At 68.8% G+C, this 57,671-nt stretch carries 48 protein-coding genes, 2 tRNA genes and 1 other RNA gene (1 of these 51 running past the window's edge); 20 read left to right on the forward strand and 31 right to left on the reverse strand.

Translation table 11 applies throughout. The features are described 5' to 3' along the window. Positions 1-209 precede the first annotated feature (209 nt). The 6 genes from LRG10_RS10105 to LRG10_RS10130 all read left to right on the forward strand — a co-directional run bounded on the left by LRG10_RS10105 (position 210) and on the right by LRG10_RS10130 (position 13,783). A complete protein-coding gene (locus tag LRG10_RS10105) occupies positions 210-1,172 on the forward strand; it encodes a hypothetical protein (RefSeq protein WP_238635501.1) in 963 nt (320 codons plus the stop codon). A 69-nt stretch (positions 1,173-1,241) separates the two neighbouring features. Then, positions 1,242-2,003: an ABC transporter permease gene (locus LRG10_RS10110; RefSeq protein ID WP_201241528.1), complete on the forward strand. Its 762-nt coding sequence runs from the start codon at positions 1,242-1,244 to the stop codon at positions 2,001-2,003. After that, entirely contained in the window at positions 1,996-2,805 is an 810-nt protein-coding gene (locus LRG10_RS10115) for an ABC transporter ATP-binding protein (RefSeq protein ID WP_238635502.1), read from the forward strand. Before LRG10_RS10110 ends, LRG10_RS10115 begins: the two co-directional genes overlap by 8 nt. Positions 2,806-2,914: 109 nt before the next feature. Next, a complete protein-coding gene (locus tag LRG10_RS10120) occupies positions 2,915-7,921 on the forward strand; it encodes a PAS domain-containing protein (RefSeq protein ID WP_238635503.1) in 5,007 nt (1,668 codons plus the stop codon). Further along, entirely contained in the window at positions 7,918-11,868 is a 3,951-nt protein-coding gene (locus LRG10_RS10125; protein ID WP_238635504.1) for a PAS domain S-box protein, read from the forward strand. Before LRG10_RS10120 ends, LRG10_RS10125 begins: the two co-directional genes overlap by 4 nt. Then, positions 11,846-13,783 carry an ATP-binding protein gene (locus tag LRG10_RS10130; protein ID WP_238635505.1) on the forward strand — a complete coding sequence of 646 codons (1,938 nt, stop codon included), beginning with the start codon at positions 11,846-11,848 and terminating at the stop codon, positions 13,781-13,783. The genes LRG10_RS10125 and LRG10_RS10130 overlap by 23 nt, the downstream gene beginning before the upstream one ends. A gap of 98 nt (positions 13,784-13,881) precedes the next feature. On the opposite strand, the gene LRG10_RS10135 is transcribed toward LRG10_RS10130, so the two are convergent. From LRG10_RS10135 to LRG10_RS10155, 5 genes are all read right to left on the reverse strand, one after another. Continuing rightward, the gene (locus LRG10_RS10135) at positions 13,882-14,718 is read right to left on the reverse strand and encodes an aldo/keto reductase (protein ID WP_238635506.1); all 837 of its coding nucleotides are present in this window, start codon (positions 14,716-14,718) and stop codon (positions 13,882-13,884) included. A gap of 436 nt (positions 14,719-15,154) precedes the next feature. Continuing rightward, positions 15,155-15,244 (reverse strand) — tRNA-Ser (locus LRG10_RS10140). A 69-nt stretch (positions 15,245-15,313) separates the two neighbouring features. Beyond that, on the reverse strand, positions 15,314-15,748 hold the full coding sequence (locus tag LRG10_RS10145) for an ATP-binding protein (RefSeq protein ID WP_238635507.1): 435 nt from the start codon (positions 15,746-15,748) through the stop codon (positions 15,314-15,316). After that, positions 15,745-16,092, reverse strand: a complete 348-nt coding sequence (locus LRG10_RS10150) for an STAS domain-containing protein (RefSeq protein ID WP_238635508.1) — start codon at positions 16,090-16,092, stop codon at positions 15,745-15,747. The genes LRG10_RS10145 and LRG10_RS10150 overlap by 4 nt, the downstream gene beginning before the upstream one ends. 4 nt (positions 16,093-16,096) lie before the next feature. Further along, entirely contained in the window at positions 16,097-17,314 is a 1,218-nt protein-coding gene (locus LRG10_RS10155; RefSeq protein ID WP_238635509.1) for a PP2C family protein-serine/threonine phosphatase, read from the reverse strand. Between the two features lie 92 nt (positions 17,315-17,406). Between LRG10_RS10155 and LRG10_RS10160 the strand changes: the two genes are divergently transcribed. The 3 genes from LRG10_RS10160 to LRG10_RS10170 are packed head-to-tail and all read left to right on the forward strand — an operon-like array spanning position 17,407 to position 20,972. Next, positions 17,407-18,432 (forward strand): tetratricopeptide repeat protein, encoded by a 1,026-nt coding sequence (locus LRG10_RS10160; RefSeq protein WP_238635510.1) that lies wholly within the window; start codon positions 17,407-17,409, stop codon positions 18,430-18,432. Between the two features lies 1 nt (position 18,433). Beyond that, positions 18,434-20,122, forward strand: a complete 1,689-nt coding sequence (locus LRG10_RS10165) for a tetratricopeptide repeat protein (RefSeq protein WP_238635511.1) — start codon at positions 18,434-18,436, stop codon at positions 20,120-20,122. Further along, positions 20,112-20,972: a PilZ domain-containing protein gene (locus LRG10_RS10170; RefSeq protein WP_238635512.1), complete on the forward strand. Its 861-nt coding sequence runs from the start codon at positions 20,112-20,114 to the stop codon at positions 20,970-20,972. Before LRG10_RS10165 ends, LRG10_RS10170 begins: the two co-directional genes overlap by 11 nt. Here LRG10_RS10170 and LRG10_RS10175 read toward each other — a convergent pair. After that, entirely contained in the window at positions 20,969-21,997 is a 1,029-nt protein-coding gene (locus tag LRG10_RS10175; RefSeq protein WP_201167932.1) for a quinone-dependent dihydroorotate dehydrogenase, read from the reverse strand. The genes LRG10_RS10170 and LRG10_RS10175 overlap by 4 nt on opposite strands. 99 nt (positions 21,998-22,096) lie before the next feature. Between LRG10_RS10175 and LRG10_RS10180 the strand changes: the two genes are divergently transcribed. Then, positions 22,097-23,284: a lytic murein transglycosylase gene (locus tag LRG10_RS10180; protein WP_238635513.1), complete on the forward strand. Its 1,188-nt coding sequence runs from the start codon at positions 22,097-22,099 to the stop codon at positions 23,282-23,284. Between the two features lie 7 nt (positions 23,285-23,291). Here LRG10_RS10180 and LRG10_RS10185 read toward each other — a convergent pair whose 3' ends face one another. Then, on the reverse strand, positions 23,292-23,636 hold the full coding sequence (locus LRG10_RS10185) for a glutaredoxin (protein WP_238635514.1): 345 nt from the start codon (positions 23,634-23,636) through the stop codon (positions 23,292-23,294). A gap of 95 nt (positions 23,637-23,731) precedes the next feature. On the opposite strand from LRG10_RS10185, the gene ppk1 reads away from it, so the two are divergent. Then, a complete protein-coding gene (ppk1, locus tag LRG10_RS10190) occupies positions 23,732-25,819 on the forward strand; it encodes a polyphosphate kinase 1 (RefSeq protein ID WP_238635515.1) in 2,088 nt (695 codons plus the stop codon). A gap of 25 nt (positions 25,820-25,844) precedes the next feature. Here ppk1 and LRG10_RS10195 read toward each other — a convergent pair whose 3' ends face one another. The 5 genes from LRG10_RS10195 to LRG10_RS10215 are packed head-to-tail and all read right to left on the reverse strand — an operon-like array spanning position 25,845 to position 29,766. Further along, positions 25,845-27,374: a Ppx/GppA phosphatase family protein gene (locus LRG10_RS10195; protein WP_201167944.1), complete on the reverse strand. Its 1,530-nt coding sequence runs from the start codon at positions 27,372-27,374 to the stop codon at positions 25,845-25,847. Continuing rightward, a complete protein-coding gene (locus LRG10_RS10200) occupies positions 27,374-27,886 on the reverse strand; it encodes a histidine phosphatase family protein (RefSeq protein ID WP_238635516.1) in 513 nt (170 codons plus the stop codon). Before LRG10_RS10200 ends, LRG10_RS10195 begins: the two co-directional genes overlap by 1 nt. A gap of 17 nt (positions 27,887-27,903) precedes the next feature. Beyond that, the gene (locus LRG10_RS10205; RefSeq protein ID WP_201167950.1) at positions 27,904-28,380 is read right to left on the reverse strand and encodes an Rrf2 family transcriptional regulator; all 477 of its coding nucleotides are present in this window, start codon (positions 28,378-28,380) and stop codon (positions 27,904-27,906) included. Between the two features lie 59 nt (positions 28,381-28,439). Further along, positions 28,440-28,913 (reverse strand): DUF1249 domain-containing protein, encoded by a 474-nt coding sequence (locus tag LRG10_RS10210; RefSeq protein ID WP_201167952.1) that lies wholly within the window; start codon positions 28,911-28,913, stop codon positions 28,440-28,442. Between the two features lie 31 nt (positions 28,914-28,944). Further along, positions 28,945-29,766 carry a pyruvate, water dikinase regulatory protein gene (locus LRG10_RS10215; protein WP_201167954.1) on the reverse strand — a complete coding sequence of 274 codons (822 nt, stop codon included), beginning with the start codon at positions 29,764-29,766 and terminating at the stop codon, positions 28,945-28,947. A gap of 116 nt (positions 29,767-29,882) precedes the next feature. Here LRG10_RS10215 and ppsA point away from each other — a divergent pair, with 116 nt between their 5' ends. Further along, positions 29,883-32,255 carry a phosphoenolpyruvate synthase gene (ppsA, locus tag LRG10_RS10220; RefSeq protein ID WP_201167956.1) on the forward strand — a complete coding sequence of 791 codons (2,373 nt, stop codon included), beginning with the start codon at positions 29,883-29,885 and terminating at the stop codon, positions 32,253-32,255. A gap of 84 nt (positions 32,256-32,339) precedes the next feature. Here ppsA and LRG10_RS10225 read toward each other — a convergent pair whose 3' ends face one another. The 4 genes from LRG10_RS10225 to motA are packed head-to-tail and all read right to left on the reverse strand — an operon-like array spanning position 32,340 to position 35,725. Beyond that, entirely contained in the window at positions 32,340-33,158 is an 819-nt protein-coding gene (locus LRG10_RS10225) for a sulfurtransferase (protein WP_201242886.1), read from the reverse strand. Between the two features lie 18 nt (positions 33,159-33,176). Next, complete coding sequence (orn, locus tag LRG10_RS10230) at positions 33,177-33,728, reverse strand: oligoribonuclease (RefSeq protein WP_201242885.1); 552 nt, start codon at positions 33,726-33,728, stop codon at positions 33,177-33,179. 59 nt (positions 33,729-33,787) lie between these two features. Continuing rightward, the gene (locus tag LRG10_RS10235; protein ID WP_201167961.1) at positions 33,788-34,837 is read right to left on the reverse strand and encodes a flagellar motor protein MotB; all 1,050 of its coding nucleotides are present in this window, start codon (positions 34,835-34,837) and stop codon (positions 33,788-33,790) included. A 15-nt stretch (positions 34,838-34,852) separates the two neighbouring features. Further along, positions 34,853-35,725 (reverse strand): flagellar motor stator protein MotA, encoded by an 873-nt coding sequence (motA, locus tag LRG10_RS10240; protein WP_201167964.1) that lies wholly within the window; start codon positions 35,723-35,725, stop codon positions 34,853-34,855. A gap of 126 nt (positions 35,726-35,851) precedes the next feature. Between motA and LRG10_RS10245 the strand changes: the two genes are divergently transcribed. Further along, the gene (locus tag LRG10_RS10245; protein ID WP_238635517.1) at positions 35,852-37,354 is read left to right on the forward strand and encodes an HDOD domain-containing protein; all 1,503 of its coding nucleotides are present in this window, start codon (positions 35,852-35,854) and stop codon (positions 37,352-37,354) included. A 16-nt stretch (positions 37,355-37,370) separates the two neighbouring features. Here LRG10_RS10245 and LRG10_RS10250 read toward each other — a convergent pair whose 3' ends face one another. From LRG10_RS10250 to LRG10_RS10275, 6 genes are all read right to left on the reverse strand, one after another. Continuing rightward, the gene (locus LRG10_RS10250; RefSeq protein WP_238633086.1) at positions 37,371-37,715 is read right to left on the reverse strand and encodes a histidine triad nucleotide-binding protein; all 345 of its coding nucleotides are present in this window, start codon (positions 37,713-37,715) and stop codon (positions 37,371-37,373) included. 25 nt (positions 37,716-37,740) lie between these two features. After that, complete coding sequence (gene recR / locus LRG10_RS10255; protein ID WP_201242879.1) at positions 37,741-38,346, reverse strand: recombination mediator RecR; 606 nt, start codon at positions 38,344-38,346, stop codon at positions 37,741-37,743. 10 nt (positions 38,347-38,356) lie between these two features. Further along, on the reverse strand, positions 38,357-38,680 hold the full coding sequence (locus tag LRG10_RS10260) for a YbaB/EbfC family nucleoid-associated protein (RefSeq protein ID WP_201167975.1): 324 nt from the start codon (positions 38,678-38,680) through the stop codon (positions 38,357-38,359). 24 nt (positions 38,681-38,704) lie between these two features. Continuing rightward, positions 38,705-40,372 (reverse strand): DNA polymerase III subunit gamma/tau, encoded by a 1,668-nt coding sequence (gene dnaX / locus LRG10_RS10265; protein WP_238635518.1) that lies wholly within the window; start codon positions 40,370-40,372, stop codon positions 38,705-38,707. A gap of 31 nt (positions 40,373-40,403) precedes the next feature. Continuing rightward, an RNA gene (ffs, locus tag LRG10_RS10270) (signal recognition particle sRNA small type) lies at positions 40,404-40,501 on the reverse strand. Between the two features lie 14 nt (positions 40,502-40,515). After that, positions 40,516-40,603, reverse strand: a tRNA-Ser gene (locus LRG10_RS10275). 316 nt (positions 40,604-40,919) lie between these two features. Here LRG10_RS10275 and proV point away from each other — a divergent pair. The 6 genes from proV to LRG10_RS10305 all read left to right on the forward strand — a co-directional run bounded on the left by proV (position 40,920) and on the right by LRG10_RS10305 (position 48,710). After that, positions 40,920-42,119 (forward strand): glycine betaine/L-proline ABC transporter ATP-binding protein ProV, encoded by a 1,200-nt coding sequence (gene proV / locus LRG10_RS10280; protein WP_201167981.1) that lies wholly within the window; start codon positions 40,920-40,922, stop codon positions 42,117-42,119. Positions 42,120-42,128: 9 nt separating this feature from the next. Continuing rightward, a complete protein-coding gene (locus tag LRG10_RS10285) occupies positions 42,129-43,256 on the forward strand; it encodes a proline/glycine betaine ABC transporter permease (protein WP_238635519.1) in 1,128 nt (375 codons plus the stop codon). Between the two features lie 78 nt (positions 43,257-43,334). Beyond that, positions 43,335-44,198 carry a glycine betaine ABC transporter substrate-binding protein gene (locus tag LRG10_RS10290; protein WP_201167987.1) on the forward strand — a complete coding sequence of 288 codons (864 nt, stop codon included), beginning with the start codon at positions 43,335-43,337 and terminating at the stop codon, positions 44,196-44,198. Between the two features lie 105 nt (positions 44,199-44,303). After that, complete coding sequence (locus LRG10_RS10295; protein WP_238635520.1) at positions 44,304-45,479, forward strand: hypothetical protein; 1,176 nt, start codon at positions 44,304-44,306, stop codon at positions 45,477-45,479. Between the two features lie 207 nt (positions 45,480-45,686). Then, positions 45,687-47,339, forward strand: a complete 1,653-nt coding sequence (locus LRG10_RS10300) for a BCCT family transporter (protein WP_238635521.1) — start codon at positions 45,687-45,689, stop codon at positions 47,337-47,339. 129 nt (positions 47,340-47,468) lie between these two features. Continuing rightward, entirely contained in the window at positions 47,469-48,710 is a 1,242-nt protein-coding gene (locus LRG10_RS10305) for a hypothetical protein (RefSeq protein ID WP_238635522.1), read from the forward strand. 24 nt (positions 48,711-48,734) lie between these two features. On the opposite strand, the gene LRG10_RS10310 is transcribed toward LRG10_RS10305, so the two are convergent. From LRG10_RS10310 to LRG10_RS10345, 8 genes are all read right to left on the reverse strand, one after another. Further along, positions 48,735-49,568 carry an ABC transporter permease gene (locus tag LRG10_RS10310; RefSeq protein ID WP_238635523.1) on the reverse strand — a complete coding sequence of 278 codons (834 nt, stop codon included), beginning with the start codon at positions 49,566-49,568 and terminating at the stop codon, positions 48,735-48,737. A 2-nt stretch (positions 49,569-49,570) separates the two neighbouring features. Continuing rightward, positions 49,571-50,503, reverse strand: coding sequence for an ATP-binding cassette domain-containing protein (locus LRG10_RS10315; RefSeq protein WP_238633077.1), 933 nt, complete (start codon positions 50,501-50,503; stop codon positions 49,571-49,573). A gap of 72 nt (positions 50,504-50,575) precedes the next feature. Further along, positions 50,576-51,190, reverse strand: a complete 615-nt coding sequence (mobA, locus tag LRG10_RS10320) for a molybdenum cofactor guanylyltransferase MobA (protein ID WP_238633076.1) — start codon at positions 51,188-51,190, stop codon at positions 50,576-50,578. A 12-nt stretch (positions 51,191-51,202) separates the two neighbouring features. Continuing rightward, positions 51,203-52,468, reverse strand: a complete 1,266-nt coding sequence (glp, locus tag LRG10_RS10325) for a gephyrin-like molybdotransferase Glp (RefSeq protein ID WP_238635524.1) — start codon at positions 52,466-52,468, stop codon at positions 51,203-51,205. 33 nt (positions 52,469-52,501) lie between these two features. Further along, the gene (locus LRG10_RS10330; protein ID WP_238635525.1) at positions 52,502-53,533 is read right to left on the reverse strand and encodes a succinylglutamate desuccinylase/aspartoacylase family protein; all 1,032 of its coding nucleotides are present in this window, start codon (positions 53,531-53,533) and stop codon (positions 52,502-52,504) included. Beyond that, positions 53,533-54,441, reverse strand: a complete 909-nt coding sequence (gene rimK / locus LRG10_RS10335) for a 30S ribosomal protein S6--L-glutamate ligase (RefSeq protein ID WP_201168010.1) — start codon at positions 54,439-54,441, stop codon at positions 53,533-53,535. The genes LRG10_RS10330 and rimK overlap by 1 nt, the downstream gene beginning before the upstream one ends. A 17-nt stretch (positions 54,442-54,458) precedes the next feature. Continuing rightward, the gene (locus LRG10_RS10340; protein WP_201168013.1) at positions 54,459-54,920 is read right to left on the reverse strand and encodes an ATP-dependent zinc protease; all 462 of its coding nucleotides are present in this window, start codon (positions 54,918-54,920) and stop codon (positions 54,459-54,461) included. After that, entirely contained in the window at positions 54,913-55,710 is a 798-nt protein-coding gene (locus LRG10_RS10345; RefSeq protein ID WP_201168016.1) for a DUF1295 domain-containing protein, read from the reverse strand. Before LRG10_RS10345 ends, LRG10_RS10340 begins: the two co-directional genes overlap by 8 nt. A gap of 165 nt (positions 55,711-55,875) precedes the next feature. On the opposite strand from LRG10_RS10345, the gene LRG10_RS10350 reads away from it, so the two are divergent. After that, entirely contained in the window at positions 55,876-56,394 is a 519-nt protein-coding gene (locus tag LRG10_RS10350; RefSeq protein WP_238635526.1) for a hypothetical protein, read from the forward strand. On the opposite strand, the gene LRG10_RS10355 is transcribed toward LRG10_RS10350, so the two are convergent. Then, positions 56,369-57,671: the 3' portion of a VWA-like domain-containing protein gene (locus LRG10_RS10355; protein ID WP_238635527.1), read on the reverse strand. 53 nt of this gene lie beyond the right edge of the window; 1,303 of the gene's 1,356 nt are visible here — the last part of the coding sequence; its start codon lies beyond the right edge, outside the window; the stop codon is at positions 56,369-56,371. The two genes, LRG10_RS10350 and LRG10_RS10355, sit on opposite strands and share 26 nt — an antisense overlap.

Raw genomic sequence — 57,671 nt, forward strand, 5'->3', positions numbered from 1 at the left:
AACCAGGCCGGCGAGACCGAGGCCAAGGACGAGGCGGGGTCAAAGGGTACCTCGGGCTAACGCTCGGGGGGCACGCCCTTGCAGATCGCCCGATTGGCGCCCCGGAACGCATGCCGGGGCGCCAATCGGAGCGAGCGGACCCGAGCTTGACGTACGAATGCGAATCGTTATCATAAACCATTCAATCCAACATTATATAGATAACCCCCATGAAACGCCTCGCCCTCGCCCTCGCTGGACTGGTCGGGATCCCTCTGACTGCCGCCGACGCCTCCGGGCCGACGGAGATACGCGTCGCGCTGCCCCCCGATCCCAATGCGGTGCCGGTATTCATCCTCGAGCAGCGACAGGACGAGTTCCTCCCCGACGCCGAACTCGAGCTGGTACCGAACCCCGCGGGCGATCCATCGGCCATGCGCGCCATGGTGCAGGACGGCCGCACCGATTTCGCCTTCTTCAACCTTGTGGGGGGCGTGCGATTCGTGGAGGGTGGACTCGATCAACTCGAGCTAGTCGCCCCCTGGGTCTGGCAGGGCATCTATCTGCTCACCCCTGAGGACGGCGCCGGAGCGAAAGCGACAGATGGCAACCAGGTATTAGTCGCGCCCGGGCTTTCGACCCCACCCCATGTGGTCACAGAGCGAGCCCTTACCGAACACGGCATCACGCCGGATTTCGCCAGTAGCGGCGCCGGCATGGCATTACTGGCCCAGGCTCGGAACCCCCGGCGCGCCCCTGAGGGCGTCGCCGCGCCGGAGCCGCTGATCAGCCTGATCCTCCACCAGCAGGCGGCCGACGACTGGGAGCAGCAATGGGCCATTGAGCTGGACCCGGCCCAGGCCCTTGAGCAACAGCTCGACGTGCGGATCCCGCTGGGGGCCATCTGGGCCGTGCGGGACCAAGTCGACGACGAGCAGCGACAAGCCCTGATGCAGGGGATCGAGACCGTCACCGACTGGCTGGCCGCCCCCGAGAACCACGAGCAAGCCGCCCGCATCACCGCCGAGCGATTCGACACCTTCTTCGAAATGCCGATCCCCGAGGCGGCGCTACTGCGCATGCTCCGTAGCGAGCGGGTGGTGTGGAATCCGGAGGGTGATGAGGACACGCGTCAGGCCGTGGATGACTACCTGCGCGAGGTCTTCGACACGCAGCCACCGGCCGGCCTCTGACCGATCCCGCGCCCCCTGCCGCGCACCGCCCCCCGCCCGCCCCATTCGGACTTCTCGCACGGAGGACTGATGAACCAGCGCCGCCTCTGGACCAGCTGGCCACCCTGGGCTGGACTCCTCGGCGTTGCAGCGCTGTGGCTGGTCACCGCTGAGCAAGTGCCGGACTCCATCCTGCCGGATCCGCAAACCGTCGCCGTTGAACTCGGAGGCTTCCTTCAATCCACCGAGCACTGGGCGAGCACCGCGGTGACGCTGCGCAACGTCGTGCTCAGCTTCCTGTTCTCAGTGCTCGGCGGCGTGACCATCGGACTGTGGGCGGCACGATGGCCAACCCTGCAGCGGGCGCTGCACCCGGTCATCGTCCTGATCGAGGCAGCCCCGCATATCGCCTGGTTGGTCCTTGCGGTCCTCTGGCTCGGCATCGGCGCCGGCCCTCCGGTGCTGGTGGGCGTAAGCATGGCGCTGCCTCTGATCTACATGGCCACCAGCCACGGCATTGCGCAAATCGACCGGGGCATCATGGACATGGCCCATGTGTACCAGCTCGACTGGTACACCCGCCTGACCCGCATCCTGCTCCCCCACCTGGCGCTGACCCTGGCCGGCGCGGCCTCCGGGGCGCTATCGGTCAGCTGGCGCGCAGTGATCATGGCCGAGGCATTCGCAAGCGATGCGGGGCTGGGGCAATCGCTCTGGGGGAGCTACCTCTACGGCGCCGTGACGACGGTCTATGCCCACGTCCTGTGGATCGTCACCCTCGGACTGGCGCTGGAGTACCTGCTGATTCATCCCGGCCGGCAACTCATCGAACGAAGGCTCCAACATGCGTAACCAGACCGACCTAGGGCCCACGGATCCAGCCCTGGCAACCCGGCACGGCGGTCCCGTCGTCGCCCTGGAAGGCACAAGCCGCATCTTCTCCGGCGGCGGGGGCCTATCGGCAGTCGACCTCGCCGTGACCCCCGGCGAGGTCGTCGGGGTCACCGGCGCCAGTGGCTGCGGCAAATCCACCCTGCTGCGCCTGATCGCCGGACGCGAAACACCCGACACCGGCACCATCCGGCGCCATTACGGTCGACTGGGCATGGTCTTCCAGGAACCCCATCTCCTCCCTTGGCTAACCGCACAGGGCAATATCGAGCTGGTGCTGCCCCGGACGGAGAAGCCTCGCGCACTGGAGGCGCTGCGCGGCGTCGGTCTGGAAGCGGCGGCCCGCCAATACCCAGCGCAGCTCTCCGGCGGCATGCGCCAGCGGGTGGGGATTGCCCGTGCGCTGGCTGCTCATCCGGACTTGCTGCTGATGGACGAGCCTTTTGCCAGCTTGGACTACATCAACCGAGCCGAACTGCTCGAGCTGGTTCGCGAGCGGGTGGTGGACTCGGGCGTAGCTGCGGTCTTCGTCAGCCACGACGTACGGGAAATCGTCCAGCTTTGCCACCGCATCCTGGTGATCGGAGACACGCCGGGGCAGATCCGGGCCGAGCTCGAGCACCCTGCTCAAAAAAGAGGGGTACACCTGCGCCCCGGCGCACTGGCCAACCTGGAAGAGCGCGTGCTTACGGCCATACGGGGGCATCCGACACCAGCCTGCCAGCAGGAGCCCGAAACTCTGGATAACCCCCAATCAGCCTGACAGGCCCTCGCTCAGCGGAAGGAGGATAATTTTTGTGGTCATTGAGTAGGATGGGGTACTATATCCTTGATCAATAAAGTTTGGCGGGGTCGAGATCCAGGTGGAACGGTTGGGCGAGCAAGGCGCGCCGGAAGAAAAGCCGTCCGATGCGGAGACCAAGCTCAGTCTACTGCGCGAAGGTCTTGGGGCGGGCTTCTGGCGGCAGGAGTTCGAGTCAGGCCGTGTGACGGCAGACGAGCAACTGCTTACGCTGTATGGGCACCCGGGGACAGATCCATCCACTGGTCCCGTTCCGTGGTGGACGGAGGCGCTCTGGCGTGAGCACGTCCACCCAGAGGACCGGGCACGGGTGGAGGCGTCTTTTCGCGAGGCCTTTGACCGCCACACCGCCTGGGATCTGACCTACCGCATCCGGCGTGCGGATGGGGCGATCCGGTATCTGCGCTCAACGGGCCGTGTGGAATGCGATGCCGAGGGCACACCCACCCACTTGCTCGGCGTTGAGCATGATGTCACCGCCGAAAAAGACGCGGAACGGACTCAGGAGGAGCTCTCGCAGCGCCTGCACCTGGCGACCTCGGCCGCCAACATCGGCATCTGGGACTACGACCTGACCAGTGGACGGCTCGAGTGGGATGAGGGCATGTTCCGCCTCTACGGTGTGGACCCGGCCACTTTCGGTCATTCATTCGAGGACTGGGCCGAGGCCCTGTTACCCGGGTCCCGCGATAGCGCGGTGGCTGCGCTGAACGAGGCGGTAGCCACCCGCACTCCATTCAATATCCGGATGGACATCCGCCGCGCGGATGACGGCCGATTCCGCACCCTGCTCGGGCTTGCCCAGGTGGTCTGCGATGCCTCCGGCGCCCCGGTGCGGGTCGTGGGCGTCAACCAGGATGTAACCGAGGAGGAAGAGAACCTCCGCCACCTCGCCGCGGCAGAGGCCAAGTTCCGCGGGCTCTTCGAACTCTCGCCGGTTGGTATCGCCATGAACGACTTCCACACCGGCGAGTTCCTCGATTTCAACGACGCCATCAACGAGCCCGCCGGCTACACCCGCGAGGAGTTCCGGGCGCTGAGCTACTGGGACGTGACCCCGGAGGCGTATCGACCGCAGGAACTCGAGCAGATCGAGTCGCTGCAACGCACTGGACGCTACGGGCCGTTCCAAAAGGAGTACATCCACAAGGACGGCCACTGCTATCCGGTCCTGCTCCACGGCTTCAAGACCACCACCCCGGAGGGGCGCGAGGTCATCTGGTCGATCATCCAGGATATCTCCGACATCGAGCAGACCCGACAAGCGCTGGAGGACGCCAACAACCAGCTCGCCTCGTTGATGGATAACGTCCCGGGGATCACCTTCCGCTGCCTCGACGACGATGACTGGACCATGCTTCTGGTCAGTCAGGCGGCCGAGCGGGTGACCGGCTACGCCAGCGACGAACTGGTCAACAATGCCACTGTCTCCTACGCCCAGCTCATTCACCCGGATGATTTGGCCGGGGTCGATGAGGCCATCGCCGAGGCAGTGGGCGAAAACCGTCCCTGGGAGGTGCAATACCGCCTCCAGCACCGGGACGGCTCACTACGCTGGGTCCAGGAGCGTGGGGTTGCCGTGCGCAATGCCCAGGGCGATGTGGTCCACCTGGACGGGTTCGTGCTCGATATCACCGAACAGCACCGCGCCGAGCAAGCCCTGCAGGCGGCCAAGGAACGCTTCGCCGGGATCTTCGAGCAGACCGGCAGTGGCGTGGCCGTGTACCGCCCGGTGGATCAGGGACGGGATTTCGAGTTCATCGATCTCAACCCGGCATCCGAGCGCATTGAACAGAGATCCCGAGATGAACTCATCGGCCAGACGCTCGCCGAATGCTTCCCGGGTGTCGAGGAGATGGGCCTGCTCGCGGCGCTGCAGCGGGTGGCTGACACCGGCGTGCCCGAAGAGCTCCCGCTGGCCGCCTACCAGGACGAACGGATCACCGGCTGGCGCGAGAACCGGATCTTCCGGCTCTCTTCCGGCGAAGTGGTTGCGGTCTACGAGGACCGCACGGAGGTCAAGCGGGCTCAACAGGAGTCCGAGCGGGCGCGGGAGCAGCTGGCCAATCTCGCCGCGCAGCTACCCGGATTCATCTATCAATACCGCCTCTGGCCTGACGGAAGCTCGGCTTTCGTCTACGCCAACGAGGGCATTGAGAAGATCTACGGCATCACGCCTCAAGAGGCCATGGAGTGCGCCGATCGCCTCTTCGAAGTCGTCTGGGAGGCCGACCGGGAAGGGGTTTACCGGAGCATTGAGCAATCGGCCGAGACCCTCACACCCTGGCGCTACAGCTACCGGATCCAGCACCCCTTAAAAGGCACGGCCTGGCTGGAGGGCCACGCCACACCGGAGCGCCTGGCCGATGGCAGCACCCTCTGGCACGGGTATGTGCACGATATCACCGACCGAGTCCGGGCCGAGCAGGAGTTGAACGATAGCAAGGCGCTGCTCGAGGAATTCTTCAATCAGTCGATCATGGGCTTTTTCTTCATGATGCTCGATGAGCCGATCGACTGGCACGCGGCCTCAGAGGCGGAGAAAGAATCGCTGCTTGACTATGTCGTGGCCCATCAGCGGATGACCAAGATCAATCAGGCCATGCTCGATCAATATGGCGCTGACCGTGAGGATTTCATCGGCCGCACCTACCGGGACTTTTTCCCCGAGGAACAGCTTGAGCACGGTCGCGCCGTGCTTCGGGAGATTTTCGATCAAGGCCGGGCCCATGCGGTGACGCATGAGCAGAAAGGGGATGGCACGCCCATCATCATCCTTGGGGACTATACCTGCCTGCACGATGAATATGGCCGCGTCACCGGCCACTTCGGTGTCCAGGACGACATCACCGAGCGCCGGCAGCAGCAGGAGGCCCTGGTGCGAGCCCGGCAGGAAGCCGAGCAAGCGAACCGGGCCAAGAGCGAGTTCCTGGCCAACATGAGCCACGAGATCCGCACGCCGATGAATGCGGTCATCGGTCTCAGCCAACTCCTTGCGCAAAGCGAATTGAGCGCCAAGCAGCGCGATCAGCTGCGGAAGATCGAACACTCATCGAGGATGCTGCTCGGCATCCTCAACGACATCCTCGACTTCTCCAAGATCGAGGCAGGCAAGCTGGAGCTGGAGACCCACGAGTTTCAGCTCTGCGATGTGATCGAGCAGATGGCGACCCTCTTTGGCGAGAAGGCCCACGCCGGCGGCCTGGAACTGCTCTACGACATCCCGCCGAGCCTGCCACAGACCCTGGTCGGCGACTCCCTGCGCCTTGCCCAGGTGCTCAGCAACCTGCTCGGCAACGCCACGAAGTTCACCGAGCGAGGCGGCACCGTGGAGCTTGGTATACGGAGTGTCGAGTCGGCGCTCGCCGGCCACACCAGGCTCCGCTTCTACGTACGTGACACGGGCATCGGCATGAGCGAGGCGCAAATCGCCCGGATCTTTCAGGCCTTCGGCCAGGCCGACACCTCCACCACCCGGCGTTATGGCGGCACCGGCCTTGGACTGGTGATCAGCCGGCGGCTGGTTGAAGCCATGGGCGGTGAACTCACGGTCGACTCCGTCCCCGGGGAAGGCAGCACGTTTGCCTTCACACTCACTCTGCCTCTCGGCGAAGACCGCGAAGCGACCATCGCCTGCCCGAATACCCGCGGCCACCGCGTGCTGATTGTCGACGATCAGCCCAGCGCCCGCGAGATCATGCGCGAACTCCTCCACCACTGCGCGTTCACGACCGAGGAGGCGGCCAGCGGCGAGGCGGCCATCGAGCGGATCGTAGCGGCGGAGCAGCGCGGGGAGCCCTTCGATTTCATCCTGCTCGATTGGATGATGCCCGGGGGCATGACCGGTACCGAGACCTGTGCCGAGATCGAACGCCGGCGCCAGTCCGGCGAGCTTCGCCAGACCCAGCCGCCGATCCTGATGGTTAGCGCCTACGCGCGGGAGGAGATCGAGATCGGCGAAGACCAGGTCACCGACTTCCTGGCCAAACCCCTGACCGCCTCTTCGCTCTACGATGCGCTAGCCCGCGCTGAGCGGGGGGGAGAGCCGGGACGCGATGCCCCCTCATCCCACCACGCACCGGACCTGCGCGGCCACCGCCTGCTGCTCGTTGAAGACAACGAGATCAACCGGGAGGTGGCCACGGAACTGCTGGAGAAGACCGGGGCTACCGTGGCGACCGCGGAGAACGGCACCGTGGCCGTCGAGACGGTGCGCGCCAATCCGCCGGATCTGGTGCTGATGGACCTGCAGATGCCGGTGATGGACGGCTATGAGGCGATGCGGGTACTGCGCGAAGAAGGCTACGACCGCCCCATCCTCGCCCTCTCAGCGGCCGTGATGGATGAGGATCGTCAGCGCGCGGCGCAGGCCGGCGCCGATGGCCACCTGGGCAAGCCGATCGAAAGCCCGGATCTCTACGCCGCACTGATCGAGCATCTGCGGGCCGAGCGCACCGCGGCGGCGGTCCCGGAAGATTATGTTTCGGCCCGGGAAACTCATACTCTGCCAGCCGGACCGCCCGGGTTCGATCTCGAACGCGGGCTTCGCCAGCTCGGTGGCGATGAAACCCTCTACCTGCGGCAGCTGCGCAGGTTCCGCGGCCAACTGACCACGGACTACACCGCGCTGATCGACTATCTGCGCGCCGGTGATAACGCGCAGGCGAGCCGACTCGCCCACACCCTCAAGGGCGTGGCCGGAACACTCGGGGCCGTGGACCTGCAGCAGCAGGCGGAGCAAATCGATCACGCCCTGAAAACCGGTCATGCGGTCACCGCGGAATGCATCGAAGCCCTTGAGCAGGCTTTGCAGGATGCCGGTCAGGCCTTAAACGGGCTCAACAGCGAGCCGGAACCAGCCCGGCAAGGGTCGCCGGAGGCCGTGACGTGCCTGCGGCAAAAACTGGAGGCCAGCGAACTCATCGAGGAGGAAACGTTCCAGGAGGCCCTGGCCTACCTGCGCGGCCAGGGACTCGACTGCGATGCATTGGAGGCCCTCGTGGAACAGTTCGAGCTCGATGAGGCGCTGCAGCGGCTCAACTCGCTGCTGACAGGTAACCAAGAAGGGGCAACATGAGCAGCGATACGCCACACCAGAGCGTTCTGGTGGTCGATGATGAGCCCACGAACATCCAGGCGCTTGGCAATCTGCTCAAGGACAACTACCGGGTTCAGGTCGCTAACTCCGGCGACAGGGCATTGGTGATGCTGCAGGCTTCGCACCGGCCCCAACCGGATCTGATCCTCCTCGACATCCAGATGCCGGGCCTCGATGGGTACGAGGTTTGCCGCCGCCTCAAGGCGGATCCGCAAACCAGTGGCATCGACATTATCTTCGTCACGGCACGTGATGCGGCCAGTGATGAGGAATACGGCCTGAGTCTCGGCGCGGTGGACTACATCACCAAGCCGTTTTCACCGGCGATTGTCCGCGCGCGGGTGGACACCCACATGCGCCTTCGACACAAGACGGATCTGCTCGAGCAGCAGGTTGCTGAGCTGGAGGCGCAACGCCAGGCCCGGGACCAGGCCCTGCAGCGCGCCGAGCGGACCGAGCAGATGGGGGCGATCGGGCACTGGGTTGCCTACCCGGAGACCGGGAAGCTGATCTGGTCTTCGATGACCTATCAGCTTTGCGGCTTCGACCCGGAGGGGCCGCCACCGGACTGGGAGTCGTTCATCGCCCGGGTCCCCGAGGGGTATCGAGACCAGGTCGCCGAATTCCAGTTCGAGAACAATCCCTCCCTGCTCTCCTGCGAGGGCGAGTACCGCATCGTCCACCCCGGGGGGCGCACGCTTTGGGTCCGCGAGATCGCCCAGCGCTGGCAGGGTGAGCACGGCCAACAAATCATTCAGGGGACCATTCAGGACATCACCGAGCAGCGCCAGGCGCTGGAGCGCAGCGAGGCGGGCCGGCAACGAATCGAGGCCATCCTTCGGGCGGTACCTGATGTGGCCCTGACCGAGGTTGACTTGGAGGGCACAGTGCGCGAGGCCAACCACAGTGCCGAGCGCATGTTTGGGTACACACGCGCACAGCTGGTCGGCAGCGACATCTGTATACTGCATGACCCTGACGAATATGCGCAGATCCGTGAGGGGATCGCCCGCATGCAGGAAACCGGCGAAGGCTACACCACGGAGTGCGAGCTGATTCGGGGTAGCGGGGAGCGTTTCCAGGCGCAAGTGAGCGCCGCGCCGCTGCTCAATGAGCGTGGCGAAGTCGTGGGAAAGATCGGTGCCTGTATCGATCTATCGACTCAATTTGCCCATGAGCAGCGTCTGCGCATGGCCCAGGAGGCCGCCGGCTTCGGGGTCTGGGACTGGGACCTGGCGGCGGATCAGGTGTACTGGGATGAGGCCTGCTGGCGCATGCTCGGCTATGATCCCCATCAGCAGGGCGCCCTGACCTTCGCCGACTGGCAGGCGATGATCCATCCCGAGGATCTTGAACGCATCCAGCCGGTGATCGAAAGCCACCTCGACGAAGGCCGGCCCTTCACGGTCGAACTCCGCTACCGCTGCGCCGATGGCGGCTGGCTCTGGGTGCAGGGACGGGGGCAGACCCTGCGCCGCGGCGCCGACGGCTCGCCGAGCTACATGGTGGGTACCCATGTCGATGTCCAGACCCTCAAGGAGACCGAGTTCGCACTGCGCCGCAGCGAGCTGGAACTGACCGAGGCCAAGCGCATTGCCCGGCTCGGGCACTGGCTTTACGACATCCCTTGCGGAACAGTTCACTGGTCGAACGAGATGTACCGCCTCCTCGGCCTAGAGCCGACGCAGGAGCCCATGGACTGGGAGAGTTTTCTCTCCAGAGTGCCGGCCAAGGATCACCCGGCCCTCCATCAGGCCATCGACCGCACCCTGAACCAGGGAGAGCCTTACGAGATCGAGCACCGCCTGACAACCCCGGACGGCAGTCAGCGGATTGTGCAGGCACGCGGCTATGCGGAGTTTGACGCAGCCGGGAATCCGCAAATCCTGCGCGGGACGGCCCAGGACGTCACCGAGCAACGGACCCTTCAGCACGAGCTCGCCGAGCGGGAGGCCCATTACCGGGACCTTGTCGAGAACCAGCCGCTGATGATTAAGCGCTTCCTGCCCGATACCACCATCACCTATGCCAACCCCGCCCTGGCAGCGCATGTGCAGACCGAACCGGATCAGCTGATCGGGCAACGCTGGATCGACTTCCTGCCCGCCGATGAGCGCGATGAGGCACGAGCGCACCTGGCGAGGCTGACTCCTCAGGAGCCGGTAGGCCACTTCGAGAACAGCATTCCCGGCGCGGACGGCCAGACCCACTGGACCCTCTGGACCAACCGCGCATTCTTCGATGAGCACGGCACACTGAGCCACGTCCAGTCGGTGGGCGTGGATATCACCGCGCGCCGCCGCGCCGAGCAGGCCGAGCAGCAGCTGCGCGAGCAGCTTCAACAGCGGCAGCAGGAGCTCGAGGCGATCATCGAGGCGGCCAGCTCGGTCAGCCTGATCAAGACCGACCTGAATTCCGTCATCCTCGAGGCCAGCACCGGCGCTGAGGCGCTGTTCGGATACGACCGCGAGGAGCTGCTCGGCCAACACGTCAGCCTGCTGCATACCGAAGCGGACATGGAGCGGCTGCCCCAATATGTGGATCAGCTGTTCCGCGAGCACCAACCGATCCGCCTAGAGACCGAGCTGCGCCGCCGGGATGGCAGCACGTTCCCGGCGCTGTTCACCGTCCACCCCATCACCGATCAGCGCGGAGAGCTGGTGGCGACACTGGGCGTTAGCTTCGACATCAGCCACCAGAAGCGTGCGGAGCGGGAGCTGGCCGAGGCCGTGGAGGCCAAGACGACTTTCCTCAACGCGGTCAGCCACGATCTGCGCTCGCCCCTCAACGCTCTGACCGGTTTTGTGGAACTGCTCGCCGAGCCGGACCTGGAAGAAGAGCAGCGTCAGGTCTACGTGCAACAGTGCCGCCGTGCCAGTGGTCGTCTGCTGGAACTGATCGATTCGCTGCTCGATCTCAGCCGACTGCAGGCCGGGCGGCTGGAACTGCGCCCGACCCCCTTCGACCTGCACTCGGCGATCGAGGGCCAGTGCACCGTCTACACCGCCCTGGCCCAAGAACACGGCCTGGCGTTCTCTTGCAGCATCGACCCCGGCGTGACGCACTGGGTGAACGCCGATGCCACCCGGATGGGCCAGATCCTGTCGAACCTGCTCAGCAACGCCATCAAGTACACCAACGAAGGCCATATCGATCTAACGGTATGCACAGAGCCCGATGAACGGATCAGCTTCCGCGTGCGCGATACCGGGGCGGGGATTCCCCCAAACCAGCAGGCGCACATCTTCGCGGCCTTCGATCGCGCCGGCTATCGCGGCTCGCGCAGCGGCCACGGCCTGGGCCTGGCCATCGTGCGCGAACTCACCGAGCTTTTCGGCGGAGAGATCTCGCTCGAGAGCACGCCGGGGGTAGGCTCCACGTTCACCGTGACGCTCCCGTTGCCACCCGTAGCGGCACCGGGGACAGACCGCGCCACCGCCGCTGGCCTGAGCGCCACCACCCGGCCCTCTGGCGGGGATACGCAGGCGGACCCGCTGCGTGTACTGGTGGCCGATGACCAGACGGTCAACGTCTTCCTAGCCCGGACCCTCCTCGAGCAACTCGGCTGCACGGTCACCACGGCCGAGGACGGCGCCGGCGCTCTGGCGGCCTGGCAAACAAGGACTTTCGATGCCCTGGTGCTCGACCGCCACATGCCCGGACTCGATGGCGACAAGCTGGCCGAACACATCCGGGCCGAGGAACAGGCCGAGGGCTACCCCCGGGTACCCATCGCCCTTTACACCGCCTATGCCCGCAACGAAGTGGAAGCGGTCCTGGAGTCCGCGCTCTTCGATGCGTTCTTGGGCAAGCCGCTGGATCGCACGGAGCTGCGGCAATGGATCGAATCGCTGGCGCTGCGGAAGGAGCCCGAGACCGGCACCACCACCGGAGAGCCCACCCGTGGAAGCGCACCCCATCCCTAGCTGGGACGATGCCATGGATGCCATGGGGCATCCGATCTTCCTCCACGACCAGGACTATCGCATCCTGCGCGCGAATCGCGCCTACCTGGAGCAGGCCGGCGCCACGCTCGATCAGGTGACCGGCCAGCCCTACTGGCACTTCTTCCCTCGCGGCGAGGGCCCCCTGCCCGGATGCCAGTCGGCCATGGCCAAAGTATCCGCCGGCGACGCCGGTCCTTCCGAGACCGGCTGCTCCGAGACCTCCGAAGAAATCGAACTGCCTGACGGCCGAGTCTTTCACTCACGCTCGTATGTGGTTCTGGATGAACAGGGGGCCTACCGCAGCTCGGTCCATATCCTCGAGGACATCACCGACAGGCGCTATCTCGAACAAGCCCACCACGCCGCCGAAGCCAAATTCCAGGCGATTACCACCGCCGCGCGCGATGCCATCGTTCTGATCGATGCCGAGGACCGGCTGGTGTACTGCAACCCGGCCTTCGAGCGACTACTCGGTTATCGCGCCAACCAACTTGCAGGTGCCCCCTTCCATGACCGTTTCGTCCCCGAGCGCCACCGGGAGGCGATGCAGGCAGGCATGCGCCACTTCCGGGAGTCCGGCGGCAAAACCCGCGTGGGCCAACAGACCGAAGTCGTGGCCATCCACCGCGACGGACACGAGATCGCCCTGGAGCTGACCCTGGCACCCGTACAGATTGCCGGGCGCTGGCACGCGGCGGGGATCCTGCGCGATATCAGTGAGCGTCGAGCCCTGGAAGAGGAGCGCCAACGTACGCTGGAGGACCAAAGGATGTTCCTCGCCGCGGTCAGCCACGACCTGCGCACGCCGCTCAATGCCATCACGGGATTCTTGGATCAGTTGGCGCACTCCGAGCTGGACCCGCGGCAGCATCACCATGTGGAGCTTTGCCAAGCCGGAAGCCATACCCTGCTCGGGCTCATCGACACCGTCCTGGAGCTCTCGCGGCTGGAAGCCGGCCGAGTTCAGCTGAGCGAGGAGGATTTCGATCTGCGCGCGTTCATGGATACCCAGCTGGGGCTTCTCGTGCCGCTGGCCGAGCAGAAGGGCCTGCACCTGGAGTGGTCTTCAGGCACCGAAGCCCCATTCCGGGTCCATGGCGATCCGGTGCGCCTCGGTCAGGTGCTCTACAACCTGGTCAGCAACGCGCTGCGCTTCACCAAATCGGGCCATATCCGCGTTCACGTAGAGCGCGGTTCATCCGAGCATGAACTCGCCTTCACCGTCACGGACACCGGAGCCGGCATCCCGGAGGAAGACCAGCCGCACATCTTCGAGGCGTTCCGGCAGGCTGGTCCTGCGCTCGCCCGCAAGGAAGGCAGCGGCCTGGGGCTGAAGGTCTGCAAAGAGCTGGTGGAGCTGATGGGTGGGCGCATCTCGGTCGAGAGCCAGCCCAGCCACGGAACGAGGTTCCGCTTCACGGTGGCGATGCCACCAGCCACCTCCGCCACCCCGTTGCTATACACCCCCGAAGAGGCCGAAGTTGATACAAGCGCGCCGGTGGGGACTGGGCTGCGCGTTCTCGTCGCCGAAGATGAGCCGACCAACGCACTACTCGTGAACAACCTGCTCGAACAGGCTGGCTGCGCACAGATCACCTGCGTGCAAAATGGCCGCGAGGCCATCGAGCACTGGCAGCAAGCGAGCCCCGACCTCGTCCTGCTCGACCTTCAAATGCCCGAGCTGGATGGCCGTGAGGCACTGCGCATAATCCGTTCACAAGAGGCGGAACACGCCCTGGCGCGCACGCCCATCGCCCTGATCACCGCCCATGCCCTGGAGCACTTCCAACAGGAGTGCTTCGGCCTCGGCTGCGATGCCTATCTGAACAAACCGCTCGAGCGCAAGGAACTCTGGCTCTTGCTGGCCAGGATTGTTAGCGGCCCCGTAGGCTGACCCCAGCTGGCCAACAGAGTTGACCCACCCTCGGAAGGCGGGCCCGCCCTACGGGGTAACAAAGCAAAACCGGTAAAAATACGGCGCCTCAGGCCCCATCAAACGATGGCCAGCGGCCGGGGGCCGTCCGGCGGCGGGAAGAGTTCTTCGAGTTCCGTATGCTGCGCCTCGGTCAGGGTGATCTCGAGCGCGGCGCGGTTTTCGAGAACACGCTCCGGCGTTCGCGTCTTCGGGATGGCGATCACGTCGCCCTGATCCAGCAACCAGGCCAGCGCCGCCTGGGCCGCCGTGATGCCGTGACGCTCCGCAAAGCCCACGAGACGCCAGTCGTTCAGCAGCCCGCCCTGCCCGAGCGGGCAGTAAGCCATGACCGGGATGCCGCGTTGGCGCAACCACGGCAGCGTGTCCCAGTCGATACCCCGCTCGCCAAGGTGATAGAGCAGCTGATTCGCGGCGACCGCGCCCCCGCCGGGCACCCCCCAGAGTTCCTGCAGGTCAGTCGCATCGAGGTTGCTCACGCCCCAGTGGCGAATGCAGCCCGCGCGCTGCAAATCCTGGAATCCGGCCACCGCCTCCCCCAACGAGGCGCCGCCGCGCCAGTGCAGCAGGTAGAGATCGATCCGATCCGTGCCCAGACGCTCGAGACTCTGCTGACACGAGCGGACCACGCCCTTGCGGCTTGCATTCCACGGGAAGACCTTGCTGACGACGAAGGCCTGATCCCGCCGCCCGGCCAGGGCCTCGCCCACCACCCGCTCGGCACCGCCGTCGCCATACATCTCAGCGGTATCGATCAGGGTCAGCCCGGCATCCAGCCCGGCCTGCAGCACCGCGACCTCGGCCGCGCGCTCGCTTGGGCGCTCACCCATGCGCCAGGTCCCCTGGCCGAGGGCCGGAACCCGCTCTCCGTCGGGTAAAACGACATGGCGCTGCATCTCACCTCCTTGCCCCTGGATCGGCCAGGATTCCACAGAACCTGTGGAAAACCGTGTGGAGAAAGTCAGCTGAACCCGCTTCGCGAAGGCCTTCGAGGTCTATTGGACAAAGACTGTCCAGCTACAAACCAACCACAAATCAGCACCTTGCGAACACGCCTCCAGATGTCAGCGGCTTACGCGGGGTTCTCGCATCGCCTGTGCAGAAATAACCACGCTGGTTCTGCGTCGGGCGGGAATGTCAACCCCGCATCCCTTCGAGCGGGCGAAGATTCAGTGGACGACCGGGCCAGCGCCATTCCACCAATGCGACGCGCCCTTTAACCCGTTATCCCGCAGGGTTTTGTAGTCCGTTAGGCTCTCCAGGAAAGGACTTGAGTGCACGTTCGATCTGGTGGAAATCGCCGACCTGGCAAACTGGCGACTTGAAATGCGCTGGCGGAGAGGGAGGGATTCGAACCCCCGGAGGGCGCATGCCCTCACCCGATTTCAAGTCGGGTGCTTTCGACCGCTCAGCCACCTCTCCTATGGAACAGGATGGTAGCGCACAGGCGCCACTGCGGGCCACCCGGGATACCGGCGAACGCCGCCCGGGTCAGTCCTCGGTACCGCCCGGCAGCGGGTATCGCATCTCAAGCGTGTTGCCCTCCGGGCGCCGCAGGTAACAGACCTGCCACATCAGGGCCTGGATGATCCGCAGCCCGCGGCCGCCCTCGTCCAGATCCACCGTGCCGCCGGACGCCTCCACCGGGGGCAAGTCCGGGCCTGTTGCCTCGCCCTCATCGTGGATCCGGACGATCAGCCAGTCGTCGTCTTGCCGGACGGTGATGCGCACGGTGTAGCCTGCGCGTTGGCCGTGGGCGTGGATGATGGCGTTGTTGACCGCCTCGCACAGGGCCAACTCGACCGCTCCGGCTGCCTCTTCGCCCAACCCCAGCTGCCCCGCCAGTCGCTGCCAGGCCCGGCAGGCGTCAGCCACCTGGCGCAGATCGCTATCAATCTGCAATTCCAGGAGCAGGCCCGCGTTCACGCCTTGGCCAGCTCAGCAACCGCCTGTTCGGCATCGGGATAGATGGGGAACACCCCCTGATCGAGCCGGGTCACCCGGAACAGCTGGACGACCTTGGGCGCGCGCACACCGGCCAGCGCCACGGACCCGGCGGGGTCGATGTTCTTGCGCAGCGACAACAACGCGGACAGGCCGCTGGAGTCGATGAAATCGACCCGAGCGAGATCGACCACCAGGCGGGTCATGCCGGCATCCATGGCCTCGAGTGCCGCCCGCTTGAACGCCGGTGCCTCGCTGGCGTCGAGCCGCTCAACATGAACCTCCACGACGGCCACCCCGTCTCGATCCGCGCGCCGGTACCCCATCCGCTCACTCCTTTGTGCTACCGCCCTGTTGGCCTGCCCCTAGGAAACGCAGACAGGCAAAGGTTACGTCATCGCTCGGGGGTTGGTCCGCGTGATCTTCCATCATCCGCCGCACCCCCTGGATCACCGTGTCCACCGAGCAGCCGCGCCAGTCCCGCAGCGCCCGCTCCAGGGTTTCGGCCGACAGCGGGCAACCCGCGGCATCCTCCACGTCCACCAGCCCGTCCGTGTAGAGGAAGAGTAAATCCCCCTCCGCCACGGCGAGCCGACCCTCCTCGTAGCCCCCCCAGCCGCCGACACCCACCGGCAGCCCACCGGCCTGCAGGGGCAGACTCCCGCCCCGCTCGCGGATCAACAACCCGGGCGGGTGTCCGGCGTTGGAGTAGCGAATCTCCCCCGCCGCCGGGTCGTAGATGACCACCATCAGCGTGAAGAACTTATCGAAGCGCTCCAGCGGGAACGCCTCATCCAGGGCGTCGAGGATCGCCGCCGGTGAGACCTGGCGGCGCTCGGCAACCCACTGGCGGATCGACTGCGCCACCGAGACCGAAACCAGCGCCGCCGCCACGCCGTGCCCGCTGACATCCAGCATATAGAGCACGACCCGACCATCGTCGAGCGGGATCGCCCCGAAGACGTCGCCACCAAGGACCGCACTGGGCTGGAAATACCAGTCCAGGGTATAGCCGACATCCACCGGCGGCGGATCCGGCAGCAGGGACTGCTGGACCCGCGAGGCGACACGCAGCTCGGCCTCGATCTGCCGCTGCTGCACCTGCAACTGCCGGTGCTGGGCGGCAAGCTGATCTGAACGGGCCTTGAGCTTGGCGTGGGTGCCGACCCGAGCGCGCACCACGGCGCTGTTGAACGGCTTGGTGATGTAATCCACCGCCCCGCGGGCCAGACCGTCCGCCTCCTCCTCCCAGTCGCTGAGGGCGGTGATAAAGATGACCGGGATCACCTGGGTTTGCGGATCACCTTGCAGGGTCTCCAGCACTTCATAGCCGGTGATCCCCGGCATGGTGATATCGAGCAGGATGACATCGGGCAGCGGCCCGCGGGCGATGATCGCCAGCGCCTGCTCCCCGCTACGGGCGATCAGGATGCGGTAGGCGTCGCCCAGCACCCGGGCGAGCAACTCCAGATTGATCGGCTCGTCGTCCACGATGAGGACGGTGGGCCGGTCCTCACAGCCAGCTTCCCTGCGATCCTTACCATCCATGCCATCCTCCGGCTGAGAAACGTCACGCCCCCCCATGTTCGGGGCTACTGTCACTGCTACGATACAGGGCAAAAACTGGGGACGATAACGCTGTGCGCAGACGCAAGAACGGACTCTTCGCCCTCTTTCTGGTCGCCGTCGTTGGTATCACCGCAGCTCTCTACCTGCGCGCCCATCCCGACACGGTGCACTTCCGTGTCGCCGAGTGGCTGGGCCAGCTGGATCGGACCGACACCGCCACCGAGCATCTGGGCCGGAGCATCGAGGCCGGGCTGAGCCACCCCGACCGACTCACGGAGGCAACCCTGACCCTGCTCGGGCGGGATCACACGGAGCCGGCCTTCGTTGGGGCCTGGCGTCTGCACGAGAACGACGTCCTGGACCCGGACATGCGTGCCGCCCTGGCGGGGCACTTCGACCGCCTCGGCGAGCCGGAGCGGGCGCTGGCACTCTACCAGGCCAACGGCAGCCTCTCCCCGGCCGGCATCCTGCATCACGCCTCGCTGCTGCGCCGAAGCGGGCAGGAAGAGGCGGCCATCGGGCGCTACCAGGATCTGCTGCACAGCCTACCCACCGAGGACGTCGACACCCGTGCAAGGCGTGCCCCGGACGCCGAGACCACCGAGGCCCGGCTGGAGCTCGCCCGCCTGCTCGCCGAACGGGGCCGGCACGAGGAGGCGATCGGCGAGTATCGCCGGGTCCTCGACGACGAACCGAACCATCCCGCCGCCCGGCTCGGGCTGGCCCGCACCCTCTTCTGGGCGGGCGACATCGACGGGGCCGCCGCCGAGATCGGTCACCTGGAAACCGCCGAGCTGGAACCGCCGGACCGGCTCTTCCTGGCCGATCTGCAGCTCAGCCGGGGCGCCTATGAGGCCGCCATCGAACTCTACCGGGAGCAGCTCGACGCGCATCCCGGCGATGACGAGACCCGGTACAAGAAGGCTCTGGCGCTGGCCTGGTCAACCCGCTACGACGAGGCCATCGAGGCCTTCGACCAGCTCCTGGCGGCCCGCCCCGACGACCGGCAGCTGATGCGCCAGTTCGCTCAGGTCCTCACCTGGGCCGATCAGCCCGACCGGGCCATCAAGCTGCTGCAGCGAAGCCTGGAGGATTAGCGTGCCAGGTAGGATGCGAATCGCCGCCCTCGGCCTGGCCGGTACCGCGCTGATCCTCGCCACCGGGCTCTCCGGCGAGCGTGTCGGGGCGCAGCCACTGCCGGCCCCGGATCTGGCCGAAACCAGCCTGGTGGCGGCCCACGAGCACATCAGCGACCGCGACGCCCGTCAGCAGCTGGCACGGCTACTCTCCTGGCAGCCCGGACGGCGCGCCGAGGCGCTGACGCACTACCAGCGCCTGCTGCGGGAGACCCCGCAGGACCCAACACTGGTCTACGACACAGCGCAACTCCTGCATTGGATGGGGGATGACGCGACCGCCGCGGGCCTTCTGACCTCCCTCCCGGCGGGCGCGGAGCGCACGCGAGCGAGCCTCCTGCTGCAGGCCCGGGTGGAGCTCGCACTCGGGCGCAGCGGCCGGGCCCGGGTCCTGCTGGGGGCCCTCCGCCCCCTCCGGGGCCGCCCCGAACACCTGCTCTACGTCGCCACGCTGACCGCCTCCGGGGTGCTCCACGGCGCGGAAAACGCCCTGCGCGGGCTCCTCGACGAGACCCCCGGGGACCAGGAACTGCGGCGCCAGCTCGGTGACATCCTTCAGGCCCAGGGCCGGCCTTACGCCGCTGAGCACCACTACGCCCGCATCCTGGAGGCAGATCCCGGGAATGCCCGGGCATCGGCACGCCTCGAAGGGCTGGCCCACCGGGCGACACCCGGGCCGGCCGACGACCCGGAGCCGGAACCCCTGACTGCAGAGCCGCCGGCGGACCCGCGCAGCGGCCGGGATTACCTCAAGGTCGCTGAACACGCCGCGGCCCGCGGCGAACGCGAGGCCGCCGAGGCAGCCGCGCGCCGGGCCCTGAGGCTGGAGCCGGAACTGACCCGGGCGGGCTACCTGCTCGCCGATCAGCTCATCGCCCGCGGCGCCCTGGCCGAGGCCGAGGACCCCCTGGCCACCATCCTGCAGCGCTTCCCCGATGCCACCCAGGCCGGCCTGACCCGGGCCCGGCTGGCGTCCTGGCAGGGCGACTACGAGCGCGCCCTGGAACTCTACGACACCCTCGCCGAGGCCAACCCGACGGATCCGACCTTCGCCGTAGAGGCCGCGCGCGTGGCGGGCTGGGCCGGGGATCGAAAGCAGTCCAAGGAGCGCTACGCCGCCTTGCTGAACCGACTGCGTAGCACCCCGGACGCCGAGGACGAGGCCTCAGACCGTCCCGTGCTGGTTGCGCCTGCGCCCAGAAAGGCGCCGCTGCCAGCACCGGCCCACCCGGACTATCCGGCCCTCGCCGAGCACCGGGCCGTCCACCAGGAGGCCCACGCCAAGGCCCTGGTCCAGGACCGCCAGCCGCGGGCCGCCCTCGCCGTCCTCCAGCGTGCCGCACGCTTCCAGCCCCACAACCTGGAGACCGCCTTCGATCAGTCCGAGATCGAGTGCACCCTCGGCCTATGTGACGCCGAACGGGCCACCTACCGGCGCGTGCTCGAGATGGCACCGGGGCACGCCCAGGCCGGGCAGCGCCTGGCGCACCTGGAGCGCCGGCGCGGCCCGCGCGCCGGCGCCCACGCCGAGTACCGGAAGGAGGAGGACTGGCGGCTCGATGCCGGGGTGCCATCCGAGGCCCTGGACCCGCTACGACGGATGCGCAGCGAGCCCGCCGCCCTGTTGGAGGGACGATCCCATGGTGACTGAAAGCGCCCGAGCGGCCATGGACGCCCGGCGCGAACTGCGCCGCCCGGTCGAGTCCATCGCCCTGCCGTTCCTCGGCTCGCGCGGCGAGGCCCTGCAGCCCTTCCAGTACCTGCTGCACGACGTCAGCAGCGGCGGGCTGGGGATCTTCCTGCCCGACTGGCTGGCCAGCCGGGAGCGGCTTCGGGAGGGGGACCAAATCTTCTTCCACGTCCCCTTTCGTTTCGGCGAGCGCATCCTCAACCGCGGCTACGTCGCCTGGCAACGCTGGTCCGCCGAGGAGGGCGGTCAGTGGGCCGGGGCCACCCTGACCAGCGGCACGCCCCTGCCCTATCCGCTCTACATCGCCCTGGACGCACGTGAGATCCGCATCGACCTGGGCCGCTTCGAGACGTCCGAGGCGCTGGCGCAGCGGATCGTCCACGACTCGGTGCTGCTCAAACGCGGGGTGCTGATCTACCTGCGCCACCTCGAGGCGCTCTTCTCACGCGTCAGCGAACTGCGCGGCGGGGACTACCGCGTCTTCCGGGAGGAGATTATCGGCGACGTCCGCCAGCGGATCCTGCGCAGCGTGGCCTACCTCGAGCAGTTCGACCCGCAGAGCAACGATGATACGGCGCAGCCGCCATCGCCCATCATCGACGCCATCGACCTCGACGAGTTCCGCGCCGCCATGGAGCCAGAGCTGCCCCTGGAGCTGTTCAACCACGCCCTCGGCGCCGAGAGCACCCGCCTCTACCTCGAGTCGATCAAGAAGCTCGAGCACCGGCTCTACCTCAACCACAACGCCTACGTCATGATCTATATCGCCGGGCTGCAGCCGCAGAGCGGTCGGCCCGACGACGCCCCCTAGCCGGGCTGACCGGCGTGCCGGGCGGCGGCACGTACGGCCTCCTGCACCAGACCCGGTCCGCGGTAGATCATGCCGGTATAAAGCTGGACCAGATCGGCGCCCAGATCCAGGCGCCGGCTCACGTCCTCGCCGGAGCAGATCCCCCCGGCGGCGATCAGGGCCGTACGCCGCTCGCGCCGGGCCGCCACCTGCTCAAGGACGCGCTCAGCCTGCTCGCGCAACGGCGCCCCGCTGAGCCCGCCGCTCTCGCGGCCCCGGGGATCCCGGCCCACCCCGGGGCGCCCCAGCGTGGTATTGGTGGCCACGATGCCGTCCACCCGGCGCTCGAGCAGGATATCCAAGGTGGCATCCAGCTCCCCGGCATCCCAATCCGGGGCGATCTTGACCACCAGGGGCACCCGCTTGTCGTGGAATTCGGCCAGGCGCTTGCGCTCGGTCTGGAGGCGATCGAGGAGGTTGCGAAGCGCGCCCTCATGCTGCAGATCGCGCAGCCCCGGGGTGTTCGGCGAGCTGAGGTTGATTGCCACGTAGTCGGCCACCCCGTAGACCATTCCCAGCGCCAGGGCGTAGTCCTCTACGGCCCGCTCGGGGGGCGTATCCCGGTTCTTGCCGATATTGATACCGATCACACCACGGTGCTGCGAGACTTCGAGCCGGCGGGCGAGCGGCTCGGCGCCCTGATTATTGAAGCCCATGCGGTTGATCAGGGCCTCGTGCTCGGGGATCCGGAAGACCCGGGGGCGCGGATTGCCCGGCTGCGCGCGCGGGGTAACCGTCCCCAGCTCCAGGAAGCCAAAACCGAGCTTCTCGAGTACGTCCATGTACTCGCCGTCCTTGTCGAAGCCGGCGGCCAGACCGACCGGATTGGGGAAATCGATCCCCATCACGCGTCGGGGCACCGCGGGCAGGCCCCGCACCCCGGGCACAGCGGCGATACGCAGACCCAGGCGGGCGAGTCGCATGCTCACGCGGTGGGCTTGCTCGGGTTCGAGCCGGAATAGCAGACGGCGGATCAGGGCGTACATCGGACTCCTCGCAGCAGCGGTCGACCGGTTGGCGGCGCTATCTTACACTGCACGCAACGCCCTGTGAGGGGCCCCGTTCAGCCTGGAAGAATCGAGACCATGCCGCGCCCCCCCCGCTGGCCGATGCTCATGGCGGTGTGCCTGACCGCCCCCGTCCTCGCCGACGACTTCGAGCAGTGCGTCACCAACCTGCGCGCCGATCTCAAGGAGCAGGGCCGCGACGCCGCGGTGGTCGAGGAGACCTTCGCCGACGTCGAGCAGCTCGAGCGCATCCTCGAGCTCGACCGCGAGCAGCCGGAGTTCGTGCAGACCTTCCGCGAGTACCTGGACGCCCGGCTGACGGATCAGCGCATCGACCGCGGGGAGGCGATGATGGACGAGCACCGGGAACTGCTCTGGCGGATCCACGCCGACTTCGGCGTACCGCCGCGCTACCTCGTGGCGCTGTGGGGCATGGAGACCCACTACGGCAGCTACTTCGGTGAGGTGCCCATCATCGACGCCATGACCACCCTCGCCTGCGAGGGCCGCCGGGCGCGTTTCTTCTTCCACCAGCTCGACGCTACGCTGGCGCTCCTGGAGGATGGCAAGCTCGCGCGTGACGGCCTGCGCGGCTCCTGGGCCGGCGCCCTGGGGCACACGCAGTTCATGCCCACCACGCTGCGCGAGCACGCCGTGGACTACGACGGCTCCGGGCGCATCGATCTACGCGACAGCGTGGCCGATGCCCTCGCCTCCGGCGCCAACTACCTGCGGTCCATGGGCTGGCGCCCCGGCCTACGCTGGGGCCGCGAGGTCAGCCTGGCCGACGGCTTCAGCTTCGAGCACCTGGGCCTGGACGACCCCCAACCACTGGACGAATGGCAGCAGCTGGGCGTGCGTCGGGCCGACGGGTCCGACCTGCCGGAAAGCGACATCCCGGCCGCGCTGCTCCTGCCCATGGGGCGCAACGGCCCGGCGTTCCTGGTCTACGAGAACTTCCGCCGCATCATGGGCTGGAACGCCTCGGTCTCCTACGCCCTGTCTGTCGGCCTGCTCGCCGACCGGCTCGACGGCGCCCCGCCGCTGCGCGCGGACTTCCCCGACGAGCCGCCCCCGCGGCACAACGAACTGCGCCAGATCCAGGAAGTCCTCAACGAGCTGGGCTTCGACGCCGGCCCCGTCGACGGGCTCCTTGGCCCGCAGACCCGCGCGGCGCTGCGTGCCTATCAGCAGGATCGGGGGCTGCCGGCCGACGGCTACCCGGACCAGGCGATCCGCGACCGGCTCCTGGAAAAGGCGGATTGACCCCCGCTCACCCGTCGCGCCCGTCGGGGCCGAGCTCCTCGACCAGTGCGCGCAGGTAGGCGGCGATATCCCCCGACTCGTAGAGCCACTGTCCGTCGCCGCCGTCGGGGATGTAGAGGCAGGGCACCATGCGCTTGCCACCGTGCTCCTCGAGCTCGCGAGCGGCCTGGGGATCCTGGCCGATATCGCGGCGTTCCAGCTCGATGCCGAGGCTGCGCAGGGTCATGTTGACCCGCATGCAGAACGGGCACCATGACCGCTCATAGAGCACCAGCCCCGCCACCGCGCGGTCGATCCGACGCTGCAGGCGGCGCTGCTCGCTGGGGTCCGCTGCGGGGCGCTCGTCGCTCATGATCGTCGCTCCTCGATGGTTGTCGGGCTTCACATTCGCAGGATGTCATAGAATCGAAAAACCGCCCAGAGGCGGATTCTGCTAGCGTAGAAGGCATGCAAGAACCGACCGACCTCAAACAGCCCGAGCTCTACAACAACCGCCTGCTCAGCCTCCTCGAGTTCAACCGCCGGGTCCTGGAACAGGCCAGGGATCCGAGCGTACCGCTTCTCGAGCGGCTCAAGTTCCTGTGCATCCTCAGCACCAACATGGACGAGTTCTTCGAGATCCGCTTGGCCGGCGTCAAGCAGCGGGCGGAGCTCGGCTCGGTGCAGACCGAGGCCGACGGCCGCAGCCCCCAGGAGGTGCTGCGCGCCACCGGCTCAGTGGCCCACGAGATCGTCCACGAGCAGTACCGGGTGCTCAACGAGCAGCTGATCCCCGCGCTAGCCGAGCAGTCGATCCACTTCGTACGCCGCCAGGACTGGAGCGAGGCACAGCGCGACTGGCTGCGCCACTACTTCGAGACCGAGCTGCTGCCCATCCTCAGCCCCCTCGGCCTGGACCCGGCGCATCCGTTCCCCAAGGTGCTCAACAAGAGCCTCAACTTCATCGTCTCGCTCGAGGGCAAGGACGCCTTCGGTCGCAACACCGGCTACGCCATCGTTCAGGCGCCCCGCGCCCTGCCCCGGATCATCCAGCTGCCGGCGGCGGAGATCGACGGCGGCGGCCCGAATAACTTCGTTTTCCTCTCCTCGGTCATCCACGCCTTCGTCAACGACCTGTTCCCGGGCATGACGGTGCGCGGCTGCTACCAGTTCCGCGTCACCCGCAACGGCGATCTCTTCGTCGACGAGGAGGAGGTCGACGACCTGATGCGCGCGCTGGAGGGCGAGCTGCCGCAGCGCCGTTACGGCCAGGGCGTGCGCCTGGAGGTGGCAGCCAACTGCCCGGACGCCATGGCCGACTTCCTCCTCGAGGAGTTCGAACTCGGCCGCGACGACCTCTACCAGGTGGACGGCCCGGTGAACCTCAACCGCTTGATGGCCGTCTACGACCTGGTCGACCGCACCGACCTCAAGTACCCATCGTTCACACCGGGGCTGCCCGCGGTGCTGAGCACCGGGACCGACCTGTTCAAGGCCATCCGGCAGCGGGACATCCTCCTCCACCACCCCTTCCAATCCTTCCTGCCGGTGGTCGACCTGGTCCGCCAGGCCGCCCAGGACCCCAACGTCCTGGCCATCAAACAGACGCTCTACCGCACCGGCCCCGATTCGGCCATCGTCGACAATCTGGTCCGCGCCGCCCGCGCCGGCAAGGAGGTCACGGTGGTGGTGGAGCTGCGTGCGCGTTTCGACGAGCAGGACAACATCCGCCTGGCCAACCGCCTCCAGGAGGCCGGCGCGCACGTGGTCTACGGAGTAGTGGGCTACAAGACCCACGGCAAGATGATGCTCATCGTCCGGCGCGAGGGCGGCCGCCTGTGCAACTACGTGCACCTCGGCACCGGCAACTACCACTCGCGCACCGCACGGCTCTACACCGACTACGGCCTGCTGACCGCCGACCGGCGCATCGGCGAGGACGTGCGCAGCGTCTTCCTGCAACTGACCAGCCTGGGTCGGTTCAAGGATCTGCACCGCCTGCTCCAGGCCCCGTTCACCCTGCACGACGGCGTGCTCGCCCGCATCGAGCGCGAAGCCGAGCACGCCGCCGCAGGTCGCGGCGGACGGATCATCGCCAAGCTCAATGCCCTGACCGAGCCGCGCGCCATCCAGGCCCTTTACCGGGCCTCGCAGGCCGGGGTGGAGATCGACCTGATCGTCCGCGGCATGTGCGTCCTGCGCCCCGGGCTGCCCGGGGTCTCGGAGAACATCCGCGTGCGCTCGATCGTCGGCCGCTTCCTCGAGCACACCCGGGTCTTCTACTTCGAGAACGCCGGAACCCCGGAGATGTACGGCGCCAGCGCCGACTGGATGGATCGCAACTTCTTCCGCCGGGTGGAGACCGCCTTCCCCATCGACGACCGGGAGGCGCGTGAGCGCATCGGCAAGGACCTGGCCTACTACCTGGCGGATACCCAGCAGGCGTGGCTGCTCCAGGCGGACGGCTCCTACGTGCGCGCCCGGCCGGAGGGCGATGAAGAGACCCCGTTCAGTGCCCAACAGGCCCTGCTCGCCCACCTCGCCGAGGACGCCTAAACGTGGCCCGCGCGCCGGCGCCGCCCTAGCCGGCCGACTCGGCCAGCTCCAGGGTCATGCCGGCGCGCTCCAGGTAGCGCTGCTCCTGGGCCAGATCGGCCTGCAGCAGAGGATTGTCGGCCAACCACCCCGCCGGGAACCACAGGCGCATGCCGTCGCCCAGCGGCTCGACCCGTGGCTCGAGCACGCTGCCGTCGGCCCGGCCGCGGTGAAGCAGCACGGCCAGGCGCAGCACCACCGCCAGCCGCTTGCCGGTATCCAGCCACCGCTGCGGCAGGGCCTTCAGCTGCCCGCGGGCGAGCTTGCGGCGGTGGACCCGCACCAACAGGGCCAGCAGCTGCTGCTCCTGGCGGGAGAAGCCGGCCATGTCCGCATTGCGAAGGATGTAGGCGCCGTGCTTGTGGTACTGGGCGTGGGAGATGTCCAGGCCGATCTCGTGGAGCTGCGCGGCCCAGTCCAGGATGTCATGGTAGAAGCGATCGACCAGCCCCCAGCTAGGCGCCGCCTGCTCCAGCAGCGTGGCCGCCGTCGCCGCCACCCGGTCGGCCTGTCCCGACTCCACCGAGTAGCGCCGGCGCAGCGCCGCCACCGTGTTGGCCCGGGCGTCTTCGCTGTGCTGAAGCATGCCCAGCCGGCCCGCCAGGTCGTGCATCACCCCCTCGCGCATGGCGCCGTCGGCAACCTCCATGCGCTCGATGCCCAGCGCCTCGAAGACGGCGCACAGCGCCGCCAGCCCAGCCGGGAAGACCTGCCGGCGGTCGCCGGACAGGCCCAGCCACTCGCCCAGGACTTCCGCATCGCCGGCCTCCACCGCCAGCCGGCGCAGTCGGCCCAGCGCCTCGGCGGTGATCCACCCCGGCGGCGACCAGTCCCGGCTGGCGCAGGCGTCCGCCGCGGCGCGCACGGTCCCGGAGGCGCCTACCGCACCCTGCCAGGCCGGCGCCCGAAAGGCCCCCTCCACCGGCCCGAGTTCGAGGCGGGCCAGAACCCCCGCCTCCCGGAACCGCCGCTCGGTGATGCGACCGTCGGCGAAACAGCGCCCGGTCAGTGACACACAGCCGAGATGGACGCTCTCCATCTGCTCGGCCCGGGGACCGCGGCCCAGGATCAGCTCGGTGCTGCCCCCGCCGATGTCCACCACCAATCGGCGGTGCTCATCGAAACCGAGGCTGTGGGCCACCCCGAGGTAGATCAGACGCGCCTCCTCGTAGCCCGAGACCACCTCGATGGGGTGGCCCAGGGCGTGCTCGGCCTCCTGCATGAAATCGGCGGCATCGCGCGCGCGGCGCAGGGTGTTGGTACCCACCGCCCGCACCTGCTGCGCCTGCAGGCGGCGCAGCCGGTCTCCGAAGCGGGCCAGACACGCCAGGGCACGCTCCCGGGCGGCCTCGCTCAGACGCTTCTGCCCCTGCTCCAGCCCGGAGCCCAGGCGAACCGTCTCGCGCAGCCGGTCGATGACGCGCAGGGTACGGGTGGCCGGATCGATGCGCGCGACCACCATGTGGAAGCTGTTCGAACCCAGATCAACCGCCGCGATCACCTGCTCATCGTGCATCACTGCGCCACCTCCGACAGGTCGCTGAGTACCCGGGGAGGATAGTGACCGATCAACCGCGCCGCACCGGGGGCCGCCTCCTCGGGGAAGTCAAGCAGACAGACGGACGCCTTGGGGAAGGCGAGGAAGGAGACCGGCGAGCCGATCAGGGCGTGCCCGACCCAGCAGCCGAGATCGGGCTCGTGGCCCACCAGGGCCACCGGCGTCTCATCGATCCCGGCCAGCCACTGGAAGATGGCCGCGGGATCCCCGCCGGGGGCCAGCGCAGCCAGCTCGCGCCGGGCAGTAGACTCGGGGAAGGCGGCATCCAGGATGGCTGCGGTCTGCACGGCACGGGTCAGGGGGCTGTGCGCCACCAGCGGCAGGTGTTCGACCACCCGCCGCAGCCCCAGCGCCGCCCGACGCATGACCCGCTGCCCCTGATCCGAGACGCGGCGGGTCCGATCCCTGCTGTCGGGGGCCTGGTCGCGGGGTTCGGCAATGGCATGCCGAACCACCAGGACCGGACCCATGGAGACTCCCGTACGACTCAGGCCACCGACGAGGAGCGGTCGCCGCGCCCCACGTCGCGATCACCGGAGCCGACGCGCTCCGCCACCTCGCGCACGCCGGCGTCGCGGGCCATTTGCTCGAGGGTGATGCCGTTGAGGAAGTCGTAGATCTGCCGGCTCAGGTCGACCCACAGGTCGTGAGTCAGGCAGCGGTCGTCGTCGGCGCCTCCCTCACCAACGCTCTGCCCCTGGGCCGTGCCTTCATCCACTGCGGTGATGATCTGCGCCACCGAGATCTCGCCCGCCGGACGCGCCAGGCGGTAGCCGCCGCCGGGGCCGCGCACCCCGACGACCAGCCCGTCGCGACGCATGCGCGCGAACAGCTGCTCCAGGTACGACAGCGAGATGCCCTGGGTGTGGGAGATTTCCGCGAGGGTCACCGGCCCCTTCTCGCTGTTGAGGGCCAGCTCCATCATCGCAGTGACTGCGTAACGCCCTTTCGTCGACAAGCGCATAGCCAATTCCTTAACAAGATGGGGGGTATCTCTGGTTATAGCGGCCGGATTGCGTCCGGTCAAGGTCGATCCGTCGAACTCCCGGACTGCAGGCGAAATCCGTGCCCCTCGCCCAGGCTGAACCGCAGCCAGCGACTCAGGAACCGATTGCTGACCCAGCGCTGTTCCAGGCTGCCGGCCGGATCGCGCACCGTACGCCCGCCGGTGGCCATCACCTCGGCCACTCGGGCGTCGTGGTAGACCCGCACGGTCAGCTCCGGCAGCGATTCGGCCCCGCAGCCGGATGCGAAGCGGTGGGTCAGAAGGACGGTGGTGGTGTAGCGACTGCGTTCGAGCACCTCGAGACGAAGCGCCACGCCGTCCCGCGAGAAGGAAATCTCGCGCTCGGCATCCGCCCGTTCCAGATCGGGCACCAGGCGGCGCATGTAGATGTAGTTCGTCTCGTAGAGCTCCATGAGCGCCGCGAAGGTGCGCGGTTTCGCCTCAAGGGCTCGGTGCGTGGCGGAGGCTTCCTGAACCATGCGCGCGAGCATAACATGCCCCGCCGCGCAGCAAACCCATGGCCTAGACGCGCCGGGTCAGCGCGTGCTGATGGATCACCGTCGAAGAGATCTCCTCGATGGACATGGTGGTGATGTCCAGATAGGGGATCCCCTCGCGGCGGAACATCGCCTCGGCGCGCGCCACCTCGTACTCGCACTGGCGCAGCTCGGCGTAGCGGCTGTTGGGGCGACGCTCACTGCGGATCTGGTGCAGCCGGTCCGGGTCGATGGTCAGCCCGAAGAGCTTCTCGCGGTGCGAGACCAGCGCCCGGGGCAGCCGAGTGGCGATCAGGTCGTCGTCGGTGAGCGGGTAGTTGGCGGCGTAGACGCCGAACTGCAGCGCCAAATAGAGCGATGCCGGGGTCTTCCCGCTGCGCGAGACCCCCACCAGGATGACGTCGGCGCGGCCGTAGTGCTGATGGGTGGCGCCGTCGTCATGGTGCAGTGCGAAATTCATGGCATCGATCCGCACATCGTACGTGCTATCATCCGCGATTCCGTGCGACCGGCCGATGACATGGTTCGACGGCACCTCCAGCTCGCGTTCGAGCGGCGCGATGAAGGTGTCGAAGAAATCGAAGAGGACAATGTGCTCGCTCCCGCGCAGGACGGCGAGCACCTCCGGGTCGATGATGGTGGAGAAGACAATGGGCGGATGGTCATCCTCGGTGGATGCCGCCGTGATCCGGCGTAACGCCGCCCGTGCCCGCTCCACCGTTTCGACGAAGGGGATCGTGGCCTGCTCGGTGGTGACCGAGAACTGGGTCATCAGCGAGTGGCCGAGGGCCTCGGCCGTGATCCCGGTACGATCGGAGACAAAGAAAACCCTGCGCACATCAGTCATCGGTGGGTCGGTCCCGTTGCGGCCATGTGTCGGCGGGCCATATTAGACCAAGACCGCCGGCCGCGGCACGCAGCACCGCGAGCACGGCCATTGTGACGCTTCAGGGGAGCACAGCCTTGCAAGATTACGTAGTGGAGTTCGACGCCCTTGGCATGGGCGATGTTGACCAGGTAGGCGGCAAGAACGCCTCCCTCGGCGAGATGATCAGCAACCTCGCCAAGGCGGGCGTCCGTGTCCCGGGCGGGTTCGCCACCACGGCGAAGGCGTACTGGGAGTTCCTCGACGCCAACAACCTGCGCTCGGGGATCCGTGACGCGCTGGCGGGGCTGGATGTCGACGACGTCGAGCAGCTCGCCGCCACCGGCGCGAAGATCCGCCAGATGATCCTCGACGCGCCCCTGCCCGAGAGCCTCGACGCCGCCATCCGCGCCGGCTACGAGAAGCTCGAGTCGCAACACCCGGGCGAGGCCTCCTTCGCCGTGCGCTCCTCGGCCACCGCCGAGGACCTGCCGGATGCCTCCTTCGCCGGTCAGCAGGAGACCTTCCTCAACGTCCGCGGCCTGGACGGCATCCGCGAGGCCATCCACCACGTCTTCGCCTCTCTATTCACCGACCGCGCCATCGCCTATCGCGTCCACCACGGCTTCGACCACGAGCAGGTGGCCCTTTCGGCGGGCATCCAGCGCATGGTGCGCTCGGATATCGGCGCCTCCGGCGTGATGTTCACCATGGACACCGAGTCCGGCTTCCGTGAGGCCGTCTTCGTCACCGCCTCCTGGGGCCTGGGCGAGACGGTGGTCCAGGGCGCGGTCAACCCCGACGAGTTCTACGTCTACAAGCCCAACCTCGAGCAGAACCGCCCGGCCATCCTGCGCCGCAACCTCGGCGGCAAGGCGATCAAGATGGTCTACTCGGGCAGCACCGAGCACGGCAAGACCGTCGAGACCGTCGACGTCCCCGAGTCCGACCGCATGCGCTTCTGCCTCAACGACGCCGACATCGAGGATCTCGCCCGCCAGGCGGTGATCATCGAGAAGCACTACGGCCGCCCCATGGACATCGAGTGGGGCAAGGACGGCGAGGACGGGCAGCTCTACATCCTCCAGGCCCGCCCGGAGACGGTGAAAAGCCGGGACGGCGGCCAGGTGCTCGAGCGCTACCACCTCAAGGATCGCGGCCAGGTGCTGACCGAGGGTCGTGCCATCGGCCAGCGCATCGGCGCCGGCCCCACCCGCGTCGTCCAGGATGTCAGTGAGATCAACCGCGTCCAGGAAGGCGACGTGCTGGTCACCGACATGACCGACCCGGACTGGGAGCCGATCATGAAGCGCGCGGCGGCGATCGTCACCAACCGCGGTGGCCGCACCTGCCACGCCGCGATCATCGCCCGCGAGCTCGGCATCCCGGCAATCGTCGGCTGCGGCAATGCCACCGAGACCATCCCGGATAGCATCGACGCCACCGTCTCCTGCGCCGAGGGCGACACCGGCTACGTCTACGAGGGCAAGCAGGACTTCGAGGTCCGCGAGGTCTCCCTGTCCGACATGCCGGATCTGCCGTTCAAGATCATGATGAACGTCGGCAACCCGGACCGCGCCTTCGACTTCCAGTTCCTGCCCAACGAGGGCGTCGGCCTCGCCCGCGTGGAGTTCATCATCAACCGGATGATCGGCATCCACCCCCGGGCGCTGCTCGAGTTCGATCAGCAGGAGGAGTCGATCAAGCGGGTCATCCGCTCGCAGACGGCCGGCTACGAGAACCCCGAGGAGTTCTACGTGGACAAGCTCGCCGAGGGGGTCTCCATGCTCGGCGCCGCCTTCCACCCGAAGCCGGTGATCGTGCGCATGTCGGACTTCAAGTCCAACGAGTACGCCAACCTCATCGGTGGCGAGAAGTACGAGCCGCACGAAGAAAACCCGATGATCGGCTTCCGGGGCGCCTCGCGCTACATCAGCCCCGACTTCCAGGAGTGCTTCAAGCTCGAGTGCCGCGCCCTGCGCCGGGTCCGCGACGAGATGGGCCTGGACAACGTCTGGCTGATGGTGCCCTTCGTGCGCACCACCGCCGAGGCCGAGCAGGTCATCCGCCTGCTTGCCGAGAACGGCCTGGAGCGCGGCAAGGACGGCCTGAAGGTCATGATGATGTGCGAGCTGCCCTCTAACGCCGTGCTCGCCGACGAGTTCCTGGAGCACTTCGACGGCTTCTCGATCGGCTCCAACGACCTGACTCAGTTGACCCTTGGACTGGATCGTGACTCGGGTGTCATCGCCGATCAGTTCGACGAGCGCAACGAGGCGGTCAAGCGCATGCTCTCCATGGCCATCCAGGCCTGCCGCCGCCACGGCAAGTACGTCGGCATTTGCGGCCAGGGCCCGTCGGACTACCCCGACCTGGCCCAGTGGCTGATGGACGAGGGCATCGAGAGCGTCTCCCTGAACCCGGATACGGTCGTCGAGACCTGGCTGTATCTGGCGGGCAAGGAGCAGTAAGGCGCTGCTCCTCCCACGGACCGGGGGGCGGCGGCGCCCCTCCCCGGTCCGCCCTTCCCCACGGTTACCCGCTGCGATGCACTGCTACGGGCCGCCCTCGCGGACCGGCAGCTCCGGATCGTTGCCCCACTCCGACCAGGAGCCGGCGTAGGCGCGCACCCGCTGGTAGCCCAGCGCGCGCAGCACCACGTAGGTCAGGGATGAGCGGTGGTGGGTCTGGCAGTGCACCACCAGCTCCTGCCGCGGGTCGTCGATGCCGCGCTCGTGCAGCAGCTGCTGCACCTGCGGCGCCGGGCGCAGTAGCGGCGGATCCTCGGGATCCATCAGCGCCTGCCAGTCCAGGTGCACCGCCCCCGGGATGTGACCACCCCGGCGGGCGCGGACGTCGGTACCGGTGTATTCCCCCCGGGACCGGGCGTCGATGAGCGTCACCGATGGGTCGTCCAGGTGCGCCAGCACCCAGTCGCGGTCGACCAGGCACTCGGGATGGCGGATCTGCGCCGGGTAGCTGCACGACTGCGGTGCCACCGCGCCGCCTTCCACCGGCCCCTCCTCGGCGAGCCACCCCTGAAGACCACCGTTGAGCAACCCATGGCGGGGATGACCGAGTAGATCCAGCGTCCATAGCAGGCGGCTCGCCCGCCCCCCGCCGTCGGAGTCATAGGCAATGACCGTGACCGAGTCGTCGATCCCCACCGCGCCCAGGCGTTTGCCCAGGACCGCGGCGTCGGGGACCAGCCCCATCGCCGGCGGCTCGGCGCGCGTCAGGTGGCCGTAGGGCAGGTGCACCGCCCCCGGGATGTGCGTCTGCCGGTAGCGGCCGTCGTCGTCCCCGACATCCACCACGAGCACCGGTTCGCGCTCGCGCAGGGTCTGCAGATCGCCCGGATCGAGCAGCAGCATCCTCCCCTCCCGCCGGCGTCAGGCCGGCATGCGCAGGAACTCGCGCCGGTAGTGGCGCAGCTCGTTGATGGAGTCGCGTATATCGTCCAGGGCCAGGTGGTTGCCGGACTTGCGCACCCCGTCGGCCACCTCCGGCGCCCAGCGCCGGGCCAGTTCCTTGAGGGTGCTGACATCGATGTGGCGGTAGTGGAAGTAGGCCTCCAAATCCGGCATCCAGCGCGCCAGGAAACGGCGGTCCTGGCAGATGCTGTTACCGCACATCGGCGAGGTGCGCGGCGGCACGTGCTGCTTGAGGAATGCCAGCACCTGCGCCTCGGCCTCCGCCTCGGTCACCGTGCTGGCCCGCACCCGCTCGGTCAGCCCCGAGCGGCCGTGCTGTCGCGTGTTCCACTCGTCCATGCCATCGAGCAGGGATCGATCCTGGTGGATGGCCAGCACCGGCCCCTCGGCCAGCGTGTCGAGGTTGCTGTCGGTGACCACCACCGCGATCTCGATGATCCGGTCGCGACTCGGATCCAGACCGGTCATCTCAAGATCGATCCAGATCAGATTCCATTCAGAGAAACCCATACGTGTGCTCTCGCCTGCGCGTGAGTGGTTCAGTCTAGCATCGGCGCCGAGCCCGGGCGTCACCAGGTCTCCGGCTCGGCCGGGGGCTCCAGGTCGGGCATCTCCACCTCGGGGCCCGCCTCCTCCCCGTCGTCGTCCGGCGCCTCCTCGGCCTCGCCGTCGGCCTCCGCCGCCTCATCCTCATCGACCTCCGGGACCGTCTCCTCGACGTCGTCGAGCCCCTGCTCGATCCGCCGCTCCTCCGGGGTCAGCAGCTCCCGCGGCCGGCGCGGCAGGGCATCCAGGGCGTGCTCATCGGGGTCCATGCGCCGCTCGCGCTCGGCGATGCTCGCCACCGCCGCGCGGCTGAGCAGGACGACGGAGATGCGGCGGTTGATATCGGCCCGGGGGTCGTCCGGGTCGGCGGGGATGGTATCGGCGTAGCCGACCACCTGGCCGATGCGCCCCGCGGGCAGCCCCCCGTCGACCAGCGTCTGCCGAGCGGAATGGGCCCGGTCGGTGGACAGCGACCAGTTGTCGTAGTCGTCCCGGGCAAACGGCCGGGCGTCGGTGTGACCGGAGAGCGAGACCGGATTGGGCACCTCCTCGAGCACACCGGCCAGGGCACGGAGGATCTCCTCGGTGTGGTCCTTGGGGTCGGCGCTGCCGAGTTCGAACATCGGCCGACCGTCGTGGTCGACCAGCTGGATGCGCAGACCGTCGTCGGTGATATCGAGCATGATCTGATCGGCGTACTCGGCCAGGTCCGGGTCGTCCATCACCGCATCCTGGAAGCGCTCGGCCAGATCCTGCATCTCCTCGGCCCGAATGAACCCGCCCTCGCCCAGGGGCATGCCCTCCAGGTCGATGGGCGCGCGGCGCTCGCCCTCGAAGTCGATCACGTCGCGGGCCGCCGGCGGATGGGCCGCCTGCGGATCCCGGAAGTACTGGCCGATGCCCTTGCGCTGATCATCGTCCAGGGCGAGCAGCAGCCAAAGGACCAGGAAGATGGCGAACATCGCCGTCATGAAGTCGGCGAAGGCGATCTTCCACGAGCCGCCGTGGTGCTCCTCGCCGTGCTTCGCCACCTTCTTGATGACGACCGGGCGGGTCTTGTTCTCCTCGACCATGCCCCGGGGCTGCCCTTAAGCGTCCTGACTGCGGGCGGCCTGCATCTTCACATGCTCCTCGAGCTCGAAGAAGGTCGGTCGCTCCGCCTCGAACATCGCCTTGCGGCCGAACTCCACCGCCACCACCGGCTTGTAGCCGTTGAGCACGGCCAAAAGGGTCAGCTTGATGGTCTCCAGGAACTTGGTCTGCTCCTGCGCCCGGTGCTCCATGGCCTGGCCCAGCGGGCCGACGAAGGCGTAACCGGCGAAGATGCCGGTGAAGGTGCCGACCAGCGCCGAGGCCACCAACCCGCCGATGGTCATCACGTCCTCGTCCAAAGACCCGAGGGCGATGACCACGCCGAGCAGCGCGGCGATGATGCCGAATCCGGGCATGGCGTCGGCCACCTTGTTCACCGCGGCCGCCGGGTGCGACGCCTCCTTGTGGTGGGACTCGATCTCCACGTCCATGAGGTTCTCCATCTCGAAGGGGTTCATGTTGCCCCCCACCATGAGACGGAGGTAGTCGCAGAGGAACTCCAGGGCCACGTGGTCGTTGAGGATGCGCGGGTAGGACTTGAACAACTCGCTCTCGTGGGGGTTGTCCACATCGTCCTCGATGGAGAGCAGCCCGTCGCGCTGGGCGCGCTGGAAGATCTCGTAGAGCAGCGCGAGCAGATCCATGTAGTGCTCGCGCCCGTAGGGCGCTCCGCCGGGGATCTTGGGGATGGTGCTCAACACCCGCTTGATGACCTTCAGCGGATTGGCGATCAGGAAGCCGCCGATGGCCGCGCCGAAGATGATCAGGAACTCGTACGGCTGCCAGAGGATGGCCAGCGGGCCGCCGTGGGCGGTGTAGCCGACGATCACCGAGAAGAATGCGATGGCAGCGCCAATGATAACCAGCATGTGTGCCTGCCTGCCCCCCTGTGGCTGCTGGCTGGAGGATCCGTGGCCGCCAGTCTAACCGATCAACCCTGTCGGGGCAGCGCCCTTTCCATTCCCGGAGCCGTTCAGGGGCCCTACAATGACGCCATGAACAAGGATCCCGAATCCCCGCAGCGGCGTCTGGAGGACTGGGTTGCGGCCATCGGCGAGCCGCGGCTGCCGCGCCTGCCCCGGCACACGCTGGACTATGAGCTGCCGCCGCGCGATCTGGCCGCGCAGATCTACGTGGACCCGGCCCTGGTCCTCGGGCTGATCCGCGACGTCAATACCCACGCCTCGCGCCACCTGGACTCCGGCGTGCACAGCATGGAAGAGGCCGTGCTCCTGCGCGGGGTGCGCAACGTCCGCGCTGTGGCCGACGGGCTGCCCCGCGCCGAATCGGCCCTGACCCGGGCCAACTACCGCGGTTACCTGTTCACCTGCGAGCGGGCCATCCACGCCGCCTGCCAGGCCCGGCGCTGGGCGTGGCAGCTCGCCGATCTGCTGCCCAACGAGGTCTACACCGCCGCGATGCTGCGCCACAGCGCCGAGCTGGTCATGTGGAGCCACGACGAGGGCCGGGTGATGCGCACCATCCACGAGATGGCCCCGGAGCCCGCCTACGCCTCCGAGGCGGAGTACGTCGCCCTGGGCTTCTCCCTGGGGGAACTCAACCTGGCCCTGGCCCAGCAGTGGCAGCTGCCCGCCCTGGTGGCCGAATCCAGCGAGGCGCTGGCCGCCGACACGCGCTCGCCGCGCAGCTGGGCGGTGGGCCTGGCCACCCGGCTGGCCGCCCTGGCCCGCCAGGGGTGGCACCACCCGGAGATGCCGCCGCTGCTCGACGCCCTCGCCGAGCTACTCGAACTCGACGACGAGTCCACCCGGGCGGAGATCTCCGCCGGTGCCGCCGAGGCGGCCGAGCTGCTGCCCTGGAAGCCGGTGACCTTCGCCCCGCTGCTGGGCGAGACGGACGAGGACGAGCCGGAACAACCGGCTCGCGCGCCGATCAGCGAGACCTCCGACAACCCCTACCTCTCCGATGGCACCGCCAAGGGCGGCGTCTGTCTGGCGCCGCGTCGCGAGGTCTTCCAACGGGTGCGCCACGAGCTGGAGAACCGCGATTACGCGCGCTCCGAGGCGCAGATGCGCCGCCGCCAGGGCCGCGTCACGCCCCGCGACTGCATCCTCAACCTGGTGCTCACCGGTCTCTATGACGGCCTGGGGCTGAGCCGCGTGCTCTATGCGCAGATGCTCCCGGACGGGGAGACGCTGGCGGGCCAGTACGTGCTCGGCGCCGCCGGCGACCCCAACTTCCACCGCTTCCGGGTGGACCTCTCCCGCCCTTCCCTGCTCCAGGAGCTGATGGCCAAGCCCTCAGCGGTATGGCTGACCCCGCCGCGTTATCAGCGCGTCCAACACCGCGTGCCGGCGGCCCTGCACGCCCTGGCCGACGAGCGCTCGGCCTTTCTCGCCTCTTTCTTCGTGGGCGGCCGGCCGCAGGGCATGATCTACGCCGACCGCCACCGGATCGACAACGCCCTGGATGAGGCCAGCTTCAAGGCCATGCGGCGGCTCTGCGCCCTGGGAGCTCAGCGCCTGAGCGAGCTTTGATCCCGGCGCCGGCGGCTCAGCCCGGCGGCCAGGTCATCTGCCGGCCACCGAGCAGGTGCAGGTGCAGGTGGTGGATCTCCTGCCCGCCCTCGTCCTTGCAGTTGAAGACGGTGCGGTAGCCACGCTCGCTGAGGCCCTCCTGCTCGGCCAGGGTGCGGGCGGCGGTGAACATCTCGTTGAGCAGTTCGCCGTCGTCGGCGGTCAGATCGTGCAGCGTCGGCACGTGGCGCCGCGGGATGATCAGGATGTGGGTCGGCGCCTGGGGATGGAGATCCCGAAAGGCGATCACCTGCTCGCCGCTGTGGACGATATCCGCGGGGAGTTCCCCGGCGACGATCTTGCAGAAGATACAGTCGGTCATCGGTGCCTCCTTTTCCGGCCGATGCTCAGCCCTCGTAATCACGCCGCCCCATGAAAGCGTGAGAGAGGGTCCCCTGGTCCACCTGCTCCAGCGCGCCGCCCATGGGCACCCCGTGGGCGATGCGCGTGGTGCGCACCCCGCGCTCGGCGGCCAGGCTCTGGACGTAGTGGGCGGTGGCCTCGCCCTCGATGGTGGGATTGGTGGCGAGGATGATCTCTTCGACCTCGCCGGCATCCAGCCGCTGCTGCAGCCGATCCAGCCCGAGCTCTTCCGGGCCGATGCCGTCGAGCGGCGACAGCGCCCCGCCGAGGACGAAGTAGAGCCCCTGGAAATCCGTGGCCTGCTCGAGGGCAAAGACGTCGGCGCTGCTCTCGACCACGCAAAGCAGCGTACGACGGCGCTGCGGGCTGGCACAGAGCCCGCAGCGCTCTTCCTCGGTCAGCAGCCCGCAATCGGGGCAGTGGCCAACGCCCTCCACCGCCCCCTGCAGCGCAGCGGCAAGCTGCCGGGCGCCGTCACGGTCGCGCTGGAGCAGATGCAGCGCCATGCGCTGCGCCGTCTTGGCGCCCACTCCGGGCAGACGGCGCAGCCCCTCGACCAGCTCGCGCAGCCGCGGCGAGTAGACGCTCATCGGCTGCCGATCAGAACGGCAGCTTCATCCCCGGGGGCAGGCCCATGCCCTCGGCCATGCCGGACATGCGCTCCTGGCTCTCGCGCTGGACCTTCTGCACGGCGTCGTTGACCGCCGCCGCCACCAGGTCCTCGACCATCTCGCGGTCGTCCTCGAACAGCGAGGGGTCGATCTCGACCTTGCGCACCTCGTTGCGCCCGGTCATGGTCACCTTGACCATACCGGCCCCAGCCTCGCCGCTGACCTCCATGGCAGCGATCTCCTCCTGGGCCTTCTGCATGTCCTCCTGCAGCTGCTGGGCCTGCTTCATGATATTGCCGAGTCCGCCCTTCATCGCCTTCTACCTCGATGCTCGTCTTTACGGATGATTGCTCTCGCCATCGGCCGGCCGCACGCCGTGGAGCTGGCCGTCGAAGGCCTCGCACAGCCCCTGCAGTCCGGGGTCCGCGGCCAGGGCCCGCTCCGCGTCGGCCTGGCGCTCGCGGGTCTGCTGCCGTTCGGCCATCGCCGGCGTCCACCGGGTCGGGCCGATGTCGATGCGCAGGGTGATCGCCTCGCCGAAGACCCGCCCCAGCGCCGTCTGCAGCCGCTCGCGCCGCTCGGCATTGTTCAGGTATTCGTGGCTTTCGTCCAGCCGCAGGATAACACGCTCCCCCTCGCGGCCGACCCACTCGCACTGTCCGGCAAGCATGCGCAGCGGCCCGTCGAGCTCGCCGACGATCCGCGTCCAGCGCGCCGCGCCCTCCTCGTCGTCGCTGGCCGGCTGCGGAACCGCCTCCGCACCTTCAGCCGGGGGCGGCGCCGACGCCGGAGCCCCGTCCCGGGGCGCGGCCGCACCCGACCCCGTTCCCGAGGGCGGCGCGTTCGCCAAAGACGGGCCGGCCCCACCGCCGGCCGCCGCCCCACCACTGCCCGCTGGTACGCTGACCCGCGGCGCCGTCTCGGCGGGGCGGAAGGCGTGCATGCGCAGCAGGGCCATCTCGAAGCCGGTGGCCGGGTCCGGTGCGTAGGGCAGATCGCGGCGGGCATTGACGCCGATCTGGTAGTAGAGCTGCAGATCCTCGGCATCGATGCGCTCGGCCAGCGCCAGCAGCCGATCGCGTTCGGGCTCGTCCTCGCCGATGGCCGAGGGCACCTGCTGCGCCAGGGCCAGGCTGTGCACCGTGGCCACCAGCTCGGCCAGGGCCTCGTCGAAGTCCGCCGCCGCCTCGGCCATCTGCCGGGCAGCACCGATCAGTGCCGCGCCATCGTCATCGGCCAGGGCAGTGAGCACCGCCAGCACGTGGTCGCGCTCGATGGCGCCGAGCATCGCCGCGACCTCGTCGTCCCGGGCCGCCCCCTCGCCAAAGGCCAGCGCCTGGTCGAGCAGGCTCAGGGCGTCGCGCAGGCTGCCGTCGGCGGCGCGGGCCAGGCGAGCGGCGGCGCCGGACTCCACCGTCACGCCCTCTTCTTCAGCCAGCCCCAGCAGCCGATCGCGGATCAGGGTGCTGGAGAGACGGCGCAGGTGGAACTGCAGGCAGCGCGAAAGGACGGTGACCGGCAGCTTCTGCGGATCTGTGGTGGCCAGCAGGAACTTCACGTGGTCCGGGGGCTCCTCCAGCGTCTTCAACAGCGCGTTGAAGCTGTGGCTGGAGAGCATGTGGACCTCGTCGATGAGGTAGATCTTGAACCGCCCGCGGGTGGGCGCGTACTGGACGTTGTCCAGCAGCTCGCGGGTATCTTCGACCTTGGTCCGCGAGGCGGCGTCGACTTCGATCAGGTCGACGAAGCGCCCGGCGTCCAGCTCGCGGCAGCTGTCACAGGTGCCGCAGGGCTCGGCGGTGATGCCCTGCTCGCAGTTCAGGCACTTGGCGAGGATGCGCGCCACGGTGGTCTTGCCGACCCCGCGGGTGCCGCTAAACAGGTAGGCGTGGTGGAGACGGCCATCGGCCAGGGCGTTGGCCAGCGCGCGCAGGACGTGCTCCTGGCCGGCCACCTCTTCGAAGCGGCGTGGCCGCCACTTGCGCGCAAGGGCTTGGTAGGTCATGCCGACGGCGGCTCCGGTTGGGTGGAGGCAGCCACACCAGCCACACCCCGGCGCCCGAGGATCGCTGCTGCCGCTGCTCCCTTCCGGGCCTGACGGGGTTCACAGCGACTCGTCGCGGGGGGACCGGTGCAGCCACCATCGCCTGGCGGAGAGGGAGGGATTCGAACCCTCGGTACCTTTCGGTACACGCGCTTTCCAGGCGCGCTCCTTCGACCGCTCGGACACCTCTCCTGAGTCGCCAATCGCCGTGACGATTGGAACGCGAAAGCATAAGGCATACGGCGGGTGGACGCAAACGCCGCGCCGCGGCCGCCCCCCGCTCCCGGACCCGAAAGAGGGCTTTTTAACATGCTGATCTTGCAACGGGTGCATTGGGCATGTTCTAGTTGAAAAGCATGACCAAGCAAAAAGGCAGCGCACACGCGCTCGCTTCACACCAGCCGTCGCCCGGCCCGGGCCTTGTTCAAGCTACTGATCCCCCAGTGGCCGCGGCACGCGCACCCCTAGCATTGATTGCACCACGCTCCATTCAAACCGACGGATCAGCATGACTGAAAAACTCGTCGTAGAAGACCTCTACAAGATTTTCGGCCCGAAACCCGAGCGGGCCATGGAGCTGCTCAAACAGGGCTACAACAAGGACGACATCTTCCAGCGCACCGGCAACACCGTCGGCGTGCGCGAAGCGAGCTTCACCATCCACGAGGGTGAAGTCTTCGTCATCATGGGGCTGTCGGGCTCCGGCAAGTCGACCATGGTGCGGATGTTCAACCGCCTGATCGACCCGACCTACGGCCACATCTATGTCGATGGCCACGACATCATGGCGATGAGCCAGCAGGAGCTCATCAACATGCGCCGACGCGACATGTCCATGGTGTTCCAGTCCTTCGCCCTGCTCCCGCACAAGACCGTCGCCGAGAATGCCGCCTTCGGCCTGGACGTCTCCGGGCACGGCACCGCGGAGCGACGCGAGAAGGCCCTGCAGGCCCTCGAGGCCGTCGGCCTGGCGGCCAACGCCGACAGCTACCCCGACGAACTCTCCGGCGGCATGAAGCAGCGCGTCGGCCTTGCCCGCGCCCTGGCCACCGACCCCTCCATCCTGCTCATGGACGAGGCCTTCTCGGCCCTCGACCCGCTGATCCGAACCGAGATGCAGGATGAGCTGATCCGTCTGCAGCAGGAGCAGAGCCGCACGGTCATCTTCATCTCCCACGATCTGGACGAGGCCATGCGCATCGGCGACCGCATCGCCATCATGGAGGGCGGTCAGGTGGTCCAGATCGGCACGCCGGAGGAGATCGTCTCCAACCCGGCCAACGAGTACGTGCGCTCTTTCTTCTACGGCGTGGACGTCAGCCAGGTCTACAACGCCGGCGACATCGCCGAGCGCCGCCGGGTCACCGTGATCCAGCGCCCCGGCGTGGACGTGCGCGCCGCGCTCGAGCGGCTCAAGCACTACGCTAGCGACATCGGCGTGGTCATCGACCGCAACCGCCGCTTCCAGGGGCTGGTCTCCGTCGACAGCCTCACCGACGCCATCCGCAGCGGCGGCAGCACCGAATACGGCGACGCCTTTCTCAGTGGCGTGCAGACCATCGCGGCCGACACGGCGATCTCCGACGTGCTCGGGCCGTCGGCCGAGAGCGAGTACCCGCTGGTGGTGGTGGATGACGACGGGCACTACGTCGGCACCCTCTCGCGCAGCCAGCTGCTGCTCACCCTGGATCGCACCCAACAGGCGTAAGGGACAGACATGCAAGATCAACCGGATATCGAGGAACACGAAACCATCGGCCCGATCGATCAGGCCGCCGAGTGGTTCAGCGACAACGTGCTGGACCGGATCACCATTGGCGACTGGATCGAAAACGGCGTCGACTGGATCAGCGACAACCTCGAGCCCCTGCTCGACGGCATCGAGGGGGCCATCCGCGCCCTGGTCGACGCCACCGAGTTCCTCCTGCTCTACCCGCTGTGGGTCGCCGCCTTCTTCCTGGTGGTCGGCGCCTGGCGGACGTGGGGCCGCAAGGCCGGCCTGATCGCCCTCGGCGTGGCCGTGGCGCTGTTCGGCATGGGGCTGTTCTCCGAGGCCATCCAGGCGCTGCTCTGGTACCCGCCACCCTGGGTGCTGGCGCTGCTGGTGATCCTGGTCAGCTTCTGGCGCGTGGGCTGGCGCTTCGGGCTGTTTGCCGTCATCGCCCTGGGGCTGATCTTCAGCATGGAACTCTGGCCCGAGACCATCCGCACCCTGTCACTGGTGGTGGCCTCCTCTATCGCCGCGCTGATCATCGGCCTGCCCATCGGTGTGGCCATGTCACGCAGCGACCGGGTGGAGATGGTGGTCCGCCCCATCCTGGACCTGATGCAGACCATGCCGCCCTTCGTCTACCTGATCCCGGCGGCGATCTTCTTCGGTCTGGGCACGGTGCCGGGGGCCATCGCCACGCTGATCTTCGCCATGCCGCCGGCGGTGCGCCTGACCAACCTCGGCATCCGCCAGGTCAGCCAGGAACACGTGGAGGCCGGCCAGGCCTTCGGCTGCACACCGCGGCAACTGCTGGTCAAGATCCAGCTGCCACTGGCCGCGCCGTCGATCATGCAGGGCATCAACCAGACGATCATGCTGGCCTTGTCCATGGTGGTCATCGCCTCCATGATCGGCGCCGGCGGCCTGGGCGGAACGGTGCTCACCGGCATCCAGCGCCTGCAGGTGGGGCTCGGCTTCGAGGGCGGCCTCGCCGTGGTCTTCCTGGCCATCCTGCTGGATCGCATCTCGCAAAGCTTCGGCGAGCGCCGGCACGGCCAGGGGCGCGATTACGGGGCGCTGCTGCGCTGGTTCTTCGGCAACCGCCAGCAGGGCCCGGCCGCCCACCAGGGCTGAACACGAACCCGGCCCCGTGGCTGGCCCTCCGGGGCCGGTGCGGGGCGGACTGAGGGAAAGCAGCAGAGGAGTGGTACCATGCGACGCAAGCTGACCACCGCGGCGGCCACCGCCGCCATCACCGCCGGCATGGCCTCCGCGGCCAACGCCGACGAGATCCGCATCGGCTGGACGGCCTGGGCCGACGCCGAGTTCATCACGCGGATGGCCGAGGATGTCATCACCAGCGAGTTCAACACCGACGTTGAGCTGGTGCAGACCGACATCGCGCCGCAGTACACCGGCCTCGCCCAGGGCGACATCGACCTGATGCTCATGTCCTGGCAGCCGATCACCCACGAGGACTACATCGAGCAGTTCGGCGACGACATCGTCGACCTCGGCGTCCTGTACGGCGACGCCGCCCTGGGCTGGATCGTGCCGCAGGACCTCTACGACGAGGGCCTGACCTCCATCGAGGACCTCAAGGATCCCGAGTGGCACGACCGGCTTAATGGCCAGATCCAGGGCATCGATCCGGGTGCCGGCCTGACCCGCCTCTCCCACGATGTCATCGAGGACTACGACCTCGACTACGATCTGATTGAGGCCTCCGACTCCGCGATGACCGCGGCGTTGAACCGGGCGGCCCGTCGCGGTAACGCCATCGTGGTCACCGGCTGGAGCCCGCACTGGAAGTTCGGCGCCTGGAACCTCACCTACCTGGAGGACCCGGAGGGCACCCTGGGTGGGGCCGAATCGATCCACGCCATGTCCCGTGAGGGCTTCCCCGAGGACCACCCCGAGGTGGCGGAGTTCGCCAGCTGCATCAACATCGACATCGATCTGCTCAACGAGTACATGTTCCTCGGCCGCGAGGAAGGCACCGAGGCGGCCGTCGAGCAGTTCCTCGACGAGGAGGCCGATCTGGTCGACGAGTGGATCCGCTGCGCCCGCAACTGATCCGCTCGGCCTGACGCGGGGCCCGGCCCTTGCCGGGCCCCCGCCGTTTCGGCGAAATTATTCGGGCACCACGATTCAATAGAGAGCCAAAAAGAGGGAGCACCCATGAACAACAAGACCAAGAGCCTGGTCCTCTCCGGTGCGGCCGTGGCCCTGGCCACGCCGATGTCCTCGGCGCTAGCACTGGACGACGTCCTGAGCTTCGGCGCGTGGGTCAACTACACCTACGACGTGGATAACGACGCGAACGAGGATCGCGCCGGCGACCTCGACCTGCCCGCCGGCATCATCTACGCCAATCACGAGCATGGTGACTGGTTCTTCGACTCCGAGCTGCGCTTCGGCACCGGCAGCTTCCAGTCCTTCAGCGGCGACGACCGCGAGTGGGGCTTTAAGGAGCTGGCCATCGGCCGCCACTACGGCGAGGAGTGGACCATGACCGTCGGCAAGACCGAGGTCCCGTTCACCTACAGCCGCTTCAACTTCTGGCCCGGCGAGCGCCTGGCGCGCGGCTTCGGTGACCAGTACAATCCGGGCATCCGCTTCGACTTCGACCCGGCCAACAACCCGATGGACATGAGCTTCATGTTCATCAAGAGCCAGAACTGGGGCACCGACACCACCTCCCAGGATGACGGCGCCGGCGTGGGTGCCATTGGCCAGCACTGGGGCAGCAACGACACCTACCACAAGATCAACACGCTGGTTGCTGACCTTGGCTTCACCCAGGGCGATTTCCGCCACGGCGCCTCCCTGCAGGCTGGCCAACTGGCGAACCAAGAGTTTAGTGATGACGACGAGGTCTGGGTCGCAGGGGCTGACGAAACCGAGACCCACTGGGCCGCCGGTCTCTACACCGAGGGCACCATTGGCGCCTGGGACCTTGCTGGCCAGCTGGTCCACTACGATCAGGGCGATACAGATAGCTTTGACGACACCACTCAAGCTGCACGTGCCGCCGGTGGTGGTACTGACCCTGAGGATTTTACAACCCAAGGCTCCGGCCAGGTCATGATGCTCAGCGCCGGCTTCAACGCCGGTGACTGGTACCACTACGGCGACCTCACCGGCCGCTCCCCGGACAGTGACCTGGAGCGTGATGACGACACCTACGACTTGGTCCTCGGCTCCCGCTACAACTACGGCCCGGGCTGGATCTACGCCGAGGTGCAACTGGAGAACATCACCGACCAGGAGGACGGACTTACCGGTCACGAAAACGACGACGGTGAGTATGAGTTTACCCAGTCGGTGCACCTCACCATGGACTACTACTTCTAACCCCATCCGGGTCTGAGAAGCATGTAGCCACCTGCAAGGGCGCGGCCTCGGTCGCGCCCTTGTTGTCTGTGGGCTACTGCTTTGGCTGCCCCAAGATCCCCCGCGGTCTGAATTGACTCTCCCGCAACCCTTTGGGAAGCTTTTGCCGTACCCCGCACTGCGACAGTCCTGCGTGCGGGTCCTCGTCAGCCACAGGGAGCTTCACCCGTGACCGATCCCGAGAACACCAACCCCAAAGAGGTGAAGAAGGAGATCGAGGAGCTCGAACAGGCGTACGACACCGACCACGAGATCGGCGAGCAGAACATCACCCCAGAGATCCGGCCCATCGGGCTGGCTCTGGATCTGCACAACCCGGTCTTCATCGTCAGCTCCGCGCTCATCTTCGTCTTCCTCATCGGCACCCTGATCTTCACCGCCCCCGCCCAGGAGGCCCTGGAGGGCGTCCGCGGCTGGGCCACCAGCAACTTCGACTGGTTCTTCCTCACCGCCGGCAACATCTTCGTCCTCTTCTGCCTGCTGCTGATCATCCTGCCGCTGGGCAGCATCCGCATCGGCGGACAGGACGCCAAGCCGGACTTCTCGCGACTGTCCTGGTTCGCCATGCTCTTTGCCGCCGGCATGGGCATCGGCCTGATGTTCTGGGCGGTGGCCGAGCCGGTGGGCTACTACACCGAGTGGTTCGGCTCGCCGTTCAACATCGAGGGCGGTACCGATGAGGCGGCGAAGGCGGCCATGGGTGCCACCATGTACCACTGGGGCCTGCACCCGTGGGCCATCTACGGCGTCATGGCGCTGGCCCTGGCGTTCTTCACCTACAACAAGGGGCTGCCGCTGACCGTACGCTCGGTCTTCTACCCCCTGCTGGGTGAGCGGGTGTGGGGGCCGCTGGGCCACATCATCGACACCGTGGCGGTGCTGGCCACCATCTTCGGCCTGGCCACCTCCCTGGGCTTCGGCGCCCAGCAGGCGGCCAGCGGCCTGAGCTACGTCTTCGAGGCCGTCCCCGATACCCTGGCCACCCAGGTCGCCATCATCATCGGCGTTACGGTGGCGGCGCTGATCTCGGTGCTGCGCGGCATCGACGGCGGTATCAAGCTGCTCAGCAACCTGAACATCAGCCTGGCCGGGCTGCTGATGCTCTTCGTGATCATCGCCGGTGGCGCCATCGCCTTCGTCACCCAGCTCTGGCACACCACCGCCGCCTACGCCGGCGACTTCTTCGCCCTCTCCAACCCGGTCGGCCGCGAGGACGAGACCTTCCTCCAGGGCTGGACGGCGTTCTACTGGGCGTGGTGGATCAGCTGGTCGCCGTTCGTCGGCATGTTCATCGCCCGGGTCTCCCGCGGGCGCACCGTGCGCGAGTTCATGACCGCGGTGCTGATCGTGCCCACGGTGGTGACCGTCTTCTGGATGAGCGCCTTCGGCGGTGTGGGCCTGCAGCAGGCCATCGAGGGCATCGGCGCGCTGGCCGACGGCATCGGCGCCGACGAGTCCATGGCCCTGTTCCACATGCTCGAGCAGCTGCCCTGGACCCTGCTCACCGCCTCGGTGGCGGTCTTCCTGGTGCTGGTCTTCTTCGTGACCTCGTCGGACTCCGGTTCGCTGGTCATCGACAGCATCACCGCCGGCGGCAAGACCGACGCCCCGGACGCCCAGCGCGTCTACTGGGTGGTGCTCGAGGGCCTGATCGCCGGTGTGCTGCTGTTCGTCGGCGGTGACGCCGCGCTCAGCGCCCTGCAGGCAGGGGCCGTTTCGGCCGGACTGCCGTTCACCGTGATCCTGCTGCTCATCTGCCTGAGCCTGCTCATCGGGCTGCGCCACGAGCGCCGCCTGATCAAGCTCAGCCAGCAGGTCTAGAACCGGCGCCCCCGGGCGCCCGCAACCGCCCCCGGTACCCGGTCGGGTATCGGGGGTTTTTCGTCGCTCCGACCGCACCCGCCCCGGGTGCTAGAATCAGAGTCTCACTCACGCCCCGGCAACCGCTTCATGGCCCACTGGCGAACGCTCTCCGGACTCTTCGGCCCGCGCTGGCGTCACCCGGACCCGGCCACCCGTCGTCGCGCCGCTATGGACCTCGATCCCAACCAGCCGGAGACCGCCGAGGCCCTGGCCGCCCTGATCGACGACCCGGCCCCGCCGGTGCGCGAGGCCGCCGCCAAGCGCTGCAGCGACCTGGCCACCCTGCGCCGGCTGAGGCGCCACGACCCGGACGCCAGCGTCCGCACGGCCGCCACGGTCCGCTACCGCCAGCGGCTGGTGGGCGACGCCGCCCCGGAAGCGGTAACCGCCGAGCTACGCCACTGCGACGACCCCACGGTGGCCGCACACATCGCCCAGCAGGGCCGCACCCCGGCGGTGCGCCGCGCCGCCCTCGCCCAGCTGGAGCAGGCGCAGGTGATCGCCGAGGTGGCCCTCCACGACGACGACCCCGACACCCGGCTGCACGCCGTCGAGCAGCTCGACGACCCGAAGAGCCTGCGCGCGCTGGCCGAGCGGGCCCGCAGTCTGGCCCCGGAGGTGGCCGAGGCCGCGGAGCGGCGCCTGAACCCGCCGGCACCGCCCACCACCGAGGGGCACACCGCCACCACAGAGACCGACGCGGCCCCCGCCGCCGACCACGACGGCCCGACACCGGCCACGGGCGCCGCCGCCTCGCTGGCCAACGCCATGACCGGCCTCGCCGAGGGCGGCTGGTGGCCCGGCTACCACACCCGCCGCCGGGCGCTGATGGCCCGCTGGCGGGAACTGGACGAGCCACGGCCGCCGGCACTCAGCGAACGCTTCCGCCAGGCCACCCAGGCCGCCCTGATGCAGCAGCCGCGCAACCACGGCGGCGACGCCACCCGCACCCGCCTGCAGCTGGAGCAGCTGCTCACCGAAATCGAGGGCCAGGAGGATCCGGCCCGCGCCGCCGGGCAGCGCTTGGAGGCGCTCAGCCGCAGTGTCGCCGAGCTCGCCGGCGACCACCCCGACGAGGCCCGCGCCCGCATCCTCCTGCAGCGCCTGGGCCGGCGGATCCCCCAGCTCCGCCCACGCCGCCCGGCGGGCGGCGCGGTGCGCCCGCCCCGTCGGGCCGGCGACCAGTGCGACCTGGCCGCCGTGGCCCGCAGCCTGGCCGAGGCCGAGGAGGCCATCGCCGGCGGGGACCTGCGGCGGGTCCGCCAGGCCCTGGCCGAGGCGCAGCGGCTGGTGGGGCCACCGCCCGGCGGCGAGCCGCCGCCGGGCTGAGCCGGCGGCGGCCGCCCGGCCGGCTCAGCGGATCAGGCGGCGGCGGAAGAGATACGAGGCCACCGTGAAGGCGGCCGCGATGTAGCCCAGCGGCACCAGCAGGTGGAGCAGCGCGCCCGGGGCCAGGCCCTCGCCCACCGCCAGCGGCCGGACCACCTCGACCATGTGCGCCAGCGGCAGCAGGTAGGCCAGCCCGGCGACCAGCGCCGGCAGCTGCTCGATGGGGAAAAAGACCCCGGAGAGGAGCAGCATCGGCGTCAGGACCAGCGTGAAGTAGTAGAGGAAGAAGTCGTAGCTCGGCGACAGCGCGGTGATGATCAGCGCCATGCTGGCGAAGGCCAGGGCGGCGAGGAAAACCACCGGCAGCGCCAGCAGCATGCCGGGCAGACTGAGGATGCCCAGGGCCACGGCGACGATGCCGATGGCCCCGGCGCTGAGCAGCGACTTGCTCGCCGCCCACACCGCCTCGCCGAGGACGATGTCGTCCACCGACAGCGGCGCACCGAGCATCGCCGCCCAGGTCTGCTGGGTCTCCATGCGCGTGTAGGCGGAGTACAGCGCCTCGAAGCTGGAGGTGAACATGGCGCTGGAGCAGACGATGCCCGAGGCGATGAAGACGATGTACGGCATCCCGGAGTCGAGATCGCCGATCAGCGCCCCGAGCCCGTAGCCGAAGGCCAGCAGGTAGAGCACCGGCTCGCCGAAGTGGCCCAGCAGCGACGGCCAGATCAGCCGGCGCCAGACGCGGAAATTGCGGCGCCAGACCGGGATGAAGCGCACGCTCGGGCGCGGCAGCCAGCGGTCGCGCTCGGAGGGCGGATCCGCCTCCTCCGAGGCGATCTCCACGCGTTCGCTCATGGTCACTCCCTCAGCTCGTGGCCGGTCAGGTGCAGGAAGACGTCCTCGAGGTTGGTCGGGCGCTGCAGGTAGGTCAGCCCCTGCTCGTGCAGGGCGCCGGCCACCGGTGCCGGGTCGTCGGCGTAGAGCAGCACCGTCTCGCCCACCTCACGCACCCGCGCCGCACCGGAAAGCCCCGCCCGACCGAGCCAGGCCCGCGCCTCGTCGCCGCGCAGCTCCACCACGTAGCGCTCCAGGTGGCTGCGCGCCAGCGCCGCCGGGCTGTCGCAGTCGATGATCCGGCCGTGGTCCATGATCGCCAGCCGGTCACAGAGGCGCTCGGCCTCCTCCATGTAGTGGGTGGTGATCACCAGGGTCCGTCCCTGCTTCTGCAGCGCCCGCAGCTTCTGCCAGATGTTCTGCCGCGCCTGGGGGTCGAGCCCGGTGGAAGGCTCATCGAGGACCACCAGATCCGGGTCGTTGACCAGCGCCCGGGCCAGGGTCAGGCGGCGTTTCATGCCGCCGCTGAGTGAGGCGATGGGCGCATCCGCCTTGCCCTCCAGGGCGGCGAAGGCGAGCAGCTCGTCCACCCGGGGCCGCGCGGCCTCGCGGCCGAGGCCGTGGTAGCTGGCGTAGGTGAAGAGGTTCTCGCGGACGGTGAAGTCCGGATCGAGGTTGTCGATCTGCGGCACCACCCCCATGCGCGCGCGCATCGCCCGGGCGCGCGCCGGCACCGGCTCGCCGAGGACCTCCAGGGTGCCGCCATCCGGCGGCGTGACGCCGAGGATCATGCGCAGCGTGGTGGTCTTGCCGGCGCCGTTAGGTCCGAGCAGCCCGAAGCACTCGCCGCGGGGGACATGCAGATCGATGCCATCGACCACCGTCGTCCCGCCGTAGCGCTTGAGCAGCCCCTCGGCCCGGAGCGCCGGCCCGGAGGCGTCGGATTCGTTCACCATAGAGCCATCCCGCATCGCTGGAAGCCGACGATGGTACACGCTGCGGCGCCGCGCCGCAGCCCGCCGGCCCGGTCACTCCGCCGCCGCGTCCAGGCGCTGCGCCACCCGCGCCAGCGCCTCCGGGGTGTTGATGTTGACCAGTGCCGCCGCCTGATCGTCGAAGTCCGCCGCGGCCACCCGGTGGCGCGCCAGCCAGCCGTGGACGCGGCGCTCGCCGGCGGCCAGGGCGGCGTCGAGATCGGCGCACAGGCGGCGCTTGAGCAGCGCGAAGACTGGCTGCAACCGACCCTCCAGCCGGGCCACCGCCAGCTCGGCGTCGGCGGCCTCCAGGGCATCGGTGAGCCGCGCCGCCAGATCATGGGGCAACAACGGTGCATCGCAGGGGACCACCAGCACGCGCTCCGTCCGCGCGCAGGCCAGGGCGCTGGCCATACCCGCCAGCGGCCCCAGCCCGCCCGGGGGGCGGTCGCCGTCCACCGGTACCCCCAGGGCCCGGTAGCGCGCCGCGTGGCGGTTGGCGTTGATGCGCATGGCCGCCACCTGCGGGGCCAGTCGGGTCAGCACATGAGCGGCCAGCGGCCGTCCGGCCAGCGGCACCAGCCCCTTGTCGCGGCCGCCCATGCGCCGGCCGCTGCCCCCAGCCAGGACGACGCCGGTGATCCGGGCATCGGCAGCGGGCGGCGCCATCGCCAAGGCCGGCTAGCGCTGCAGCCCCTCAAGGGGCTGTACCTGCACGGTCTCCCCCGCCGCCACGTCGCCCCGCTCCGCCTCGAGGACGATCAGGCAATCGGCGTGGACCAGCGAGGTCAGCATCCCCGAACCCTGGGCCCCGGTGGAGCGCACCTGCACGGCACCGTCGGCGCCGGGCTCGAGGATGCCGCGCTGGAATTCGGTGCGCCCGGGGCGCTTGCGCAGGCGCTCGGCGGCGATCACCGGCAGCTGGACCGGCTGCAAGGTGCCGGCCTCGCCCATCAGCCGGCGCAGGGCCGGCTGGACCAGCTGGTAGAACGTGGCCGCCGCCGAGACCGGATTGCCCGGCAGGCCGAAGAAGACCGACTGGCCGACGCGGCCGAAGGCCAGGGGCCGCCCCGGCCGCACGGCCACCCGCCAGAAGGCCACGTCGCCGGCGCAGTCGACGGCATCCTTGACCGTATCCGCCTCGCCCACCGAGACCCCGCCGGTGGTGATCACCGCATCGGCGTAGCAGCCGAGTTCGCTCAGGGCCGCCTTGAGCGCCCCCACGTCGTCGCCGATGACGCCGGCGTCCAGGGCCTCGACACCGAGCCGGCGCAGCGCGGCGCCGATCAGGTGGCGGTTGCTGTCGTGGATCTGCCCCGGCCCCGGGGTCTGGCCCGGGGCGCAGAGCTCATCGCCGGTGGAGAGGAAGGCAACCACCGGACGCCGGTGGACCGCCACCTCGACACAGCCCAGGGAGCCGAGCACCCCCACCTCCTGCGGTCGCAGGCGCCGTCCGGCGCCGAGCGCCACGCTGCCGGCGGCCAGGTCCTCGCCGGCACGGCGGATGTTGGTGCCGGCGGCGACCGGTCCGGGCACGACAACCTCCGCCCCCTCCATGCGCTCGACCTGCTCCTGCATGACCACGGCGTCGGCGCCGGGTGGCACCGGCGCGCCGGTCATGATGCGCACGCACTCACCGGCGCCCAGCGGCTGCTGGCGCGCCTGCCCGGCCAGCACGCAGCCCACCTCGCGCAGGGGCACCGCCCCCTCGCCGGGCACATCGACGCTGCGCACCGCATAGCCGTCCATGGCGGCATTGTCGGCCCCGGGCACATCCAGCGGGGCGTGGATGTTCTCCGCCAGCACGCGCCCCAGGGCATTGCCCAGGGCGACCCGCTCCTGCCCGATCAGCGGGGCGACCTCGTCGAGGATGCGCCGCCGCGCCTCGGACAGGGGCAAGCCGCCAGCGTGGTGCCCCCCGGCCGCCGTCCCCTTCGCTTCACTCATCGAATCCGGTCTCCCTCCTGATGCCTGCACGCCTCACGACGGTTCATCCTCCTCGGCGTCCAGCTCTGCCAGTTCCTCGACCACCTCGGAGGCACGATCCGGGTGGCGCACCCGCGCGACGTGGAACAGCGCGTCGCCTTCGTGGACCAGCGGCAGGTTGGTGCGGCCGATGACGATGCCATCGAAGGCCGCCAGCGCCTGCGTCTCGCCATCGCCGAAAGGGTCGGAGATCAGCCCCAGCTGCTCGCCGCGGCGCACCCGCTGGCCCAACTGCACCGTGGTGCGCAGGATACCGCTGCTCTCGGCCCGCACCCAGCGGGTGTTCTCCACCTGCACCGGACGGCGCGGCGGATACTTGCGCTTGACTCGGGGGAGCATGCCCAGCTCGCGCATCGCCCCGGTGATCCCGCGCACGCCCAGGCGGATGCAGTCCTCGTCGAAGCGCAGCGCCTCGCCGGCCTCGTAGAGGAGCACCGGGATGCCGCGCTCGTCGGCGGCGTGGCGCAGTGAGCCGTCGCGCAGGTCCGAGTTGATGATCACCGGCGCCGAGAAGGCCCGGGCCAGATCGAGGGTACCCGGGTCATCGAGGTTGGCGCGGATCTGCGGCAGGTTGGTGCGGTGCGCGGTACCGGTGTGCAGATCGATGGCGTGGGAGGCCCGCTCGAGGACCTGGCTCATGAACAGATGGGCCAGCCGCGCGGCCAGCGAGCCGCCGGCGCTGCCCGGAAAGGAGCGGTTGAGATCGCGCCGGTCGGGCAGGTAGCGGGTCTGCGCCAGCACGCCGAAGACGTTGACGATCGGCACCGCCAGCAGCGTACCGCGCATCCGGCGCAGCTGCGGCAGGGCCAGCACCCGGCGGATGATCTCGATGCCGTTGATCTCATCGCCGTGGATGGCCGCACTCAGGCACAGCGTGGGGCCATCGCGGCGGCCGTGGACCACATGCACCGGCATGCCCACCGGGGTGTGGGTGTAGAGCTGCGCCACGTCCAGCTGCACCGTGCGCCGCTCCCCCGGAGGCACGGCCTGCTCGCTGATGACGAACGGGGAGCGCCGCCGGGCCATCAGCCCCTCCGGCCCTTGGTCCCGGTCTTGCCCGGCTTGCGGTTGCGCTCGATAAACTCGATGATCATTCCGGCGACATCCTTGCCCGTGGCGGTCTCGATGCCCTCCAGACCCGGCGAGGAGTTGACCTCCATGATCACCGGACCGCTGTTGGCCCGCAGTATATCCACACCGCAGACGTTCAGGCCCAGCACCTTGGCGGCCTTCACCGCCGTGGCCCGCTCCTTGGGCGAGATGCGCACCAGGCTGGCACTGCCGCCGCGGTGGAGGTTGGAGCGGAACTCGCCCTCCTTGCCCTGGCGCTTCATGGCGGCCACCACCTTGCCGCCAACCACCAGGCAGCGGATATCGGCGCCGCCGGCCTCCTCGATGAACTCCTGGACCAGGAAGTGCGCCTTGAGCCCGCGCAGAGCCTGTATGACGCTGGAGGCGGCCTTGCGCGTCTCGGCCAGCACCACACCGATGCCCTGGGTCCCCTCGAGGAGCTTGATCACCACCGGCGAGCCGCCGACGAGCTGCATCAGGTCGTCGGTATCGTCCGGGGAGTGGGCGAACCCGGTCGCCGGCATCCCCACCCCCTCGCGGGAGAGCAGCTGCATGGAGCGCAGCTTGTCCCGCGAGCGGCTGATGCCCTGGGACTCGTTGAGCGGATAGGTGCCGAGCATCTCGAACTGCCGCAGGACCGCCGTGCCGTAGAAGGTGACCGAGGCCCCGATGCGCGGGATCACCGCATCGTAGGGCTCGAGCTTCTGCCCCTTGTAGTGGATCTCCGGGTTGCTGGTGGCGATGTTCATGTAGCAGCGCAGGGGATCGATCACGCGGATCTGATGCCCGCGGCTCTGCGCCGCCTCCACCAGTCGGCGCGTGGAGTAGAGCCGCGAGTTGCGCGAGAGCACGGCGATCTTCATACGGTTTCAGCGTCTCCTCATCGGGTCGCGGTGACACGGGGGCGGAGCGCGGCCCGCCCAGTCAGGTAGGAGGCTTCGGGGTCGACCACGAAACGGCCGGCCATGGCCGTTCGGCCGAGCAGCATGCGAAAGCGCATGGTGTCCCGATCGGTCAGGGTGAGTTCCGCCCGCCAACGGATTCCACCGAGTTCGAGCAGGGTCGCGATTACCCAGCGCGACTCCCGGTGGCCGCCGGAGTCGGCCACCACCCGGCGATCCGCCACCGGGGCCTGGCACCAGAGCTCCGGCTCGGAGGAGCGCTGACGGGGATGGATACCGAAGCGCACCCAGGTCCGCCCGTCGCGCTCGAAAGGCTCGATGGCGAAGGTGTGCAGCGCCGAGGTCCGCGCCCCGGTGTCCACCTTGGCCTTGAGCCGGTGGATATCCAGCTCCGGCAGCGCCACCCACTCGCGCCAGCCGATCCGCTGCCGTTCAGTCATGGCCGGACCCCCGGTCGGCCGGCCGCGGCGGGCCGGGGACGATGGCATTGCGCGCGGCGGCGTAGTCGGCGTAGTCGCGCCGGGTATCGCGCAGGTGCGCCTCGAGCAGCGGCACCCCGGAGACCCGCAGCAGCAGCCCGGTCATCAGCAGCGGGGCGAAGACCGTCCACCAGCCGCCGGCGGCGGCGGCCAGCCCCCACAGCCCCCAGGCCACCAGGATCTCGCCGAAGTAGTTGGGGTGGCGGCTGTAGCGCCACAGGCCGCGGTCGCAGACGGCGCGGGCGTTGCGCGGATCGGCCCGGAAGCGGGCCAGCTGGGCGTCGGCCACCGTCTCGTAGAGCCAGCCGACGAGGAAGACCGCCGCGGCGACCAGCCCCAGCGGTGCCGTCCACGCCTCGGCATCGCCCCGGGCGATGGCGTGGAGCAGCGGCGCCGCCGCCAGCCACAGCACCACTGCCTGGAGGCCGAACACCGTCACCAGGCTGCGCCGGGCCCAGCCGGGCCCGCCGGATCGGCGCAGCGCGGCGTAACGGGCGTCCTCGCCCGCTCCCCAGCTACGCCAGGTCAGATAAAGGCTGAGCCGCCCGCCCCACAGCGCCACCAGGGCGACGATCCACCAGCCGTGGGCCGGGAACCCGGCCAGCGCCTGGTAGAGCAGCGCCAGGAGCACGAAACCGGCGCCCCAGAAACGGTCCACCAGACTGGCGTCGCCGGTTCGCAGGCTATACGCCCACACGGCGGTCATCAGCAGCAGCACGGCGCCCAGACCGGTCACGGCACTGACGAGCATCGGCCCCCTCCCCGGGGTCACGGCGAGACACCCGCGTAACGTAACCTCAAAAGCTGGCGCCGCCAATGACGGGGCAGGTACCCTGAGCCGCCAGCGCTGGCGCGCTCTCTCGGCCGCGCCTCCGCTGTCGGCCGTCGCCACACCCGCGAGGAGGATCATCGACCCATGCGCATGCTGATCTCCGCCCTGGTGATGTTCGTCATCATCATGGTCGTACTGGCCTTCGCCCGCGAGCATCTGCGCCCGGCCCAGGAGGCGGATCTGCGCCTGACCGAACTCACCGCCGAGACGCCGCGCGAGGAGCTGGAGGACCGGCTGGAGAAGGTGGAATTCGAGTGCACCGATGACGAGACCGGCCTGGAGACCGGCGAGCGGGTCTGCTTCGCCCCGGTCAGTCGCGCCGACGATTACGCCGCCGACTACCTGGCGCTGTTCTTCGACAGCGACAACGCCCTGGCCGCAGTGAACGTCGTCCTCGACCCGGCCGAGCACGACGCCAACCACGAGCGCCTGCGCGAAGCTCTCGGCGAGCCGGACCGGCGGATCGAGGACGCCTTCACCTGGCTCGTCTGGGACCGCGACGAGCACCTGATCCTCACCCAGGAGGAGGTGCCGGAGGCGGAGGCCCCCACCCTGATGTGGTTCCGCAACGCCGATTTCATGGAGCGGCTGCTGCCGCGCTAGGGCTGCCCGCGGGCACATCGGCCAGCACCAGCCGCTCGCCCCACGGCGGCTCGGCATCGGCCCAGGCCGGCGGCACCACCCACAGCAGCGGCCACGGTGGGCGAAAGCGCGCCGGCCCCTGCAGATCGGTGAGCACCACCGCCTGATCCGGGGCGTGGCGGTCCGCCTCCTCGAGCAGCGGGGTGAAGTCCGTCCCACCCCCGCCGTGGAAGGTCAGCTCGGCCCGTGGCGAGTCGCCCGGGGCCAGGTGCACCACCCGGCGCACCCGGTCGTCGCCGACGATCACCACCAGCTGCGCCTCGCTGCGCCGGGTGATGGCCGTCAGCTCGCTGGCGAAGCGCTCCAGCAGGGCGTCGTCGATGGACCCGGAGGCGTCCACCACCAGCGCCAGCCGCGGCACCCGCCGCGCCGTGACTACCCCCGGCTCCCAGGGCATGCGCCGGCCACCGGCGGTGCGGCCGCGGTTGGCCAGCCAGGAGCGCGCCGGGCGCGACCAGGAGCGCTCCGGCAACCGCGCCAGCCCCCGGGCCAGGCGGGTGCGCAGGATGTGCTCCCAGGGCGTGCGCGGCGTCGGCCGATCGGCCAGCAGCCCGCGCAGCATGGAGAAGGCGCCGTCATCGGCGTGCGCCCGCAGCAGCCGCTCGGACCAGGCGCGGGCCCGCTCCGCGGCCACCTCCGGCGCTTCGCCCTCGGCGGGCAACAGATCGGCCTCGGCGCCGGCGGCCAGCTGGCGCAGCCGCGCTGCCCGCGGCCCATCGCTGCGCCCGGTGGCGCCATCGCGCCGGCCCGAGCTCGCCGCCCCGCCCTGCTGCCCGGCCCGGCCCCGGTCCTCGCTGCTGCCCCCGCGCCGATCGTCCACGGCGCGGTAGAGGCGCTCCACGTCCCACTCGAGCAGCGCGCGCTCGGGGGTGGCGGCGTCATCCGGCAGGACCTCGCGGAGCACCCGCTCCAGGGTCACCGCCCCGGCGGGCAGTTCCAGCCAGTCCAGGTGGCCAAGGGTGGTGTTCACCAGGGCGTCTGCGCAGTGGTTGAACAGCGCCGGATCGACATCGCCGAGGACCCCCGCCAGGGCCTCCCGGCGCTGCGCATGGCGAAGGGCCACATGGAGCACCTCGTGGGCCACCCACCCCACCTGCTGCGCCCGCGGCAGTCCGGCAAAGGCCGGTGTGTAGTAGAGGGTGCGGCCGTCGTTGACCACCGGCGCCTCGAGGTCGCCCGCCTCCACATCCTGGTGGTGGGCCCAGAGGGCCAGCCCGCCGGTACCGGGGGCCTGCTCG

This window comes from Halorhodospira sp. 9628 (assembly GCF_022228075.1).
GTDB classification, from domain to species: Bacteria; Pseudomonadota; Gammaproteobacteria; order Nitrococcales; family Halorhodospiraceae; genus Halorhodospira; species Halorhodospira halophila_A.

Coding starts and splice junctions, on each gene's coding strand:
- LRG10_RS10105 (WP_238635501.1), top strand. CDS start 210: ATGAAACGCCTCGCCCTCGCCCTCGCTGGACTGGTCGGGATCCCTCTG.
- LRG10_RS10110 (WP_201241528.1), top strand. CDS start 1,242: ATGAACCAGCGCCGCCTCTGGACCAGCTGGCCACCCTGGGCTGGACTC.
- LRG10_RS10115 (WP_238635502.1), top strand. CDS start 1,996: ATGCGTAACCAGACCGACCTAGGGCCCACGGATCCAGCCCTGGCAACC.
- LRG10_RS10125 (WP_238635504.1), top strand. CDS start 7,918: ATGAGCAGCGATACGCCACACCAGAGCGTTCTGGTGGTCGATGATGAG.
- LRG10_RS10135 (WP_238635506.1), bottom strand. CDS start 14,718: ATGCAGCGCCATGTCGTTTTACCCGACGGAGAGCGGGTTCCGGCCCTC.
- LRG10_RS10150 (WP_238635508.1), bottom strand. CDS start 16,092: ATGGGGTACCGGCGCGCGGATCGAGACGGGGTGGCCGTCGTGGAGGTT.
- LRG10_RS10155 (WP_238635509.1), bottom strand. CDS start 17,314: ATGGATGGTAAGGATCGCAGGGAAGCTGGCTGTGAGGACCGGCCCACC.
- LRG10_RS10170 (WP_238635512.1), top strand. CDS start 20,112: ATGGTGACTGAAAGCGCCCGAGCGGCCATGGACGCCCGGCGCGAACTG.
- LRG10_RS10175 (WP_201167932.1), bottom strand. CDS start 21,997: ATGTACGCCCTGATCCGCCGTCTGCTATTCCGGCTCGAACCCGAGCAA.
- LRG10_RS10180 (WP_238635513.1), top strand. CDS start 22,097: ATGCCGCGCCCCCCCCGCTGGCCGATGCTCATGGCGGTGTGCCTGACC.
- LRG10_RS10185 (WP_238635514.1), bottom strand. CDS start 23,636: ATGAGCGACGAGCGCCCCGCAGCGGACCCCAGCGAGCAGCGCCGCCTG.
- ppk1 (WP_238635515.1), top strand. CDS start 23,732: ATGCAAGAACCGACCGACCTCAAACAGCCCGAGCTCTACAACAACCGC.
- LRG10_RS10195 (WP_201167944.1), bottom strand. CDS start 27,374: ATGCACGATGAGCAGGTGATCGCGGCGGTTGATCTGGGTTCGAACAGC.
- LRG10_RS10200 (WP_238635516.1), bottom strand. CDS start 27,886: ATGGGTCCGGTCCTGGTGGTTCGGCATGCCATTGCCGAACCCCGCGAC.
- LRG10_RS10205 (WP_201167950.1), bottom strand. CDS start 28,380: ATGCGCTTGTCGACGAAAGGGCGTTACGCAGTCACTGCGATGATGGAG.
- LRG10_RS10210 (WP_201167952.1), bottom strand. CDS start 28,913: ATGCTCGCGCGCATGGTTCAGGAAGCCTCCGCCACGCACCGAGCCCTT.
- LRG10_RS10215 (WP_201167954.1), bottom strand. CDS start 29,766: ATGACTGATGTGCGCAGGGTTTTCTTTGTCTCCGATCGTACCGGGATC.
- LRG10_RS10225 (WP_201242886.1), bottom strand. CDS start 33,158: ATGCTGCTGCTCGATCCGGGCGATCTGCAGACCCTGCGCGAGCGCGAA.
- orn (WP_201242885.1), bottom strand. CDS start 33,728: ATGGGTTTCTCTGAATGGAATCTGATCTGGATCGATCTTGAGATGACC.
- LRG10_RS10235 (WP_201167961.1), bottom strand. CDS start 34,837: ATGGTCGAGGAGAACAAGACCCGCCCGGTCGTCATCAAGAAGGTGGCG.
- motA (WP_201167964.1), bottom strand. CDS start 35,725: ATGCTGGTTATCATTGGCGCTGCCATCGCATTCTTCTCGGTGATCGTC.
- LRG10_RS10245 (WP_238635517.1), top strand. CDS start 35,852: ATGAACAAGGATCCCGAATCCCCGCAGCGGCGTCTGGAGGACTGGGTT.
- LRG10_RS10250 (WP_238633086.1), bottom strand. CDS start 37,715: ATGACCGACTGTATCTTCTGCAAGATCGTCGCCGGGGAACTCCCCGCG.
- recR (WP_201242879.1), bottom strand. CDS start 38,346: ATGAGCGTCTACTCGCCGCGGCTGCGCGAGCTGGTCGAGGGGCTGCGC.
- LRG10_RS10260 (WP_201167975.1), bottom strand. CDS start 38,680: ATGAAGGGCGGACTCGGCAATATCATGAAGCAGGCCCAGCAGCTGCAG.
- dnaX (WP_238635518.1), bottom strand. CDS start 40,372: ATGACCTACCAAGCCCTTGCGCGCAAGTGGCGGCCACGCCGCTTCGAA.
- proV (WP_201167981.1), top strand. CDS start 40,920: ATGACTGAAAAACTCGTCGTAGAAGACCTCTACAAGATTTTCGGCCCG.
- LRG10_RS10285 (WP_238635519.1), top strand. CDS start 42,129: ATGCAAGATCAACCGGATATCGAGGAACACGAAACCATCGGCCCGATC.
- LRG10_RS10290 (WP_201167987.1), top strand. CDS start 43,335: ATGCGACGCAAGCTGACCACCGCGGCGGCCACCGCCGCCATCACCGCC.
- LRG10_RS10295 (WP_238635520.1), top strand. CDS start 44,304: ATGAACAACAAGACCAAGAGCCTGGTCCTCTCCGGTGCGGCCGTGGCC.
- LRG10_RS10305 (WP_238635522.1), top strand. CDS start 47,469: ATGGCCCACTGGCGAACGCTCTCCGGACTCTTCGGCCCGCGCTGGCGT.
- LRG10_RS10310 (WP_238635523.1), bottom strand. CDS start 49,568: ATGAGCGAACGCGTGGAGATCGCCTCGGAGGAGGCGGATCCGCCCTCC.
- LRG10_RS10315 (WP_238633077.1), bottom strand. CDS start 50,503: ATGGTGAACGAATCCGACGCCTCCGGGCCGGCGCTCCGGGCCGAGGGG.
- mobA (WP_238633076.1), bottom strand. CDS start 51,190: ATGGCGCCGCCCGCTGCCGATGCCCGGATCACCGGCGTCGTCCTGGCT.
- glp (WP_238635524.1), bottom strand. CDS start 52,468: ATGAGTGAAGCGAAGGGGACGGCGGCCGGGGGGCACCACGCTGGCGGC.
- LRG10_RS10330 (WP_238635525.1), bottom strand. CDS start 53,533: ATGGCCCGGCGGCGCTCCCCGTTCGTCATCAGCGAGCAGGCCGTGCCT.
- rimK (WP_201168010.1), bottom strand. CDS start 54,441: ATGAAGATCGCCGTGCTCTCGCGCAACTCGCGGCTCTACTCCACGCGC.
- LRG10_RS10340 (WP_201168013.1), bottom strand. CDS start 54,920: ATGACTGAACGGCAGCGGATCGGCTGGCGCGAGTGGGTGGCGCTGCCG.
- LRG10_RS10345 (WP_201168016.1), bottom strand. CDS start 55,710: ATGCTCGTCAGTGCCGTGACCGGTCTGGGCGCCGTGCTGCTGCTGATG.
- LRG10_RS10350 (WP_238635526.1), top strand. CDS start 55,876: ATGCGCATGCTGATCTCCGCCCTGGTGATGTTCGTCATCATCATGGTC.